This window comes from Streptomyces sp. NPDC059003, assembly GCF_042740445.1.
GTDB lineage: Bacteria > Actinomycetota > Actinomycetes > Streptomycetales > Streptomycetaceae > Streptomyces.
This window is the reverse complement of the sequence record NZ_JBHYJH010000079.1, coordinates 1-43,453: the sequence shown is the minus strand read 5'-3', so window position 1 is coordinate 43,453 and position 43,453 is coordinate 1. Positions and strand designations below refer to the sequence as shown.

37 protein-coding genes and 2 tRNA genes are annotated in these 43,453 nt (G+C 70.0%); 23 read left to right on the top strand and 16 right to left on the bottom strand.

The genetic code is table 11. From position 1 onward, the window contains the following. Positions 1 to 35: 35 nt before the first annotated feature. Entirely contained in the window at positions 36 to 1,502 is a 1,467-nt protein-coding gene (locus ACFWZ5_RS25795) for a CCA tRNA nucleotidyltransferase (protein ID WP_384794119.1), read from the bottom strand. A gap of 226 nt (positions 1,503 to 1,728) precedes the next feature. On the opposite strand from ACFWZ5_RS25795, the gene ACFWZ5_RS25790 reads away from it, so the two are divergent. The 7 genes from ACFWZ5_RS25790 to trxA all read left to right on the top strand — a co-directional run bounded on the left by ACFWZ5_RS25790 (position 1,729) and on the right by trxA (position 12,005). Then, positions 1,729 to 4,173, top strand: coding sequence for a DUF6049 family protein (locus ACFWZ5_RS25790; RefSeq protein ID WP_384794121.1), 2,445 nt, complete (start codon positions 1,729 to 1,731; stop codon positions 4,171 to 4,173). 46 nt (positions 4,174 to 4,219) lie between these two features. Beyond that, a complete protein-coding gene (murJ, locus tag ACFWZ5_RS25785) occupies positions 4,220 to 6,838 on the top strand; it encodes a murein biosynthesis integral membrane protein MurJ (protein WP_384794124.1) in 2,619 nt (872 codons plus the stop codon). Positions 6,839 to 6,956: 118 nt separating this feature from the next. Then, positions 6,957 to 8,660, top strand: coding sequence for a protein kinase family protein (locus ACFWZ5_RS25780; RefSeq protein WP_384794127.1), 1,704 nt, complete (start codon positions 6,957 to 6,959; stop codon positions 8,658 to 8,660). A gap of 35 nt (positions 8,661 to 8,695) precedes the next feature. Further along, positions 8,696 to 9,469 (top strand): RNA polymerase sigma factor SigM, encoded by a 774-nt coding sequence (gene sigM, locus ACFWZ5_RS25775; protein ID WP_384794130.1) that lies wholly within the window; start codon positions 8,696 to 8,698, stop codon positions 9,467 to 9,469. After that, the gene (locus tag ACFWZ5_RS25770; RefSeq protein ID WP_384891295.1) at positions 9,466 to 10,443 is read left to right on the top strand and encodes an anti-sigma factor family protein; all 978 of its coding nucleotides are present in this window, start codon (positions 9,466 to 9,468) and stop codon (positions 10,441 to 10,443) included. The genes sigM and ACFWZ5_RS25770 overlap by 4 nt, the downstream gene beginning before the upstream one ends. A 225-nt stretch (positions 10,444 to 10,668) precedes the next feature. After that, a complete protein-coding gene (gene trxB / locus ACFWZ5_RS25765; protein ID WP_384794136.1) occupies positions 10,669 to 11,631 on the top strand; it encodes a thioredoxin-disulfide reductase in 963 nt (320 codons plus the stop codon). A gap of 44 nt (positions 11,632 to 11,675) precedes the next feature. Continuing rightward, positions 11,676 to 12,005 (top strand): thioredoxin, encoded by a 330-nt coding sequence (gene trxA, locus ACFWZ5_RS25760; RefSeq protein WP_384794140.1) that lies wholly within the window; start codon positions 11,676 to 11,678, stop codon positions 12,003 to 12,005. Between the two features lie 135 nt (positions 12,006 to 12,140). Here trxA and ACFWZ5_RS25755 read toward each other — a convergent pair whose 3' ends face one another. The 9 genes from ACFWZ5_RS25755 to rpmH all read right to left on the bottom strand — a co-directional run bounded on the left by ACFWZ5_RS25755 (position 12,141) and on the right by rpmH (position 19,100). Next, positions 12,141 to 12,758: a GNAT family N-acetyltransferase gene (locus ACFWZ5_RS25755; RefSeq protein ID WP_138960694.1), complete on the bottom strand. Its 618-nt coding sequence runs from the start codon at positions 12,756 to 12,758 to the stop codon at positions 12,141 to 12,143. 304 nt (positions 12,759 to 13,062) lie between these two features. Then, the gene (locus ACFWZ5_RS25750; RefSeq protein WP_384794144.1) at positions 13,063 to 14,175 is read right to left on the bottom strand and encodes a ParB/RepB/Spo0J family partition protein; all 1,113 of its coding nucleotides are present in this window, start codon (positions 14,173 to 14,175) and stop codon (positions 13,063 to 13,065) included. After that, complete coding sequence (locus ACFWZ5_RS25745; protein WP_384794212.1) at positions 14,172 to 15,248, bottom strand: AAA family ATPase; 1,077 nt, start codon at positions 15,246 to 15,248, stop codon at positions 14,172 to 14,174. The genes ACFWZ5_RS25750 and ACFWZ5_RS25745 overlap by 4 nt, the downstream gene beginning before the upstream one ends. Positions 15,249 to 15,548: 300 nt before the next feature. After that, a complete protein-coding gene (gene rsmG, locus ACFWZ5_RS25740; RefSeq protein WP_384794147.1) occupies positions 15,549 to 16,265 on the bottom strand; it encodes a 16S rRNA (guanine(527)-N(7))-methyltransferase RsmG in 717 nt (238 codons plus the stop codon). Between the two features lie 96 nt (positions 16,266 to 16,361). After that, positions 16,362 to 16,877 carry a R3H domain-containing nucleic acid-binding protein gene (locus tag ACFWZ5_RS25735; RefSeq protein ID WP_030676855.1) on the bottom strand — a complete coding sequence of 172 codons (516 nt, stop codon included), beginning with the start codon at positions 16,875 to 16,877 and terminating at the stop codon, positions 16,362 to 16,364. A 14-nt stretch (positions 16,878 to 16,891) separates the two neighbouring features. After that, positions 16,892 to 18,211: a membrane protein insertase YidC gene (gene yidC, locus ACFWZ5_RS25730; protein ID WP_384794151.1), complete on the bottom strand. Its 1,320-nt coding sequence runs from the start codon at positions 18,209 to 18,211 to the stop codon at positions 16,892 to 16,894. Positions 18,212 to 18,214: 3 nt separating this feature from the next. Continuing rightward, complete coding sequence (gene yidD / locus ACFWZ5_RS25725; protein WP_384794154.1) at positions 18,215 to 18,574, bottom strand: membrane protein insertion efficiency factor YidD; 360 nt, start codon at positions 18,572 to 18,574, stop codon at positions 18,215 to 18,217. Next, the gene (gene rnpA / locus ACFWZ5_RS25720; RefSeq protein WP_384794157.1) at positions 18,571 to 18,942 is read right to left on the bottom strand and encodes a ribonuclease P protein component; all 372 of its coding nucleotides are present in this window, start codon (positions 18,940 to 18,942) and stop codon (positions 18,571 to 18,573) included. The genes yidD and rnpA overlap by 4 nt, the downstream gene beginning before the upstream one ends. A 20-nt stretch (positions 18,943 to 18,962) precedes the next feature. Continuing rightward, positions 18,963 to 19,100: a 50S ribosomal protein L34 gene (gene rpmH / locus ACFWZ5_RS25715; protein ID WP_016644655.1), complete on the bottom strand. Its 138-nt coding sequence runs from the start codon at positions 19,098 to 19,100 to the stop codon at positions 18,963 to 18,965. A gap of 377 nt (positions 19,101 to 19,477) precedes the next feature. On the opposite strand from rpmH, the gene dnaA reads away from it, so the two are divergent. The 9 genes from dnaA to ACFWZ5_RS25670 all read left to right on the top strand — a co-directional run bounded on the left by dnaA (position 19,478) and on the right by ACFWZ5_RS25670 (position 32,583). Next, a complete protein-coding gene (dnaA, locus tag ACFWZ5_RS25710; RefSeq protein WP_384794161.1) occupies positions 19,478 to 21,454 on the top strand; it encodes a chromosomal replication initiator protein DnaA in 1,977 nt (658 codons plus the stop codon). Positions 21,455 to 22,317: 863 nt separating this feature from the next. Beyond that, complete coding sequence (dnaN, locus tag ACFWZ5_RS25705) at positions 22,318 to 23,448, top strand: DNA polymerase III subunit beta (protein ID WP_384794164.1); 1,131 nt, start codon at positions 22,318 to 22,320, stop codon at positions 23,446 to 23,448. Positions 23,449 to 23,581: 133 nt separating this feature from the next. After that, a complete protein-coding gene (gene gnd, locus ACFWZ5_RS25700) occupies positions 23,582 to 24,460 on the top strand; it encodes a phosphogluconate dehydrogenase (NAD(+)-dependent, decarboxylating) (protein ID WP_384794167.1) in 879 nt (292 codons plus the stop codon). 146 nt (positions 24,461 to 24,606) lie between these two features. After that, the gene (recF, locus tag ACFWZ5_RS25695) at positions 24,607 to 25,728 is read left to right on the top strand and encodes a DNA replication/repair protein RecF (protein ID WP_384794170.1); all 1,122 of its coding nucleotides are present in this window, start codon (positions 24,607 to 24,609) and stop codon (positions 25,726 to 25,728) included. Beyond that, positions 25,725 to 26,303 carry a DUF721 domain-containing protein gene (locus tag ACFWZ5_RS25690; protein WP_384794173.1) on the top strand — a complete coding sequence of 193 codons (579 nt, stop codon included), beginning with the start codon at positions 25,725 to 25,727 and terminating at the stop codon, positions 26,301 to 26,303. Before recF ends, ACFWZ5_RS25690 begins: the two co-directional genes overlap by 4 nt. Positions 26,304 to 26,588: 285 nt before the next feature. Further along, entirely contained in the window at positions 26,589 to 28,688 is a 2,100-nt protein-coding gene (gene gyrB, locus ACFWZ5_RS25685) for a DNA topoisomerase (ATP-hydrolyzing) subunit B (protein WP_384794176.1), read from the top strand. Between the two features lie 59 nt (positions 28,689 to 28,747). Then, positions 28,748 to 31,339, top strand: coding sequence for a DNA gyrase subunit A (gene gyrA, locus ACFWZ5_RS25680; RefSeq protein WP_384794179.1), 2,592 nt, complete (start codon positions 28,748 to 28,750; stop codon positions 31,337 to 31,339). An 18-nt stretch (positions 31,340 to 31,357) separates the two neighbouring features. Beyond that, entirely contained in the window at positions 31,358 to 32,110 is a 753-nt protein-coding gene (locus ACFWZ5_RS25675) for a DUF3566 domain-containing protein (RefSeq protein ID WP_384794215.1), read from the top strand. Positions 32,111 to 32,506: 396 nt separating this feature from the next. Then, positions 32,507 to 32,583, top strand: a tRNA-Ile gene (locus ACFWZ5_RS25670). 56 nt (positions 32,584 to 32,639) lie between these two features. On the opposite strand, the gene ACFWZ5_RS25665 is transcribed toward ACFWZ5_RS25670, so the two are convergent. After that, entirely contained in the window at positions 32,640 to 32,972 is a 333-nt protein-coding gene (locus ACFWZ5_RS25665) for a DUF6344 domain-containing protein (RefSeq protein WP_384794182.1), read from the bottom strand. Between the two features lie 323 nt (positions 32,973 to 33,295). Here ACFWZ5_RS25665 and ACFWZ5_RS25660 point away from each other — a divergent pair, with 323 nt between their 5' ends. Beyond that, a complete protein-coding gene (locus ACFWZ5_RS25660) occupies positions 33,296 to 33,424 on the top strand; it encodes a DLW-39 family protein (RefSeq protein WP_003999697.1) in 129 nt (42 codons plus the stop codon). A gap of 311 nt (positions 33,425 to 33,735) precedes the next feature. Then, positions 33,736 to 35,160 (top strand): hypothetical protein, encoded by a 1,425-nt coding sequence (locus ACFWZ5_RS25655; protein ID WP_384794185.1) that lies wholly within the window; start codon positions 33,736 to 33,738, stop codon positions 35,158 to 35,160. Between the two features lie 106 nt (positions 35,161 to 35,266). On the opposite strand, the gene ACFWZ5_RS25650 is transcribed toward ACFWZ5_RS25655, so the two are convergent. Together ACFWZ5_RS25650 and ACFWZ5_RS25645 are read right to left on the bottom strand one after the other, a co-directional pair. Then, the gene (locus tag ACFWZ5_RS25650; protein WP_384794188.1) at positions 35,267 to 36,811 is read right to left on the bottom strand and encodes a protein kinase; all 1,545 of its coding nucleotides are present in this window, start codon (positions 36,809 to 36,811) and stop codon (positions 35,267 to 35,269) included. Positions 36,812 to 36,863: 52 nt separating this feature from the next. After that, positions 36,864 to 37,412, bottom strand: a complete 549-nt coding sequence (locus tag ACFWZ5_RS25645) for a helix-turn-helix domain-containing protein (RefSeq protein WP_384794191.1) — start codon at positions 37,410 to 37,412, stop codon at positions 36,864 to 36,866. A 185-nt stretch (positions 37,413 to 37,597) separates the two neighbouring features. Between ACFWZ5_RS25645 and ACFWZ5_RS25640 the strand changes: the two genes are divergently transcribed. After that, positions 37,598 to 37,670, top strand: a tRNA-Ala gene (locus ACFWZ5_RS25640). A 552-nt stretch (positions 37,671 to 38,222) separates the two neighbouring features. Next, a complete protein-coding gene (locus ACFWZ5_RS25635; RefSeq protein ID WP_384794194.1) occupies positions 38,223 to 38,465 on the top strand; it encodes a hypothetical protein in 243 nt (80 codons plus the stop codon). Positions 38,466 to 38,569: 104 nt separating this feature from the next. On the opposite strand, the gene ACFWZ5_RS25630 is transcribed toward ACFWZ5_RS25635, so the two are convergent. From ACFWZ5_RS25630 to ACFWZ5_RS25620, 3 genes are all read right to left on the bottom strand, one after another. Continuing rightward, entirely contained in the window at positions 38,570 to 39,451 is an 882-nt protein-coding gene (locus ACFWZ5_RS25630) for a hypothetical protein (protein ID WP_384794197.1), read from the bottom strand. A 239-nt stretch (positions 39,452 to 39,690) separates the two neighbouring features. Next, positions 39,691 to 40,098 (bottom strand): rodlin, encoded by a 408-nt coding sequence (locus tag ACFWZ5_RS25625; RefSeq protein WP_384794200.1) that lies wholly within the window; start codon positions 40,096 to 40,098, stop codon positions 39,691 to 39,693. Positions 40,099 to 40,603: 505 nt separating this feature from the next. Then, positions 40,604 to 41,014: a rodlin gene (locus tag ACFWZ5_RS25620; protein ID WP_384794203.1), complete on the bottom strand. Its 411-nt coding sequence runs from the start codon at positions 41,012 to 41,014 to the stop codon at positions 40,604 to 40,606. 252 nt (positions 41,015 to 41,266) lie between these two features. Here ACFWZ5_RS25620 and ACFWZ5_RS25615 point away from each other — a divergent pair, with 252 nt between their 5' ends. The 3 genes from ACFWZ5_RS25615 to ACFWZ5_RS25605 all read left to right on the top strand — a co-directional run bounded on the left by ACFWZ5_RS25615 (position 41,267) and on the right by ACFWZ5_RS25605 (position 43,350). Beyond that, complete coding sequence (locus tag ACFWZ5_RS25615) at positions 41,267 to 41,677, top strand: rodlin (RefSeq protein ID WP_384794206.1); 411 nt, start codon at positions 41,267 to 41,269, stop codon at positions 41,675 to 41,677. Positions 41,678 to 42,004: 327 nt separating this feature from the next. Beyond that, positions 42,005 to 42,235, top strand: coding sequence for a chaplin (locus ACFWZ5_RS25610; RefSeq protein WP_384794218.1), 231 nt, complete (start codon positions 42,005 to 42,007; stop codon positions 42,233 to 42,235). 95 nt (positions 42,236 to 42,330) lie between these two features. Further along, entirely contained in the window at positions 42,331 to 43,350 is a 1,020-nt protein-coding gene (locus ACFWZ5_RS25605; RefSeq protein WP_384794209.1) for a chaplin, read from the top strand. Positions 43,351 to 43,453 lie beyond the last annotated feature (103 nt).

Here is a 43,453-nt window from a genome sequence, read left to right as displayed (position 1 = left end):
GTGTTTCACGTGAAACACACCGCCCCAGTCCCTTGTCAGCCTTCCGCCGCCCACCATTCCTTGAGCGCCGCCACCGCCGCGTCCCGCTCCATCGGCCCGTTCTCCAGGCGCAGCTCCAGCAGGAACTTGTACGCCTTGCCGATCGCCGGGCCCGGGCCGACGCTCAGGATCTCCATGATCTCGTTGCCGTCGAGGTCGGGGCGGATCGCGTCGAGCTCCTCCTGCTCCTTCAGGCGGGCGATGCGCTCCTCCAGGCCGTCGTACGCGCGGGAGAGCGCGTTGGCCTTGCGCTTGTTGCGGGTCGTGCAGTCGGAGCGGGTCAGCTTGTGGAGTCGATCGAGGAGCGGGCCCGCGTCACGTACATAGCGACGCACTGCCGAGTCGGTCCACTCCCCGGTGCCGTACCCGTGGAAGCGCAGATGCAGCTCCACCAGGCGCGAGACGTCCTTGACGAGCTCGTTGGAGTACTTGAGCGCGGTCATCCGCTTCTTGGTCATCTTTGCGCCGACCACCTCGTGGTGGTGGAAGGAGACCCGGCCGTCCCCCTCGAAGCGGCGCGTCCTCGGCTTGCCGATGTCGTGGAGCAGCGCGGCGAGCCGCAGCGTCAGGTCCGGGCCGTCCGCTTCCAGGGCCATCGCCTGCTCGAGGACGATCAGCGTGTGGTCGTAGACGTCCTTGTGCCGGTGGTGCTCGTCGCGCTCAAGACGCAGCGCGGGCAGCTCGGGCAGGACGTGGTCGGCCAGGCCCGTGTCGACGAGCAGGGCGAGGCCCTTGCGCGGGTGCGCGGAGAGGATCAGCTTGTTCAGCTCGTCCCGGACGCGCTCGGCGGAGACGATCTCGATGCGCCCGGCCATCGCCTTCATGGCGGCGACGACGTCCGGGGCCACCTCGAAGTCCAGCTGGGAGGCGAAGCGCGCGGCGCGCATCATCCGCAGCGGGTCGTCCGAGAAGGAGTCCTCGGGGGTGCCGGGGGTGCGCAGGACGCGCTCCGCCAGGTCCTCGAGGCCGCCGTGCGGGTCGATGAACTCCTTCTCCGGGAGTGCCACGGCCATCGCGTTCACGGTGAAGTCGCGGCGCACGAGGTCCTGCTCGATGGAGTCGCCGTAGGACACCTCGGGCTTGCGCGAGGTCCTGTCGTACGCCTCCGATCGATATGTCGTCACCTCGATCTCGAAGCGCTGCTCGGCGCCGTCCACACGGGCGTCCTTCTGGCAGCCCACCGTGCCGAAGGCGATCCCGACCTCCCACACCGCGTCCGCCCAGGGACGGACGATCTTCAGCACGTCCTCGGGGCGGGCGTCCGTCGTGAAGTCCAGGTCGTTGCCGAGCCTGCCGAGGAGCGCGTCCCGGACCGAGCCGCCGACCAGGGCGAGCGAGAACCCGGCCTCCTGGAAACGGCGGGCGAGGTCGTCCGCGACAGGGGACACGCGCAGCAGTTCACTCACGGCGCGGCGCTGCACCTGGCTCAGGGCACTGGGATTGTCTTCGTTGGCGTTCGGCACAACAGAAAAGGGTACGTGCCCCGGCGGCACGCGGCCGCCCCGATTTCCGCCGCCCTCCCGGCGCCCGTCCACGGCGCTCACCACGGCCCTTGCGGCCACGGTGGCCGGTTCTTGCGATCTTGTGGAGCAGTCCGCGGCACTTAGCCCCGGCGCGCCTCGTTACCATGCCTGGACGCAGCAACCGAGAACCACCACACAGCTGACGACGACGAGGGACGGGCGACGCGTGGCCGAGGCGGCAGACTTCCCGGGGACCAGCCCCTCACCTGCCCGCCGGTGGCTCCGGCGCACAGCGGCACTGCTGGCCGGAGCGCCCCTGGTGGCCGGGCTGCTTCAGGTGCCCGCACCTTCGTCCGCGTACGCCGCGACGCCCGATGTGCAGACCGCCGCGTCGGCCTTGAAGACGGCCGTCACAAGCCCCAGAGAGGCCGCTGCGGGCCCGAAGGGCGCCGCCACCGGTTCCGGGACCGTCGACGTGTCCCTGGACGCGCTCACGCCCAGCGCGCCGCGCGAGGGCGACACCGTCACCGTCTCCGGCAAGGTCACCAACGAGGGCAAGCAGACGATCACGGGTGCCCATGTGGGGCTGCGCGTCGGCTCCCCCCTCGGCGGCCGCACGCAGATCGACGCGGCCGCGAAGCGCACCGCGTTCCAGCCGGGCGTCGACGGCACGGAGGTCGGCGGCAAGTACGTCAAGAAGATCACCAAGCTCCTGCCCGGAGTCCCGCAGGACTTCAGCATCTCCGTGCCCGTCAGTGCCCTGGACCTCGGCATGGACGGCGTCTACCAGCTCGGCGTCACGCTGACCGGCCAGACCTCCGCCCAGCCCTACCCGCAGGTGCTCGGCATCGAGCGGACGTTCCTGCCGTGGCAGGACGGCGCCGCCGAGACGAAGACCAGGACGACGTACCTGTGGCCGCTGATCTCCTCCACGCACCTCACCGCGAGGACGCGCTCCGACGAGCAGCAGACGCCCGTCTTCGAGAACGAGGACCTCGCCGAGGAGCTCAAGGCGGGCGGGCGTCTGGACCAGCTCGTGACGCTCGGCAGCCAGCTCGACGTCACCTGGGTCGTGGATCCGGACCTGCTGGTGTCCGTGGCGGCGATGGCGGAGAAGTACGACGTCGAGGGGCCGGACGGCACCACGGTGCCGGGCAGACACCAGGCCGTCGCGAAGCAGTGGCTCAACCAGCTCCAGAAGACGGTGAAGGGCAAGAAGGTCGTCGCGCTGCCGTTCGCCGACCCCGACCTAGCCTCCCTCGCGCACAACGGCAAGACCGTCTCCGGCTCGCTCAGCCACCTCAAGGAAGCCACTGAGGCCGGCGCGACCGCGGTGGAGGGCATCCTCATGCTCAAGCCGAGCTCGGACTTCGCCTGGCCCGCGGACGGCGCGATCGACCCGTCGATCGTCGACGTCGCCACGTCGGCGGGCGCCCACAGGGTGATCGCCCGCAGCGACAGCCTCCGTGAGACCGGCGGCCTGCTGTACACGCCGAACGCGGCGCGGCCCATCGGCGGCGGCACGACGGCCGTGGTCGCCGACGCCCGCCTGTCCACGGCCTTCCAGGGCGACATGACGCGGTCGGAGAACTCCACGCTCGCCGTCCAGGAGTTCCTCGCCCAGAGCCTCATGATCACGCTGCAGGATCCGGCCAAACAGCGGAGCATCGTCGTCGCCCCGCAGCGCATGCCCTCCGCCAGCCAGGTCCAGACGATGGCCAAGGCGCTGACCGCCCTCGACGACGAGCGCTGGTCGCAGCCGCAGGAGCTGACCGCGGCGGCGAAGGTCAAGCCGGACCCGACCGCCACCACGCAGGTCCCGTCGGCCGCCGCCTACCCGGCGTCGCTGCGCAAGCAGGAGCTGCCGCGCTCGGGCTTCGAGGAGATCCGGAACACGCAGGACAAGCTCGACCGCTTCAAGGTGATCCTGTCCGACCCGGACCGCGTGATCACCCCGTTCGGCCGGGCCATGGACCGTGAGATGTCCACGTCGTGGCGCGGCCGCCCGGAGCAGGCGCTCAGCTTCCGCAAGGGCGTGGAGGGGTATCTGACCGACCTCACCGATCAGGTGCGGCTGATCAAGAAGTCCGACGCGAAGCTCTCGGGCCGCAGCGCGACGATCCCGGTGACCGTCCAGAACAACCTCGTCCAGGGCGTCGACCACCTCACCCTGCGCCTGACGTCCACCAACCCCACGCGTCTGAAGATCGGCGACGGCCTCTACGAGCAGCAGTCGGTCAAGATCACGGGCGGCGGTCACACCCAGTCCGTGAAGTTCACCACCACGGCCAACGCCAACGGTCCGGTCCGGGTCTACGCCCAGCTCTACACCGAGGACGGCGAGCCGTACGGCGAGCCGGTCTACTTCGAGGTCAACGTCACGGAGTTCACCGTCACGGTGATGCTGGTCATCGGCGGCGGCGTCCTGCTGCTCGTCCTCGCCGGATTCCGCATGTACACCCAGCGCAAGCGCGCGGCGCGGCAGCAGGCCGAAGCGGGCCCGGACGACGGCCCCGACGGCGGCTCCGCCGAGGACCCCGACAGCGCGTCCGGCCCCACCCCCGGAACCGACCCCGGCGCCGGCGAACCCGAGCAGCCGAGTGACCCGACGCCGGACACCGCTCCGGAAAGCACCGAGCCGTCGCACACGGGTGAGAGAGTGGACCGTTGAGCGATGTCGTGGCCGGCGGGCCCGGGACCATGAGGTGGGGTAGACCATGAACGCGCCGTACGACGGTGAACGCGGCCAGGGCGCGGGCGGCTCCGGCGCGGCCGGGGGCCCGGAGGACGGCCGTCAGCCGCCCCAGCACGCGCCGGACGCCTACCTCCAGGACGCCTACGCACAGGACCCCTACCAGGCCCAGGACCTCTCGGCCCAGGACCCGGTGGCCGAGGCGCTCTACGACCGTGCCGCGCACCCCCCGCCGCCGCCCGGCACGTACCAGGACCCCCAGCAGCTCTACGGCCAGCCCCCGTCCCCGCAGCACGCGCCGGACCCCCGTGTGTGGGCCCAGACCCCGCCGCCCGAGCCGGACGGCCCGACCCGGCACCTGCCGTACGGCGACGACCCGCGCACGACGCAGTACGTAGGCGTCGACGACCTGGTCACCCAGGCCGGCGAGGAGCGCCATCAGCCGGACGCGTTCGCGCACCTCTTCCGGGACCAGCAGGGCGGCGGCTACCGCGACCCGCGGAGCGAGGCGCATCAGCAGGACCCCCATCTGGGCGACGGTTACCCGCGCGACCCCCGGGGCGAGGCGTACCAGGCCGGGGGATACCCGGCCCAGGGCCAGCAGCAGGTCGGTCATCAGGGCCAGCCCGTCGCCGGGTACCAGGACCAGCAGCAGGGCGGCTACCAGGGCCAGGGCACCGCGTACCCGTACCAGCAGGCCGCGGCTCCGTACACCGACCCGCAGCAGGGCGGTACGCCGTACGCGTATCCGCAGACCGACGCCGCGTACCACCCGCAGAGCGACGCCCCGTACGTGAACCACCAGAACGCGCCGTACGCGCACCAGCAGGACCCGCAGCACGCCCCGTATGCCAACCAGCAGGCGGGCGGCTACTACCAGGATCCGAACCAGAACGGCGGGTACCAGCAGGACCCGCAGTACGACATCGCCCGGCCCCCCGCCGCGGCCCCGGCCGTGCCGTCGCCGGCGCAGGAGCCGGTGCCCGCTCCGGCGGCGCCCGCGGCGAAGTCCGGCGGGCGCGCGTCCAGCCTGCTGAAGTCGAGCGCGGTGATGGCCGCGGGCACGATGGTGTCCCGGCTCACCGGCTTCGTCCGCTCCGCCATGATCGTCTCGGCGCTCGGCATCGGCCTGCTCGGCGACACCTTCCAGGTCGCCTACCAGCTGCCGACGATGATCTACATCCTGACCGTCGGCGGCGGCCTCAACTCGGTCTTCGTGCCGCAGCTCGTCCGCGCCATGAAGGACGACGAGGACGGCGGCCAGGCGTACGCCAACCGCCTCCTCACGCTCGTCATGGTGGCGCTCGGCGTCCTCACCGTGGTCGGCTGGTTCGCGGCGCCCGTGCTCGTGCACCTGCTGTCCACCCCGGTCGCCAGCGACCCGGACGCCAACGAAGTGGCGGTCACCTTCGTCCGCTACTTCCTGCCGTCGATCTTCTTCATGGGCGTCCATGTCGTCATGGGCCAGATCCTCAACGCACGCGGCAAGTTCGGCGCGATGATGTGGACCCCGGTCCTCAACAACATCGTCATCATCGCCACGCTCGGCATGTTCCTGTGGGTGTACGGCACGTCCGAGAAGTCGGGCATGCGCGTCACCACGATCCCTGACGACGGCGTACGCCTCCTGGGCGTCGGCGTCCTGCTCGGCCTCGTGGTCCAGTCGCTCGCGATGATCCCCTACCTGCGCGAGACCGGCTTCAAGCTGCGGCTGCGCTTCGACTGGAAGGGCCAGGGCCTCGGCAAGGCCGCCATGCTCGCCAAGTGGACGATGCTCTTCGTCCTCGCCAACCAGGCGGGCGCGCTCGTCGTGACCCAGCTGGGCACCGCGGCGGTCAAGCACTCCGGCATGGACGGCACCGGCTTCTCCGCCTACTCCAACGCCCAGCTCATCTGGGGTCTCCCGCAGGCCATCATCACCGTCTCGCTGATGGCGGCCCTGCTGCCCCGCCTGGCGCGCTCGGCCCACGAGGGCGACACCGGCGCGGTCCGCGACGACATCTCCCAGGGCCTGCGCACCTCGGCCGTCGCGATCGTGCCGGTCGCCTTCAGCTTCCTCGCGCTCGGCATCCCGATGTGCACACTGATGTTCGGCTCGTCCGGCGTCAACGGCGCGACGCGCATGGGCTACATGCTGATGGCCTTCGGTCTCGGCCTGATCCCGTACTCCGTGCAGTACGTCGTGCTCCGCGCCTTCTACGCGTACGAGGACACCCGCACCCCCTTCTACAACACCGTCATCGTGGCCGCCTTCAACGCCGCGGCCTCCGCCCTCTGCTACGTGGTGCTGCCCGCCCGCTGGGCGGTGGCGGGCATGGCCCTCTCGTACGGCCTCGCCTACGCGATCGGTGTGGGTGTCGCGTGGCAGCGGCTGCGCAAGCGGCTCGGCGGCGATCTGGACGGCGCGAACGTGCTCCGTACGTACGCCCGACTCACGCTCGCCTCGGTTCCGGGCGCGATTCTGGGTGCCGGGGCCGGGTACGCGATCACCAAGGCGCTGGGGCAGGGCGTCTTCGGCTCGCTCGCCGCGCTGGTCGTCGGCTGTGGTGTGCTGTTCGGAGTCTTCTTCCTGGCGGCGCGCCGCATGCGCATCCAGGAGCTCAACTCGCTGGTCGGCACGGTGCGCGGCCGATTGGGGCGCTGACGCGCCCGGGCTCGCACAACCATCGTCGGCCACCGTGTGTCGTGCATAGCGGCGGACTGTGGGCACAATTGGCTTTGGCGTCTGACGAAGCGCAACGGATGGGGAGGCAGGAACGACGGTGGCGGAACGGAGCACGGCTGCCGTCGACGTGGCAGACAACAGCGGTGACGAGCCGCTGACCGCGCAGGCGGAGCAGTCCACGGCCGACGGGGTGGCCCAGAGCCGGGAGCGGGACACGGCGGACGACAGCACGGCGGAGGCGAACGGGCCCACGAGTCCGCCGGGGGCGACCACGCCCCCAGAACTGCACAGCGGCCACAAACTCGCCAGACGCTATCGCCTCGAAGAGTGCGTCACCCGTCTGGACGGATTCAGCAGCTGGCGAGCGGTCGACGAAAAGCTCCGCCGCGCCGTGGGCGTGCACGTGCTGCCCTCGGATCACCCGCGCGGCCGCTCGGTGCTTGCCGCCGCACGTTCCTCGGCCCTGCTGGGCGACCCTCGCTTCGTCCAGGTCCTGGACGCGGTCGAGGAGAACGACCTCGTCTACGTCGTCCACGAGTGGCTCCCGGACGCCACGGAACTCACCACGCTGCTCGCCTCGGGACCGCTGGAGGCGCACGACGCCTACCAGCTCGTCAGCCAGGTCGCTCAGGCCATGGCCGCCGCCCACCGCGAGGGCCTCGCCCATCTGCGCCTCAACCCCAGCGCGGTCCTGCGCACCTCGTCCGGCCAGTACCGCATCCGCGGCCTCGCCGTGAACGCCGCGCTGCGCGGCATCAGCTCCGAGACCCCGCAGCGCACCGACACGGAAGCCATCGGCGCCCTGCTGTACGCCGCGCTGACCCAGCGCTGGCCGTACGAGAACGACGCGCACGGCCTGTCCGGGCTGCCCAAGGGCGTCGGCCTGATCCCGCCGGACCAGGTCCGCGCCGGGGTGCACCGCGGCCTGTCCGAGCTCGCCATGCGCGCGCTCGCCAACGACGGCGCGACGGCCTCCCGCCAGGAGCCCGCCTGCACGACGCCGGACGACCTGGTGAAGGCCGTCGGCGAGATGCCGCGCATCCGGCCCCCGGAGCCCACCTTCACGGCGCCTCCGGAGTACCAGCGCACGACCTACCAGCAGGGCTCGTACGGCCGTACGGCACAGCCCCCAGGGGCGACGCAGCCGGTCCCGGCCCCGCCGCCCCCGCTGCAGGGCCGCACCGGAAGGGCCCTCAAGTGGACGGTCTCGGCGCTGCTCATCGCCGCGCTCGGCCTGGGCAGCTGGCAGCTCGCGGACGCCCTGATGGACCGCGACAGCAAGTCGGGGGACTCGGACACGTCGCAGACGTCCGAAGGCGGCGACAAGAACAAGGCCAAGCCCGGCAAGCCGATCGAGGTCGAGAGGGCCCAGGCGAGCGGCATGGGCGGCGAGTTCAAGAAGTCCTACCAGGACGGCTCCGCGCTCTGGCGCACGGCGACGTACAAGGCGGGGCCACCCCTGGCTCCGTACAAGCCCGGCGCCGGCATCGTCTACGACCTGGGATCGGCCAAGAAGCTTTCGGACGCGTCGATAAGGCTTCTGTACAAGGGGCCCTACACGTCGATCTCGCTGTACGCGGCCGACTCGATGTCACCCACCGGGTCAGTCGACTCCCTGAAGAAGATCGGCGGAGGCAAGACAAACGGCTCCTCCCTGAAGCTCAAGGCGAATTCCAAGGTGAAGACGCAGTACGTGCTCCTCTGGGTGACGGCGGTTCCGCACGTCGGAAACGAGCAGTACCGCGAACCCGGCTACCGGCAGGGCATCACGGACGTCCAGTTCAAGGGCTTCAAGGGCTGAGGCCCGCACATCTCGGCGTGGGGAGGGGGTTCGAGGTGGACAACGCCGCACACGGCGAGCTGAGCGACCAGGACCTCCTGTCCCGCCACGTCGACGGCGACAAGGACGCCTTCGGTGAGCTTGTCCGCCGTCACCGCGACCGGCTGTGGGCGGTCGCCCTGCGCACGCTGGGGGACCGCGAGGAAGCGGCGGACGCCGTCCAGGACGCCCTGGTCTCCGCCTACCGCGCCGCACACACCTTCCGCGGCCAGTCCGCCGTGACGACCTGGCTGCACCGCATCACGGTGAACGCCTGCCTGGACCGGGCGCGCAAGACGGCCTCCCGCAAGACCTCCCCGGTGGAGGACACCGAGCGCCTGGAGCAGCTCCTCGAACCGCACGAGTCGGCCGCGGCCCCCGTCGAGCGCGGCGATCTGCACCGCGAGCTCCTGCGGGCCCTCAGCACCCTCCCGGCCGACCAGCGTGCCGTGCTCGTCCTGGTGGACATGCAGGGCTATCCCGTGGCCGAGGCGGCCCGGGTGCTCGACATCCCCACCGGCACGGTGAAGAGCCGCTGCGCCCGGGGCAGAGCAAGACTCCTGCCCCTCCTCGCGCATCTGCGGACACAGGCACCGCCGGGCTCCCAGGCACCCCCGCCGGCCAAGGGCAGTGCACCCGGTGACCAGCGCGGCGGCAAAAAGGCGGGCCCAGGAAGGAACCGGACGCAGGGGACAACCGTCCCACCGGCAGCGGACCCCCCGGATACCGACTCTCAGGAGGCGGGACCCGGTGATTCAGCGGCAATGAAGGGCGGAGGTGGGCGAGCGTGACCACGACGACGGACTCGGCTGGGCACCCGGACGTCACCGAGCTCTCCGACCTCACCGAAGGCCTGCTCTCCCCGTCCCGTACCCGCGATGTGCGCCAGCACCTGGACGACTGCGCACTCTGTACCGACGTCTACGACTCCCTCGAGGAGATCCGCGGCATGCTCGGTACGCTGCCGGGCCCGCCCCGGATGCCTGCCGACGTCGCGGAGCGCATCGACGCGGCGCTGGCGGCCGAAGCACTGCTGAATGCCACGGCGCCCTCGGTCGATGTTTCACGTGAAACATCGACCACGGCGTCGAGCAAAACGACCAAGACGAGCAAGGCAGGCAAGCCTGCGCCCGCAGAGAGCGCCACGCCCAGTGCCGCCACGCACGCCCCCGCCGGTCATGCCCGCGCGGCCACCGGGCCCGGCCGCGGAGGCCGTACCCGAGGCAGGCGCCGCCGCACCACCGTCATCGGTGCCGTCTTCACTGCGGCTGCCCTGGGGCTCGGCTCACTGCTGGTGCTCCAGCCGTGGGAGAGCGACTCGTCGGGCTCAACGGAGACGGCATCCGGGCAGTCGGACACGGCCACGTTCTCGAAGGGCAAGCTCAAGAGTCAGGTCGCCGATCTGCTGGCCAAGGATCCGTCGGTGAGGGGCGAGAGCACGACTCCCAGTCCCACCTTCGGCACCAAGGCCAGCCCGGACACCCCCTCGCGGGGCTCGTCGGACGATGGTCACAGGAAAGGCGGGCCGGCCTACGTCGAGGTGCCCGCCTGCATCGAGCAGGGCATCGGCCTCGACGGCCGTGCGCCGCTCGCCGCGGACCAGGGCACCTATGAGGGCAAGGACGCCTACCTCGTCGTTGTCACGCACGAGACCGACAGCACGAAGGTCTCCGCCTATATCGTCGATGCCGCCTGCGTGAACGCGTCCGCGGCGCCCGGCGCCGCGGGCAAGGTGCTGTTGACCCAGTCCTACCCCCGGGGCTGAGCGGGCCCGCACCGCCAGCGGGCGCCCCAGCTCGGCGCCCCAGCTCCTCCACCCAGCGTCTCTGGGCGCTTCCGTGCGGTCCCCGTACCAGCCGGGCGGCCGCGGCATCCGTGTGCTCGGACACGTGGGGAATGCTCGCCCCGTAGGATCCGTTGGGTGGGGTGAGAACCCTGAGACAGGCACACGCCAGCAGTACGCAGCAGTCCAGAGACGAGGAATCAAGCCGTGACCGACGTCCGTAACGTGATCATCATCGGCTCCGGGCCCGCCGGCTACACGGCGGCGCTCTACACCGCGCGCGCGTCGCTGAAGCCTCTGGTGTTCGAGGGCGCCGTCACCGCGGGTGGCGCGCTGATGAACACCACCGATGTGGAGAACTTCCCGGGCTTCCGGGACGGCATCATGGGCCCCGACCTCATGGACAACATGCGCGCCCAGGCCGAGCGTTTTGGCGCCGAGCTCGTCCCGGACGACGTGGTCTCCGTGGACCTCACCGGTGAGATCAAGACCGTGACGGACACGGCGGGCACCGTGCACCGCGCGAAGGCCGTCATCGTCACGACGGGCTCGCAGCACCGCAAGCTGGGCCTGCCGAACGAGGACGCGCTGTCCGGACGCGGCGTCTCCTGGTGCGCGACCTGCGACGGGTTCTTCTTCAAGGACCAGGACATCGCCGTGATCGGCGGCGGTGACACGGCCATGGAGGAGGCGACCTTCCTCTCCCGGTTCGCCAAGTCCGTGACGGTCGTCCACCGCCGTGACAGCCTCCGCGCCTCCAAGGCGATGCAGGAGCGCGCCTTCGCCGACCCGAAGATCAAGTTCGTCTGGGACAGCGAGGTCGCCGAGGTCAAGGGGGACCAGAAGCTCTCCGGCCTCACCCTGCGCAACGTCAAGACGGGTGAGACGTCCGAGCTGCCCGTGACCGGCCTGTTCATCGCGATCGGCCACGACCCGCGCACGGAGCTCTTCAAGGGCCAGCTGGAGCTGGACGGCGAGGGCTACCTGAAGGTCGACGCGCCGTCGACCCGGACGAACCTGACCGGTGTCTTCGCCGCCGGTGACGTCGTCGACCACACGTACCGCCAGGCGATCACGGCGGCGGGCACCGGCTGCTCCGCCGCTCTCGACGCCGAGCGCTTCCTCGCCGCCCTCGCGGACAGCGAGACCGCGGCGGCCACCGCAGTCTGACCCCTTCCTTCGCCCCACCCGCACCATCAAGTTAGGAGCCCGCCGTGGCCAACCTGAAGAACGTGACCGATGCCTCCTTCGAGGCGGACGTCCTGAAGAGCGACAAGCCCGTACTGGTGGACTTCTGGGCCGCCTGGTGCGGTCCGTGCCGCCAGATCGCCCCGTCGCTCGAGGCCATCGCGAAGGAGCACGGCGACAAGATCGAGATCGTCAAGCTCAACATCGACGAGAACCCGGGTACGGCCGCCAAGTACGGCGTCATGTCCATCCCGACGCTGAACGTCTACCAGAACGGTGAGGTCGCCAAGACCATCGTCGGCGCCAAGCCGAAGGCCGCCATCGAGAAGGACCTGGCGGACTTCATCGCGGAGTAGCGCGCGTGGGCCGCGGACGCGGCGCGCGATGTTTCACGTGAAACACGAATGGGCCAGCCCCCTGGGGTTGGCCCATTCGTATGTTCCAGGTCCTGCTCCTGAGGCCTCGTCGCCCGGCCCTTGCGCCCACGCGCCCTACAGCGGCCGCAGCGCGGGCTCCTTCTGCACCGCACCCAGAAGGCGGTCGAGGGCGAGCTCCACGTCTTCCTTCCAGGAGAGCGTCGTACGCAGCTCCAGGCGCAGCCTCGGATACGCGGGGTGCGGCCGGACCGTCTTGAAGCCCACCGCCAGCAGATGGTCCGCGGGCAGCACGCAGGCCGGCTTCTCCCAGCGTGCGTCGCCGAACGCCTCGATGGCCTTGAAGCCCCGGCGCAGCAGATCCTTGGCGACCGTCTGCACGATGACGCGGCCCAGGCCCTGCCCCTGATATCCGGGCATGATCCAGGCGGTCATCAGCTGCACGGCGTCCGGGGAGACAGGGCTCGTGGGGAAAGCGGTGGAACGCGGGACGTAGGCCGGAGGCGCGTAGAGCACAAAGCCCACCGGCACGTCGTCGACGTAGACGACCCGGCCGCAGGATCCCCATTCCAGGAGGACGGCGGAGATCCACGCCTCTTTTTCCAGCTCCGGTGTCCCGGCCTTCAGCGCGGCTTGGCCGCTGACCGGGTCCAGCTCCCAGAAGACACACGCGCGGCAGCGCTTGGGAAGGTCCGGAAGGTTGTCCAGCGTGAGCGGTACGAGCCGTCGCCCCATGAAGGCGGTTCCTCACTTCCTTCGCCCGCGGCGCCACGGGCGGCTGTCAGTGCGCTCCGTTCCCTGAGCAGGCTGCCGACGAAACCACCGACCGCGCCGAGCCCGAGCCCTGCGGTCATCAGTCCGGTGCGGCTCACCGTTCGCATGGCCCCCGCCTCCCCTTAGAGGTGCCTTCAGGTGGATGCGCCATACCCGAACGCATCGTATCCACGATGCGATTGCCTCGACACCGTGGAAAAGCAAAGAGCAGGCCGTGTTCCGGCACGCACCGGACACGGCCTGCTCTCACAGGCGTCGCAGGAGCTCAGTCGTCCTCGTCCTCCGCGAGGTCCTCGGCCGCCGCCTCGGCCAGCCCGTTCCTGAGAACCGGGCCCTCTTCCGGAGCGAGCGTGGAGAGGATGCGCTCCAAGTCCTCCAGCGAGGCGAAATCAACGACGATCTTGCCCTTCTTCTGGCCCAGATCCACCCTCACCCGCGTCTCGAAGCGATCCGAGAGGCGCGTGGCGAGATGGCTCAGCGCGGGCGACAGGCGCGTACCGGCACGCGGGCCCTTGGCCTTCGGCTTGCTCTGCGGCCGCGACCCCATGAGGGTCACGATCTCCTCCACGGCTCGGACCGAGAGTCCCTCGGCCACGATCCGATGGGCGAGCCTGTCCTGCTCCTCCGAGTCCTCGACGGAGAGCAGCGCACGGGCATGGCCCGCGGACAGCACTCCGGCGGCGACCCTACGCTGGACCGTCGGCGAAAGCTTCAGCAGACGCAGCGTGTTGGAGACCTGCGGCCGTGAACGGCCGATCCGGTCCGCCAGTTGGTCATGCGTGCACTTGAAGTCCTTGAGCAACTGGTCGTAGGCCGCGGCCTCTTCCAGCGGGTTGAGCTGAGCGCGGTGCAGGTTCTCCAGGAGTGCGTCCAGGAGGAGCTTGTCGTCCTCCGTCGCCCGCACGATCGCCGGGATGCGCTCCAGGCCCGCCTCACGGCAGGCACGCCAGCGGCGCTCGCCCATGATGAGCTCGTAGCGCGCGGGCCCCACCTGGCGTACGACGACGGGCTGGAGGAGCCCGACCTCCTTGATGGAGGTCACCAGCTCCGCGAGAGCGTCCTCGTCGAAGACCTCACGCGGCTGCCGCGGGTTGGGCGTGATGGAGTCGAGCGGCACTTCGGCGAAATGCGCCCCGGCAGGGCTGGCCAGTTCGTCGGCCACGTCGGCCACCGTCGGCTCCGGCGTTTCCCGTGAAACGGGAGTCTGCGGGAGCGAGGCCACCTTCGCGGCCGCCACTCCGCGCTCGGCGGTGAGCACCGGCACGGCGGTGGGTGAGGTGGAAGCTCCGCTCACGGCCGTGGCGGCCGCCTTCTCTGTAGGAGCCGCAGGGATCAGAGCGCCGAGGCCACGGCCCAGCCCTCTCCGTCGCTCGCTCACTGGATCCCCTCCGTCATGTTCTGCTGGTCGTTCTGAACGCTCGCGTGAGCGTGCTGCACGTCGTAGCGCACACCCACTCCGCGCAACGCGATCTCCCGTGCCGCCTCGAAGTACGACAGGGCACCGCTTGAGCCTGGATCGTAAGTCAGCACCGTCTGTCCATAGCTCGGCGCCTCGGAGATCCGCACCGAGCGGGGGATGCTCGTACGCAGCACCTCGTCGCCGAAGTGGTTGCGCACTTCGTCCGCCACCTGGGAGGCGAGCCGGGTCCGGCCGTCGTACATGGTGAGCAGGATCGTCGATACGCGCAGGCGCGGGTTGAGGTGACCGCGCACCAGATCGACGTTGCGCAGGAGCTGGCCAAGGCCTTCCAGCGCGTAGTACTCGCACTGGATGGGGATCATCACTTCCGCGCCGGCCACCAGTGCGTTCACCGTCAACAGGCCAAGGGACGGCGGGCAGTCGATCAGGATGTAGTCCAACGGCTGCTCATAGGCCTGGATGGCGCGCTGCAGTCGGCTTTCCCGTGCGACCAGCGACACCAGCTCGATCTCCGCACCGGCGAGATCGATGGTGGCCGGGGCACAGAAGAGTCCCTCGACATCGGGGACGGGCTGGACGACTTCGGCGAGAGGCTTGCTCTCGACCAACACGTCGTAGATAGAAGGGACTTCGGCGTGATGGTCGATGCCAAGGGCCGTGGAGGCATTGCCCTGCGGATCGAGGTCGATCACCAGAACCCGTGCGCCGTGCAGGGCCAGCGAGGCGGCAAGGTTGACGGTTGTCGTCGTCTTGCCCACTCCGCCCTTCTGGTTGGCGACCACCATGACCCGGGTCTGCTCGGGACGTGGCAGGCCTTCGCCCGCGCGGCCAAGGGCTTCCACCGCTAGTTGGGCAGCACGACCGATAGGGGTGTCGTCCATCGGGCTCGGTGTTTCACGTGAAACATCCTCCCCCACCGACTCGGTACGGGGACCGGGGACCGGATCGGTCATCGGTCCCGCGATGTTGGCGTCGGACCGCAAGGATTCACTCTCCTCGACTTCAGGCTCGCAATGAACAGAGCCTCCCATGCTTTCGGGGTCGTGAACCAGCGAGGCCCGGTCTTCTGTGGACGAATCCACCTCTGTGGACAACTCCGTTCCCTTATCGAGGGAACCGAGTGGCCGACGCTCGCGAGGTCCCGCAGCGCGACCGCGACTGATGATGCCATGCAGTAGTGAGCGACGTTTCACGTGAAACACGATGCACGGCAACCGGGGTGCCGCTCGTGCGACACCCCGGTTTGCGTACGTTTGACAGCTTTTGTGGAGTACGGCTCGTCGTCAGGACGGATCAGCGAAAGACTTGGACTCGTCCCACAAAGCGAAGAATCAGCGGCGACGCCGAGCCCGTCCCACGCGTGCGGCCTTGGCCCGCTTGGCGGCGAAGCGCACACCACCCGGGCTCTCGCCCACCTCGACCCGGACGACGGTGGACAGGGGGTCCACCACGCCCTCGCCGACGTGCACGACGGAGACGGATTCCGCACCGAGCTTGCTCAGGGCGGCCCCGGCTGCCTTGACCTCTTCCTCGGCTGTGTCGCCCTTGAGCGCCAGCATCTCCCCGTAGGGGCGCAGCAGCGGGACGCCCCAGCCGGCGAGGCGGTCGAGCGGGGCGACGGCCCGCGCGGTCACGACATGCACCGGAGGCAGCTTGCCGAGCACTTCCTCGGCGCGGCCGCGGACGACCGTCACATGGTCGAGCCCCAGCAGCTCGACGACCTCGGTGAGGAAGTTCGTGCGCCGCAGCAAGGGCTCAAGGAGCGTGATCTTCAGGTCCTCGCGGACGAGAGCGAGGGGAATGCCGGGCAGTCCGGCGCCGGAGCCGACGTCGCACACCGTCACGCCCTCGGGCACCACCTCGGACAGCACGGCGCAGTTCAGCAGGTGCCGCTCCCACAGCCGGGGCACCTCACGAGGGCCGATCAGGCCACGCTGCACTCCCGCCTCGGCGAGCAGCTCCGCGTACCTGACCGCGTCCTGGTAACGCTCACCGAAAACCGTCCGTGCCACTTCCGGCGCCGGGGGGAGCTCCGCTTCCTCCGTCACGGGGACCGTCCTTCCGTACCGCACTGGGTCACTGACTATCAGGCTGACAAAGACCGGCCCCGTCTGCGAACAGACGGGGCCGGAAAGAGGGTGTGATCAGGCGGGGAGCACAACGACGAACCGCTGCGGCTCCTCGCCCTCCGACTCGCTGCGCAGACCGGCGGCCTTGACCGCGTCGTGCACGACCTTGCGCTCGAAGGGCGTCATCGGCTTGAGCTTGACCGGCTCGCCGGAGCTCTTCGCGTCGGCCGCGGCCTTGGCGCCCAGCTCGGACAGCTCCTCGCGCTTCTTGGCGCGATAGCCCGCGATGTCCAGCATCAGGCGGCTGCGGTCGCCCGTCTCGCGGTGCACGGCGAGACGGGTCAGCTCCTGGAGCGCCTCCAGGACCTCACCGTCGCGGCCGACCAGCTTCTGCAGGTCACGGCTGCCGGCGTCGCTGATGATCGAGACCGCGGCACGGTCGGCCTCGACGTCCATGTCGATGTCGCCGTCGAGGTCGGCGATGTCCAGCAGACCCTCGAGGTAGTCCGCCGCGATCTCCCCCTCCTGCTCAAGGCGGGTCAGAGCGTCGCCGGCCTCAGCTGCGGCGGAGGTGGTGGTGCCTTCCGTCACGGGATGGACTCCTTTTACTTCTTGGACGGGTGCTTGGGCCGCTGCTGGCCCTTGCGCTGTCCGGACTTGGCTTTGCTACGGGTGCCCTGGCCGGGCTGGCCGCCCGTGGCGCCGCCGGACTTGGTCTTGGCCGCGGCGTCCTGGGGCTTGTCCTCGGACTTGGACAGCGAGGGCTTCGCGGAGCCGTCCGCCTTGGCGTCACCGTCCGTCTTGGCGTCGGCGCCGCCGTCCGCCTTCGGGCTGCCGGTGGCGGACTGGCGCTTGGCCTTGCTCTGGCGCTTCGGCTGCTGCCGCTTGGGGGCGGCGGCGGTCGGGGTCCCGTCCTCGTCGACGGCCACGGGGGACTCGCTCACCACGATGGTGCCGTCGGCCTGGGCCGTGAGGCCCGCCTTGTTCAGACCGTTGATGAACTTGCGCTCGTACTCGTTACGGTCGCGGCCCTTGGCGACGATGGCCTTGACGACGTTGGTCTCGCGGCGGTTACGGGTCTTCTGGGCGTGCGTGACGTGCTTCTGCAGGCGCACCAGGAAGGCGGCCTGGGCCTTGGAGCCCGGGGTCGGGTTCTGGCGGATCACGTACATCTGCTGGCCCATGGTCCACACGTTGGTGGTCAGCCAGTAGACGAGGACACCGACGGGGAAGTTGATGCCGAAGACGGCGAACATGATGGGGAAGACGTACATCAGCATCTTCTGCTGCTGCATGAACGGCGTCTTCACCGTCGTGTCGACGTTCTTCGTCATCAGCTGGCGCTGCGTGAAGAACTGCGACGCCGACATCAGGATGATCATGAGCGCGGTCACGACGCGCACATCGGTCAGCGTGGCGCCCAGCGAGGCGACCTTGTCGGCGCTGTCCGTGAACTTCACCGCGAGCGGGGCACCGAAGATGTGGGCGTCACGAGCGCTGTCGAGCAGCTGCTGGTCGATGACGCCGACCTTCTTGTTGGACGCGATGCCGTTGAGCACGTGGTACAGCGCGAAGAAGAACGGCGACTGCGCCAGGATGGGAAGGCACGAGGAGAGCGGGTTGGTGCCCGACTCCTTGTACAGCTTCATCATCTCTTCGGACTGACGCTGCTTGTCGCTCTTGTAGCGTTCCTGGATCTTCTTCATCTCGGGCTGCAGCGTCTGCATGGCCCGGGTCGCCTTGATCTGCTTCACGAAGAGCGGGATCAGGCAGATTCGGATCAGGATCACCAGGGACACGATCGACAGGCCCCAGGCCCAGCCCGTGTCAGGGCCGAAGATCGCACCGTACAGCTTGTGGAACTGCACGATGACCCAGGAGACGGGTGTCGTGATGAAGCTGAAGAAACCGGCAATCGTGTCCACTAATCAGGCTCCTTGAGCATGGGACGGGGTCTCGGCGGCCGGGCTCGGGGGAGCCGGTGGGAGGTCCCCGGTCGGCACGCCAGCGGCGGAGGGCCCGCCCTTGCGTTCGCGCCAGGAGGCGCGCAGCATCTCGTGCCACCGCGGACGCTTGCGCGGCGGAACGTGATCGACACCACCGAGCGACCACGGATTGCACCGCAGGATGCGCCAGGCAGTGAGCGCTGTTCCCTTGACGGCACCGTGCCGGTCGATGGCGAGGTAGCCGTAGTGGGAGCACGACGGGTAGTACTTGCACACCGGGCCGAGGAGCGGACTGATCGTCCACTGGTACAGCTTGATCAGCGCCAGCAGCGGGTACTTCATCGCGCGCCCCCTCCCGGCAGCCGCTCCAGGGCGGCGTCCAGGTCTCGGGCCAGATGTGCGTAGGTGGCGTCGCCCGCGCCGGGCAACGCTCGTACGACTACCAGGCTACCGGGGGGCACCACGGCCAATCGGTCGCGCATGAGGTGGCGGAGTCTGCGCTTGACCTTGTTGCGTACGACGGCTCCACCCACGGCCTTGCTCACGACGAAACCCGCACGCGTCGGGGGAACGCTCTCCCCTGGCACGTGCGGGTCCGTTGCACCGCTGCGTAGATGGACGACGAGTAGCGGGCGTCCGGCCCGGCGTCCTCGGCGTACCGCGGTCGCGAAGTCTTCGCGCCGCCTCAGCCGATGCTCGGTAGGCAGCACGACGTCATGACCTAATGCGCTTAGGCGGACAGGCGGGCGCGACCCTTGCTGCGGCGGGACGCCAGGACGGCGCGGCCGGCACGGGTGCGCATCCGCAGCCGGAAGCCGTGGGTCTTCGCGCGACGACGGTTGTTCGGCTGGAAGGTGCGCTTGCTCACTCGGGGGCTCCAGAAATGATGTGTGTGGTGGCGGGGCATCGCCTGGCTGTCACCGTGCGCCCACGAGAAGCTCGCGTATACGCACCGAGTGCACCGCTTCACAATCACAGATCGTGATCTTTGCCCATCGGAGGCAGGCGGCAGCAGCCATCGACAACTCGACCTGGTTACGGTACGCGGGGCTACGCCATCCGGTCAAACCAGCCGTCAGGGAGAGACACTGTGCACAGCCTGTGGACAACAACTTGAACCGCACCCGTCGCCCTGACTACCGTGGCTGAACTCCGATTCGTTCCCTTCCCCCTGCCCATCCCGATTTCCGTCCCGACCCGTCCCAAGAACCACACCTTCGTGGGACCTGTGAGAGAGCGTGCCCTGTGGCTGACGTACCTGCCGATCTTGCCGCAGTGTGGCCAAGGGTTCTGGAACAGCTGCTGGGCGAAGGGCGTGGGCAGGGCGTCGAGGCGAAGGACGAGCACTGGATCCGGCGCTGTCAGCCGCTCGCGCTCGTCGCCGACACCGCGCTGCTCGCCGTGCCGAACGAGTTCGCCAAGGGCGTACTGGAGGGCCGCCTGGCCCCGGTCGTCAGCGAGACCCTGAGCCGCGAGTGCGGCCGCCCGATCCGCATCGCCATCACCGTCGACGACTCCGTGGGCGAGCCTCCGACGCCGCCCGCGCCGCCCGTCCAGCAGCAGCCGCGCTACGAGGAGCAGCCTCCCCGGTACGAGGACCAGCCCTCCCGCTACGAGGAGGCCCCGCCCCGGTACGAGGAGCCCGAGCTGCCGCCCCCCTCCGGTCAGGGACATGACACGTACGACGCGTACGGCCGGCGCTCCGGGGACGAGCACCCCACGGGCTCGCGCCCCGACCAGCTGCCGACGGCCCGCCCGGCGTATCCGGACTACCAGCGCCCCGGTGCCTGGCCCCAGCAGCCGCAGGACGACTACGGCTGGCAGCAGCCCCGCCTGGGATACCCCGACCGCGACCCGTACGCGAGCCCCGGCCAGCAGCCGCAGCACGACTACCGCTCGGGGCCCCCGCAGGAGCGCGCGCCGTACGAGCAGCAGCTCTCCGAGCGGCAGGCGCAGGAGCGGCACGACCGGCACGACCGGCACGACCGGCGCGGGCGGCACGAGCTGCCCGAGCCGCCCGCCGGTGCGGGCCCCGGTGCGGGCCCCGGTTCAGGGCCGCACGGAGGCCCCGGAGGGTCCGGGGGCCCCGCAGGACCCGTCGGCCGCGGCGGCACCTCCCTGCCCTCGTCGAGCGGTGCCCCCGGCCCGCTGGCCGCCCAGCCCGCGCCCGCCACAGGCCCCGGTGAGCCCACCGCCCGCCTGAACCCGAAGTACCTCTTCGACACCTTCGTCATCGGCGCGTCGAACCGCTTCGCGCACGCGGCCGCGGTCGCCGTGGCCGAGGCGCCGGCGAAGGCGTACAACCCGCTGTTCATCTACGGGGAGTCGGGACTCGGCAAAACGCATCTGCTGCACGCCATCGGGCACTACGCCCGCAGCCTGTATCCCGGCACCCGCGTGCGCTACGTGAGCTCCGAGGAGTTCACCAACGAGTTCATCAACTCCATCCGCGACGGCAAGGGCGACAGCTTCCGCAAGCGGTACCGCGAGATGGACATCCTGCTCGTCGACGACATCCAGTTCCTCGCGGACAAGGAGTCGACGCAGGAGGAGTTCTTCCACACCTTCAACACGCTCCACAACGCCAACAAGCAGATCGTGCTCTCCAGCGACCGGCCGCCCAAGCAGCTGGTGACCCTGGAGGACCGGCTGCGCAACCGCTTCGAGTGGGGCCTGATCACGGACGTCCAGCCGCCCGAGCTGGAGACGCGGATCGCGATCCTGCGCAAGAAGGCGGTGCAGGAGCAGCTCAACGCCCCGCCGGAGGTCCTGGAGTTCATCGCGTCCCGGATCTCGCGCAACATCCGCGAGCTGGAAGGCGCGCTGATCCGCGTCACCGCGTTCGCGAGCCTCAATCGACAGCCCGTGGACCTGGGCCTCACGGAGATCGTCCTCAAGGATCTGATCCCGGGCGGCGAGGATGCGGCCCCGGAGATCACGGCGACGGCCATCATGGCGGCGACCGCCGACTACTTCGGTCTCACGGTGGACGACCTGTGCGGATCGTCACGCAGCCGGGTCCTGGTGACGGCGCGACAGATCGCCATGTACCTGTGCCGCGAGCTCACCGATCTCTCCCTGCCGAAGATCGGTGCCCAGTTCGGCGGCCGCGACCACACGACGGTGATGCACGCCGACCGGAAGATCCGCGCGCTGATGGCGGAGCGCCGCTCCATCTACAACCAGGTCACCGAGCTCACGAACCGCATCAAGAACGGCTGACAGCACCAGAGTTACGTCACCGCAGGGCGCCCCAGGAGCACGTCTCCTGGGGCGCCCTGTGCCGTTTTCCCGACCCGTTTTCCGGCGCCACGCGCGCGTACCCACACCTGTGCACAACGAAAACCGCGCGTGCGAGCGCGACCTGTTCGTCATCTTCTGTTCGATTCGTGGTCACCAGGGGTGGGTTCTCCACAGATCTGTGGCCTTTACCGCGTCCACACCCTGGGGACTGGGAAGTTGTCCAGATCGTGTCCACAGGGGACGCTGCTGAATGACTATCAGGCCAGGTCAGGTGACTGTGGATTCGTGGACGAACGCTCTCCACAGGCTGTGGATGAAGATCTTGTCCACAGGGGGTGCCGACGGTTGTCCACCGGCGGCCCACAGGCTGGGGCCGGTTGTGCACAGCTTCTCCCCAGGGCTGTCCACTGTTCGGCAACGCGACGCGCCCTCTCACCGGGTCGAGTGAAAGGCGTCACACCATGGTGGTCGATTGGCCTGTGGGGAAGCTGGGTAAAGCTGGGGACAGGGCTGGGGAGAAGTACCCCTCTCCTGTGCATCGGGTGTGCAGAACTTTCGCCCGTCCACAGATCCACCTGGTTGTCCACCGCCGCCGCCCACAGGGCCCGTGGACAAAAAACGGGCAGTGACCTGCGTATTCGCGGTTATCCACGGTTTCCACAGCCCCTACTACTACTCCCGACTAGAGAGAGTCCGGTTTTCGCTTTGAAGCGGGGGCTGTGCACAACTCTCGGCTCGGCCCGCCACGACCTCTCGGCACGACTTGACCCCGACGGGCACCAGCTGTCAGTGCGGTGCGTCAGACTGGTCCCCAGTGCCAGCAACAGCAGGAGGGCGGCTAAGTGAAGATCCGGGTGGAACGCGACGTACTCGCGGAGGCGGTGGCGTGGGCGGCACGCAGCCTCCCGGCTCGGCCGCCAGCGCCCGTCCTCGCGGGCCTGCTGCTGAAGGCCGAGGAGGGCGCCCTCTCCCTGTCCAGCTTCGACTACGAGGTCTCGGCCCGCGTCTCCGTGGACGCGGAGGTCGACGAGGAGGGCACGGTCCTCGTCTCCGGCCGCCTGCTCGCCGACATCTGCCGCGCCCTGCCCAACCGCCCGGTGGAGATCTCCACAGACGGTGTACGGGCGACGGTGGTCTGCGGCTCCTCGCGCTTCACCCTCCACACACTGCCTGTGGAGGAGTACCCGGCGCTGCCGCAGATGCCGACGGCCACGGGCACCGTCCCCGGTGAGGTCTTCGCCTCCGCCGCCTCCCAGGTCGCCATCGCCGCGGGCCGCGACGACACGCTGCCCGTCCTGACCGGTGTCCGCATCGAGATCGAGGGCGACACGGTCACGCTGGCCTCCACCGACCGCTACCGCTTCGCGGTCCGCGAGTTCCTGTGGAAGCCGGAGAACCCGGACACCTCCGCGGTCGCCCTGGTGCCCGCCAAGACGCTCCTGGACACCGCCAAGGCGCTCACGAGCGGCGACACGGTCACGCTCGCGCTCTCCGGCTCCGGCGCGGGCGAGGGCCTCATCGGCTTCGAGGGCGCGGGCCGCCGCACGACGACCCGCCTCCTGGAGGGCGACCTCCCGAAGTACCGCACGCTGTTCCCGACGGAGTTCAACAGCGTCGCCGTCATCGAGACCGCCCCCTTCGTGGAGGCCGTCAAGCGCGTCGCGCTCGTCGCCGAGCGGAACACCCCGGTGCGGCTCAGCTTCGAGCAGGGCGTGCTCATCCTGGAAGCCGGTTCCAGCGACGACGCACAGGCTGTGGAAAGGGTCGACGCCCAGCTGGAGGGCGACGACATCTCGATCGCCTTCAACCCGACGTTCCTGCTCGACGGCCTGAGCGCGATCGACTCCCCGGTCGCCCAGCTGTCGTTCACGACGTCCACGAAGCCCGCGCTCCTGAGCGGCAAGCCCGCGCTCGACGCGGAGGCCGACGAGGCGTACAAGTACCTGATCATGCCCGTACGTCTGAGCGGCTGAGCCCACAGGTGTGTGGCCGCGTCCGGGCGTAGGCTCGGACGCGGGTACGAACGTGCCGCGGGTACGCGAGCCGCCCGGATTCCGGACGGCGGCGACGTGCCCTCACGCCACATCGCTAGTTAGGAACGCACTGATGGAGCTCGGTCTCGTCGGTCTCGGCAAGATGGGCGGCAACATGCGCGAGCGCATCCGCCGCGCAGGCCACACCGTCATCGGATTCGACCGCAACCCGGACCTCGCGGATGTCCACAGCCTCGAAGAGCTGGTGAGCAAGCTCAAGGGCCCGCGCGTGGTGTGGGTGATGGTGCCGGCCGGACCCGCGACCCAGTCCACCATCGACGAGCTCGCCGAGCTCCTGCAGCCGGGCGACGTCGTCGTGGACGGCGGGAACTCGCGCTGGACCGACGACGAGAAGCACGCCGAGGAGCTCGCCGCCAAGGGCATCGGCTTCGTCGACTGCGGCGTCTCCGGCGGCGTCTGGGGCCTGGAGAACGGCTACGCGCTGATGTACGGCGGCGACAAGGAGAACGTCGCCAAGGTGCAGCCGGTCTTCGACGCGCTCAAGCCGGAGGGCGACTTCGGCTCGGTGCACGCGGGCAAGGTCGGCGCGGGCCACTTCGCGAAGATGGTCCACAACGGCATCGAGTACGCGATGATGCAGGCCTACGCCGAGGGCTGGGAGCTCCTGGAGGCCGTGGACTCCGTGGAGAACGTCCGCGAGGTCTTCCGCTCCTGGCAGGAGGGCACGGTCATCCGCTCCTGGCTGCTCGACCTCGCGGTCAACGCCCTGGACGACGACGAGCACCTGGACAAGCTGCGCGGCTTCGCGGCCGACTCCGGCGAGGGCCGGTGGACGGTCGAGGCGGCCATCGACAACGCGGTGCCGCTGCCCGCCATCACGGCGTCGCTGTTCGCACGGTTCTCCTCGCGTCAGGACGACTCGCCGCAGATGAAGATGATCGCGGCCCTGCGGAACCAGTTCGGCGGGCACGCCGTCGAGTCCAAGGGCTGAGCCACAGCCCGCACCCCTTCGTCCACAGCCTGTGCGGTTCGCGGTGGACCCGCGCACCGCGGCGAACCGGCGACAGCACCACTGGTGGCCCAGTGGACCAAGGGAAAGCAAGCACAGAAGCAAGCCGGGGGAGGTCGGCGCACACCATGCACGTCACGCATCTGTCCCTGGCCGACTTCCGCTCGTACGCCCGGGTCGAGGTTCCGCTCGACCCGGGCGTCACCGCGTTCGTGGGCCCGAACGGCCAGGGCAAGACCAACCTCGTCGAGGCCGTCGGCTATCTCGCGACGCTCGGCAGCCACCGGGTCTCCTCGGACGCCCCGCTCGTCCGCATGGGCGCCGACCGGGCCGTCATCCGGGCCGCCGTCCGCCAGGGCGAGCGCCAGCAGCTGATCGAGCTCGAGCTGAACCCCGGCAAGGCGAACCGCGCCCGGATCAATAGATCGTCGCAGGTCAGACCGCGTGACGTCCTGGGCATCGTGCGGACCGTCCTGTTCGCGCCCGAGGACCTGGCGCTGGTCAAGGGCGACCCCGGGGAGCGGCGGCGCTTCCTCGACGAGCTGATCACCGCCCGCTCGCCGCGCATGGCGGGGGTGCGGTCCGACTACGACCGGGTCCTGAAGCAGCGCAACACCCTGCTCAAGTCCGCCGCCCTCGCCCGCAGGCACGGCGGCCGCTCCATGGACCTGTCCACGCTCGACGTGTGGGACCAGCACCTCGCGCGCGCGGGCGCCGAGCTGCTCGCCCAGCGCCTCGACCTGATCGCCACACTGCAGCCGCTCGCCGACAAGGCGTACGAGCAGCTCGCCCCCGGCGGCGGCCCGATCGCGCTCGACTACAAGCCGTCCGCGCCGGGCGAGGCCCACACCCGTGAGGCCCTCTACGAACAGCTGACGGCCGCGCTCACCGACGCCCGCAAGCAGGAGATCGAGCGGGGCGTCACCCTCGTAGGACCCCACAGGGACGATCTGCTACTCAAACTTGGCCAGCTGCCCGCGAAGGGATACGCCTCCCACGGAGAGTCGTGGTCCTACGCTCTGGCGCTGCGCCTCGCCTCGTACGACCTGCTCCGGGCGGAGGGCAACGAGCCGGTGCTCGTCCTCGACGACGTCTTCGCCGAGCTGGACGCGCGCCGCCGCGAGCGCCTCGCCGAGCTGGTGGCCCCCGGTGAGCAGGTCCTGGTGACGGCCGCAGTCGACGACGACGTGCCCGGCGTCCTCACCGGCACCCGCTACGCCGTGTCCGAGGGCGAGGTGCGCCGCGTATGACCGAGTCCGCCAAGCCGTCGGACGAGTCCCCCAAGCCGTCGGAGCAGCCGTCGGAGCCCCAGAAGCCCGCACCCCCGGAGCCGTCCGGCGTCGACCTCGCCCGGGTCGCCCTGCGCGCGGCCAAGGAGCAGGCACGCGCGCGTGGGGACGCGACCCTGCAGAAGCGGCAGGCCCGGCGCGGCGGCCTGCGCTCGGGCGCGCGCGCCGACGGGCGCGACCCGCTGCCGCTCGGCTCCGCCATCAACCGTCTGATCACCGAGCGCGGCTGGGAGACCCCCGCGGCCGTCGGCGGCGTCATGGGCCGCTGGCCGCAGATCGTCGGCGAGGACCTGGCCAAGCACTGCGTGCCGCAGCGGTACGACGAGGGCGAGCGCGTCCTCACCGTCCAGTGCGACTCCACGGCCTGGGCGACGAACCTGCGGCTCCTCGCTCCGCAGCTGGTCGCCCGCCTCAACGAGGACCTGGGACACGGCACCGTACGCCTCATCAAGGTCCTCGGCCCCGGGGGTCCCGCGCGCCGCTTCGGGCCCCTGCGCGCCCCCGGAAGCACGGGTCCCGGCGACACCTACGGATGACCAGAACCGGTCAGTAGCTGGTGGTTGATCTCCCGAAGCGCTGAGTGCCGCTGTGAGCCTCTTGGAGCCCGGGGCCGCATATGGGGAGTCGGCTGATGCCGGTTCAGGGCGGCACATGCGGACTCAGGTACCGGCAAACCCCCATCACTGTCGGCGCTACCGGTAGACTGGAAGCTAATCCCGCCCCAGTTGTGGGGAGCAACGGGAGAAGCTGAGCAAGAGCTGAACCAGGCTTACCAACGCAACACGCCGCAGCCGCTCCGGCCAGCGCCGGGAGCTTGGCTTGTGCTGTGCCAGAAAGGGCGCTTCGTGGCCGATTCCGGCAACCCCAACGAGAACATCCCGTCCACTGCCGCCGGCGACCCCGGCGCCGTACCTCCCGAGGCCCGTGAGGCCTCCGCCGAGGGTGCGGCGTACGACGCCAGCGCCATCACCGTCCTCGAGGGTCTGGACGCGGTCCGCAAGCGGCCCGGCATGTACATCGGCTCGACCGGTGAGCGCGGTCTGCACCACCTGGTCCAGGAAGTCGTCGACAACTCCGTCGACGAGGCCATGGCCGGGCACGCGGACACCATCGACGTGACGATCCTGGCGGACGGCGGCGTGCGCGTCGTCGACAACGGCCGCGGCATCCCGGTGGGCATCCACCCGGTCGAGAAGAAGCCGGCCGTCGAGGTCGTGCTCACGGTGCTGCACGCGGGCGGCAAGTTCGGCGGCGGCGGGTACGCCGTCTCCGGCGGTCTGCACGGTGTGGGTGTCTCCGTGGTGAACGCGCTCTCCACCAAGCTCTCCGTCGAGATCAGGACCGACGGGTACCGCTGGACGCAGGACTACAAGGGGGGTGCCCCGACGGCACCGCTCGAGCGGCACGAGGCCACCGAGGAGACGGGCACGTCCGTCACCTTCTGGGCCGACGGCGACATCTTCGAGACGACCGAGTACTCCTTCGAGACGCTGTCGCGGCGCTTCCAGGAGATGGCCTTCCTCAACAAGGGCCTGACGATCAAGCTCACCGACGAGCGTGAGTCGGCGAAGGCCACGGCGGGCGCCGACAGCGCCGAGGCCTCCGACGACCAGGCCGCCGAGGCCCGCACCGTCACGTACCACTACGAGGGCGGCATCGTCGACTTCGTGACGTACCTCAACTCCCGCAAGGGCGAGGTCGTCCACCCCACCGTCATCGACGTCGAGTCCGAGGACAAGGAGCGGATGCTCTCGGTCGAGATCGCGATGCAGTGGAACTCGCAGTACAGCGAGGGTGTCTACTCCTTCGCGAACACGATCCACACGCATGAGGGCGGCACCCACGAGGAGGGCTTCCGCGCCGCGCTGACCGGTCTGGTGAACCGTTACGCGCGCGACAAGAAGCTGCTCCGCGAGAAGGACGACAACCTCACGGGCGAGGACATCCGCGAGGGTCTGACCGCGATCATCTCGGTGAAGCTCGGCGAGCCGCAGTTCGAGGGCCAGACCAAGACCAAGCTGGGCAACACGGAGGCGAAGACCTTCGTCCAGAAGGTCGTGCACGAGCACCTCACGGACTGGTTCGACCGCAACCCGAACGAGGCCGCGGACATCATCCGCAAGGGCATCCAGGCCGCCACCGCGCGCGTCGCCGCCCGCAAGGCCCGCGACCTGACGCGCCGCAAGGGCCTGCTCGAGACCGCCTCCCTGCCGGGCAAGCTCTCCGACTGCCAGTCGAACGACCCGACGAAGTGCGAGATCTTCATCGTCGAGGGTGACTCCGCAGGCGGCTCGGCCAAGTCCGGCCGCAACCCGCAGTACCAGGCCATCCTGCCCATCCGCGGCAAGATCCTGAACGTGGAGAAGGCCCGCGTCGACAAGATCCTGCAGAACCAGGAGATCCAGGCGCTGATCTCGGCCTTCGGCACCGGAGTCCACGAGGACTTCGACATCGAGAAGCTCCGCTATCACAAGATCATCCTGATGGCGGACGCCGACGTCGACGGCCAGCACATCAACACGCTGCTCCTGACGTTCCTGTTCCGCTTCATGCGGCCGCTCGTCGAGGCGGGGCACGTCTATCTCTCCCGGCCGCCGCTGTACAAGATCAAATGGACCCGGGACGACTTCCAGTACGCGTACTCGGACCGCGAGCGCGACGCGCTCATCGAGCTCGGCCGCCAGCAGGGCAAGCGCATCCGCGAGGACTCGGTCCAGCGCTTCAAGGGTCTCGGTGAGATGAACGCCGAGGAGCTCCGCGTGACCACGATGGACCAGGACCTCCGCGTTCTCGGCCTGGTCACGCTGGACGACGCCGCGCAGGCCGACGACCTGTTCTCGGTCCTCATGGGCGAGGACGTCGAGGCACGCCGCTCGTTCATCCAGCGCAACGCCAAGGACGTCCGCTTCCTCGACATCTGAGCCGGTCAGGCGCCCTACGTCGCCGACTGCTGATCGCACCGAAAGGATCTTGACCGGCCATGGCCGACGAGAACAACCCCACCACCCCTGAGGACGGCGAAGGCCAGACGCTGCGGATCGAGCCCGTCGGGCTCGAGACGGAGATGCAGCGCTCGTACCTCGACTACGCGATGTCCGTCATCGTGTCCCGCGCGCTGCCCGACGTCCGCGACGGCCTCAAGCCCGTGCACCGCCGCGTCCTGTACGCCATGTACGACGGCGGGTACCGCCCCGAGAAGGGCTTCTACAAGTGCGCCCGCGTCGTCGGCGACGTCATGGGCAACTACCACCCGCACGGCGACTCCTCGATCTACGACGCCCTGGTCCGCCTCGCGCAGCCGTGGTCGATGCGGATGCCGCTGGTGGACTCCAACGGCAACTTCGGCTCCCCGGGCAACGACCCGGCGGCCGCCATGCGCTACACCGAGTGCAAGATGGCGCCGCTGTCGATGGAGATGGTCCGCGACATCGACGAGGAGACCGTCGACTTCACGGACAACTACGACGGCCGCTCCCAGGAGCCCACCGTCCTGCCGTCCCGCTTCCCGAACCTGCTGATCAACGGCTCGGCGGGCATCGCGGTCGGCATGGCGACGAACATCCCGCCGCACAACCTCCGCGAGGTCGCCGCGGGTGCCCAGTGGGCGCTCGAGCACCCGGAGGCCTCGCACGAGGAGCTGCTCGACGCCCTCATCGAGCGCATCAAGGGCCCGGACTTCCCGACCGGCGCGCTCGTCGTCGGCCGCAAGGGCATCGAGGAGGCGTACCGCACGGGCCGCGGCTCCATCACGATGCGCGCGGTCGTCGAGGTCGAGGAGATCCAGAACCGCCAGTGCCTGGTGGTCACGGAGCTTCCGTACCAGGTCAACCCGGACAACCTCGCGCAGAAGATCGCCGACCTCGTGAAGGACGGCAAGGTCGGCGGCATCGCCGACGTCCGCGACGAGACGTCCTCGCGCACGGGCCAGCGCCTGGTCATCGTGCTCAAGCGCGACGCGGTCGCCAAGGTCGTCCTGAACAACCTGTACAAGCACACGGACCTGCAGACGAACTTCGGCGCCAACATGCTGGCGCTCGTCGACGGCGTGCCGCGCACGCTCTCGCTGGACGCGTTCATCCGCCACTGGGTGAGCCACCAGATCGAGGTCATCGTCCGGCGTACGAAGTTCCGCCTGCGCAAGGCCGAGGAGCGCGCCCACATCCTGCGCGGCCTCCTCAAGGCCCTGGACGCCATCGACGAGGTCATCGCGCTCATCCGGCGCAGCGACACCGTCGACATCGCGCGCGAGGGCCTGATGGGCCTCCTGGCGATCGACGAGATCCAGGCCAACGCCATCCTCGAGATGCAGCTGCGCCGGCTCGCCGCCCTGGAGCGCCAGAAGATCGTCGCCGAGCACGACGAGCTCCAGCAGAAGATCGACGAGTACAACGCGATCCTCGCCTCGCCCGCGAAGCAGCGCGGCATCGTCAGCGAGGAGCTCGCCGCGCTCGTCGAGAAGTACGGCGACGACCGCCGCTCGAAGCTGGTGCCGTTCGACGGCGACATGTCCATCGAGGACCTGATCGCCGAAGAGGACATCGTCGTCACCATCACCAACGGCGGCTACGTCAAGCGGACGAAGACCGAGGACTACCGCTCGCAGAAGCGCGGCGGCAAGGGCGTGCGCGGCACGAAGCTGAAGCAGGACGACATCGTCGACCACTTCTTCGTCTCGACCACGCACCACTGGCTGCTGTTCTTCACCAACAAGGGCCGCGTCTACCGCGCGAAGGCGTACGAGCTGCCCGACGCCGGACGCGACGCCCGCGGCCAGCACGTGGCGAACCTGCTCGCCTTCCAGCCGGACGAGCAGATCGCCGAGATCCTCGCGATCCGCGACTACGAGGCCGCGCCGTACCTGGTCCTCGCCACCAAGGGCGGCCTGGTCAAGAAGACCCCGCTCAAGGACTACGACTCCCCCCGCTCGGGCGGTGTCATCGCCATCAACCTGCGCGAGACGGACGACGGCGCGGACGACGAGCTGATCGGCGCCGAGCTGGTGTCGGCCGAGGACGATCTGCTCCTGATCAGCAAGAAGGCGCAGTCGATCCGCTTCACGGCGACGGACGACGCGCTCCGGCCGATGGGCCGCGCCACCTCGGGCGTCAAGGGCATGAGCTTCCGCGACGACGACCAGCTGCTCTCGATGAATGTGGTCCGGCCGGGTACGTTCGTCTTCACCGCAACGGATGGCGGGTACGCGAAGCGGACCGCCGTCGACGAGTACCGCGTCCAGGGCCGCGGTGGTCTCGGCATCAAGGCCGCCAAGATCGTCGAGGACCGCGGTGAACTGGTCGGCGCGCTGGTGGTCGAGGAGACCGACGAGATCCTCGCCATCACCCTGTCCGGCGGTGTGATTCGCACGCGAGTCAACGAGGTCAGGGAGACGGGCCGTGACACCATGGGCGTCCAACTGATCAACCTGGGCAAGCGCGATGCCGTGGTCGGTATCGCTCGTAATGCCGAGGCCGGGCGCGAGGCCGAGGAAGTCGACGGCGACATCGTCGACGAATCGTCCGACGGCACGCCGGCCGTCGGTACGGACGAGGGCACCGAGTCCCCGGCCGAGTAGCGCGAGGAGTGATTCATGGTGAGTGGAGCCACGGGCGCCGGAGCCGCCGGAGCGAGTAAGACCGGCACGGACGGTGCCCGTGGCTCCGCCACCGATGGGTCGGACTCCCACGAGTCTCATGGATCCCAGGGGGGGACTGTGACGGACACCCGAAGCCGAGGCACGAAGACCGCTGCCGGCACGAAGACCAGCAAGACCAGTAAGACCAGCAAGACCGGCAGTGCCGCCAAGGCGGCCAAGGGCACGGAGAGTGCCGAGGCGGGCGGGGACTCCAGCGCGCTTCCGGGTGAGCGGCCGCCGCAGCAGCAGGGCAGCCAGCCGTACCATCCGCCGCAGGCCTACCAGGCGGCTCCGGCGGGCGCGGTCCGTCGCCCCCGCACGGGGGCGCGCACCACCCCGCGCACGCGCAAGGCCAGGCTGCGGGTCGCCAAGGCCGACCCCTGGTCGGTGATGAAGGTCAGCTTCCTGCTCTCCATCGCCCTCGGCATCTGCACCATCGTCGCCGCGGCCGTCCTGTGGATGGTCATGGACGCGATGGGCGTCTTCTCCACGGTCGGCGGCACGATCTCCGAGGCGACGGGCTCGAACGAGTCCAACGGCTTCGACCTGCAGGCGTTCCTGTCGCTGCCGCGCGTCCTGATGTTCACCACGATCATCGCGGTCATCGACGTCGTCCTCGCGACGGCCCTCGCGACGCTCGGCGCGTTCATCTACAACCTCTCGGCGGGCTTCGTCGGCGGCATCGAGCTGACGCTGGCGGAGGACGAGTAGGACTTTCTCGCGGTCGGCTTCCGCGAGCCTTCCTCGGCGGTCTCTGTGGCGGTCTCTGTGGCGGTCTCTGTGGCGGTCTCGGTGGCGGTCACTGTGGCGGTCTCTGGGGCCGCTTCCGCGAAGGCTTCTGCGGCGGCCGTCTGTGGCGGCCTTCCGCTGCGGCTTCTGTAGCGGCTTCCACGAACGCTTCCGTGGTGGCTTGACGACGGCTTCCACGGGCGGTGGTACGGCGGCTTCCGCGGCGGCCGTACGGCGGAGTTCGCGGCGGTCGTACGAGGGCTCGCACGCCGACTGCGGGCGGGTCCCGGGGGCCGGAGGATCATCGATTTTGGGACTGGCCCCCACGTGCGCTAATCTTCAGAGGTCAGCGCGACGGGGAAACCCGAAGAGCGCGGCGGGGCTATAGCTCAGTTGGTTAGAGCGCATCCCTGATAAGGATGAGGTCCCTGGTTCAAATCCAGGTAGCCCCACCAGCAAGAAGACCCCCAGCCGGTATCGGCTGGGGGTCTTCTGCGTGTGTGCGTCGTGACTACGGCTCCGCGGCGAGGTTGGCGGCGGTGAGGGCGTCGGCGTCGGACTCGGCGTCCGCGTCCGTCGTGGGCAGGTGGCGGCAGCTCGGTGTCGAGCCGTGGGCCTCGGCGCGGATGCGTTGCTTCATCGTGGGGGGCAAGGACCGTTCGTACGCCATCGCCCAGGCGGCGAGCAGCGGTGCCGTCGCGCTCGTCGTGCTCTTGCACGAGGTCGTGGCCTGGTGTACCGGCGCGGCCGCGGTGGCCTGCGAGGCGAATCCCAGCGCGGCGAAGAGCGCGAGGACGGCGGTGACGAGCGTGCTCCACAGCTTCATGGCCTTGGTGGCGGTCATGGCCCCTCAATTCGGGTTGGGCGATTTGCGTACTTTCCTCATGATGTGTATGAGGGGCCGACAGTGGGGGACCGACGCTCCCGTCGCGCCGATGTTCAGATGAACACCACCCGGATGGGTGCAAGTGGCCCGAGGAAGCCAGGAAGCGGGACAAGCGCGGCGAACATCACAGTGGACGGAGCGTAGGCGGAGTGCTGCGATCCGTTTCTACTGCGGTGCCGGGGAGGGGAGTTGGGGCAGATCCAGATCACCGATCGGTATCGGTCGGTGTGTATAGTCGGGCGCCAGAAGTCCCCTACGTCAAGGAAAGACGAGGTCGCGCGGTGAAGAAGCTTCTCCTGGTCGCACTGGCCGCCATCGGCGGGCTCCTCGTGTACCGCCAGATCCAGGCGGATCGCGCCGAGCAGGATCTGTGGACGGAGGCGACTGACTCCGTGCCCACGGGTTCGTGAGTATCGACAGCAGTCTCGTCACAGGGCCCCGATCGCTGGAGCGGTCGGGGCCCTGTGCTGTGTGAGGAGGCTTTTGTCCCGCTTCTTCGGTCTTCTTCCGCCCCTGTACGCATGCCGCGCCGCCCGCGCTCCCTTGGTTCACTTGCGCAACTTCATTCCTTGCTTGAGTAAATCTCTGGTGGCTGAGTTCCGGGTGAGCTCTGGGTGAGGGGGAGCGTGTGATGCCGGGTGGGGCGATGAGGGGGAGCGGCGGCGGGCGTGGAGCGCCGGGCCGGTCCCGAGGGGCCCGGTGGTCGGCTGCCGTACGGGGCGTGGCCGTGGGCGGCGTCCTGTGCGCGGTGACGCCGCCAGGGCCCGCCCACGCGGCGGAGACGCCCCCTCCGTACGCCTTCGCCGCCGACGCGCAGACCGTGCAGGGCGCGCCCAGCAGCACCGGCAGCCGCACGCTCGCGCCCGGATCGACGTACAAGAGCTCCATCAAGCACCCGGGCACGGGCACGACCGAGCTGTACTACCGGCTCGAACTCGACGCCAGGGAGAACGTGTACGTCTCCGCCACCGCGCTCCCCGGACCCGGCAGCCGCGTCGGCTTCGCGGACGGGATCAAGGTGTCCGTCCAGGACGCCGACGGCTTCGACTGCGACTCCGGGACCGCGCGCTTCGGCGCCTCGCGGAGCCCGCGCCCGCTGACCGCGTCGGCCCTGCGCGACGCCGGGACGGACGACAGCAGGTGCGCGAGAGCGGGCACCTACTACGTGGTCGTCGAGAGAACCGCCTCCTCCAGGGCGTCCGTTTCCGACTCCACGGAGAGCACGGAGAAACCGTCCACTACGGAGGAGTGGGATCTGGAGCTCCATGTGGCGTCGGAGCCCGCCCTGGTGAAGCAGGGCGCGACCACGCCGCCACAGGTCGGGGACTCCGCATCGCCCACCCCACCCGCCGGCCGGGCCAGGCCGCGCGCGGGCGGCAGCAGCTTCAGCACGGCCAGGGCCCTCACCAAGGGAGCCTGGGACGACCGGGTGAAGCCCGGAGAGACCCGCTACTACCGGGTGCCGGTGGACTGGGGGCAGCGGCTCTCCGCCACGGTGGAGCTCGGTGGCTCCGACGCGCGCGGTACGGGGGTGCCCGGTACCGGCACGGACGGCTCGGGGGCGAGCGGTTCCGGCCGGGCCGGCGGTTCTGCCGGAGACCGGGAGTACGTCACGTCCGCTCTGGTCGTCGGGCTCTTCAACCCCGCGCGCGGTCCGGTCGAGGACCTGGACACCGCGTACGACGGCCGCCAGCGGTCGGCCGCCCTGCCTGCCCTGCCTCCCGTCGCGTACGAGAACCGCTACGCGCCGGTGCCCCGCGTCTCCGAAGTGCGGTTCGCCGGGTGGTACTACCTCGCCGTGCACCTCGACCCGGACGTCGCCGCGCGGTTCGGCGACGGCCCGCTCGGTCTGACGCTGAGGGTGGACGTCGCGGGGGAGCCGCGGCCGGGGCCCGCGTACGTGGGGACGGCGCGGCCCGCGGACGAGTTCGGCGTCACGGAGCGGGACGAGGACGCGGCGCGTGACGGGACCACGAGGGAGAAGCCGGGGCGTCTCGTGGAGGCGGGCGGTGGCGGGAGCGGGGATGCGGACGAGGCCATGAAGGTCGTCGCCGCCGCGGGGATCGGTACGGGGACGGTGCTGATCGCGGTCCTCGGCGTGTGGACGTGGGTCGCACGGAGGCGGGCGCGGCGAATTCCTGCTTGAGACGGGGCGGTTGACGCCTCGGGTGCGGCTTCGGATCCGACGATTCGGTGTGGTCTGAGATCTGACGGTCCGGTGCGGACTCCGGGCTGACGATTCGGCGTGGCTCCTAGATCTGGGTCAGTGCCCAGAATCCCACCGTTAAGCAGGCCAGCGCGACGAACAGCATCGGCAGGGCCACCTTCGCGGGCGGGCCGGTGCGGCGGGGGCGCGCGGCGTGGGAGCCGGTGGCGCGGGTGCGCTGACGCGGGGGCGGTGCCGTCTGCTCCGGCAGCAGTTGCCGGGCGGGAGGCTGGGCGTGCGGCTGGGCGTGGGGCTGACCTTGGGCCTGAACTTGTTGCAGCGGGCCGGGAATTGAGGCGCCGGAAGACGGAACCTGCGCGGCTTGGGCGGTGTATTGAGAAGCAGGAGCGTGCGCGTAGGCGGGCTGGGCCGCGGAGGGCGTGGGCTGGGCCGGGATAGGGGTCGGGGGTGGCGTCGGGGCTGGAGTCGGGGTCGGGGTCGGGGTCGGCGTTGGCGTTGGCGTTGGAGTGGGGGGAGTTGGCGGTTGCGCGGGCTGTGGGGGCGCTTGCAGCGGTGGGGGCAGGTGGAAGCTGCCGGTTTCCGACATCGAGGGACGCGGAGGGACCGGCGGCGGTGCGGGAAGGGGGGTGCCGGTGGAGCCGCCGGACCGCGCCTGGGACACCGGTGTGGACACGGGGGTGGACGGCGGTGTCGCGGGGGGCTGCGGCCGTGGCGTGGGTGGCTGGGCCGGAGGCGGCTGGGGTGCGCGGGTGAGCGGGCCGTCGGGGCCGAACCCGGTGGGCAGCGGGCCGAGTTGGTCGAAGATCTCGACGAGCTCGTCGTCAGGGCCCGGCTCGGGCAGCATCTCGGCGGCGGAGGCGAGCGCCTTGCGCGCCCCCGTGGCCGTGCGGAAGCGCGTCTGCGGGTCGGGCTGCAGCAGCGTGGCGATGACCTGCCACAGCGGCTCGGGCACGCCCCGCGGTGCCCCCGGAGTGCCGTGTGCCGCGAAGCGCTCGATGAGTGCCTTGGCGTCCGGCTTGGCGCCCTGGAGCAGATAGAGGGCGACGAGGCCCACGGCGAAGAGGTCGGCGGGGAAGTCCGGTTCGGCGCCCATCATCTGCTCGGGCGCGAAGTACCCGGGCGTGCCCACCACATAGTCGGTCTCGGTCAGGCGGGGCTCGCCCTTGCGCATCGCGATGCCGAAGTCGGACAGGCGCAGATGGGGCCGGCCGGTGCCGGTGGCCTCGAGCAGTATGTTGGCGGGCTTGATGTCACGGTGGACGACGCCTTCGGCGTGCACCGCCGCGAGGCCGGACAGGAGCTGGTCGAGCAGCGCGCAGCAGAATCGTGGCGGCAGCGCTCCGTAGTCACCGATCACATGGGCCAGGGAGCCGCCGGTGACCAGGTCCATGGTGAACAGGACCTGGTCGTCGTCGGCGGCCCAGCTGGCGGGAGCGAGCACATGCGGATGGTCGATCCGCAGCGCCTGCTCCCGCACGAAGCGCAGAAGGGTGTGCGCGTCGCGCTGTTGCAGGACCTTGGCGGCCACATACCGGCGCCGCCGGTGGTCCCAGGCACGCCATACGGCGCCGACTCCCCCGCGCCCGACCGGGTCGACGAGCTCGTACCGGCCGGCGAAGACCTCACCCATGGTCGTGCCCCGCTCCCCTTCCGGGCCGCCCGGCAGCGGCCCGGCCGACGGCTCAGCTCTGGTGCGCCTCGTAGTGGGCGACGGCGTCCGCGGTGCGGCCCGCTCCGTACACCCGGAGGAACTCTGCCAGCTCCGGGTGGGTCGGGGCGAGCGAGTCCGCGGCATCGATGATGTCCCCCGCGGCCGCGACGGAGCGCAGCAGCGACTGGATCTCACGCACCACGCGCTTCACGGTGGGCGCGCCCGAACTCGACGTGCTCTGGGCCGTGTTGGTCAGCACGGAGCCCCCCTGCGACTTCTTGATCTCGTCCATGCGGTCCGTCGCCTCGGCGGCGCTCACGCTGCCGTCCGCGACCTGCCCCGCCAGCTCCTGGAGCAGCTGGACGCGCTGGACGACGGCCGGGTTGCCGATCTTGGCGCGCTGGCCGCTCATCAGCTGGGACAGCATCGGCGCGGACAGGCCGAGCACCCCGGCGAGCCGTGCCTGGTTGAGGCCCAGGTCGTCGATGAGGCGACGGAAGAGTGCCCCGAGCGGCTCCCCGTACCAGTTCCGCTGGAGCTCCCGTGCTCTTGCTGTTGATTCTTGTTGTGCAGCGTCCATGTTGCGTCTCCCCATCGCTTCCCCATTGGACCGCGGTTCGCTCGCGCGAACCACGTCGAGCATCTTACGGAGAGTGGTCGCGCACGGGGACCCCCAATCCTTTTGCGAGATCCCCGGGGTGACCCGGTACTCTGGTCTGCGACGCTCACCGGGACGTGATTTTTCCGCACCGGTGGCATCCCCACGGGGCCTTAGCTCAGTTGGTAGAGCGCTGTCTTTGCATGGCAGATGTCAGGGGTTCGACTCCCCTAGGCTCCACACCTCGAACCCCTCTGACCTGCGGTAACGCAGGCGGAGGGGTTTTTGTGTGCGCGGAGGGCGGCGGGTGCTCGGGGTTCCCGCGGTGACGGTGGCGTAGCGCCTGGTGACGCGGCCCGCGCTGCGGCTGTCTGCGGCCGCTGTCCGCGTGGGCTGTCCGCGGCGGCTGTCCTGTCGCGGCTCCTTGCGTCGGCTGCCTGCCTCGGCTGTCTGCGTATCGGCTCCCGTCTCGGTGACCGGGGCCGTCGCTGGGACCGTCGCCGGGACCGTCGCTGGGGCCCGCGGTGCCTGGACGCGGGCCGCGGTCGGGGCGGATGCCGTGGGAGTTTGCGTGGCCATGGCAGCCATGGGGCGGCGTGTATTCGCGCAAATCCACTGTTCTGGTGCTCTGGCCTTTGCCTCTCTGGGGCGAGAGAGCATGAAGTTCGCACATGCAATCGTTTGATGGGTGTGCGTTCGAGGTCGCCGTGCTGTGCGGTACTGGCCGGTGACGATCGGATTGCGGTCCGCGGGGCAGGGGTTCCCCCGGTCGCGCGGGGTCGTTGCACGAGTATGGGCAGTGTCGAAGAACGGGGCGAGGAGCCGGTGGTCCGCGGTGAGCTCCTCGGCGCGTACTGGCTGGAGGCTGCGGGGGACGCGCTGGGCGAGTGCCGATGGTGCCGACAGGAGCTGGACGCGCATCCGCCGCACGCGGCCGACGGCACCGGGGCCAGGGGGCTTGGGCTGCGCGTCGTGATGGTGGGGGCCGCCGCGCTGACGATCGTCGCGGCGCTCGTGTCCCTCGTCAGGGGCTGACGGGCTCAGGATCCCGGAAGGACTGAGGCGCGGTCACCTGGGCCGAGCCGGAGGCGGCTCGGCCCGGTGATCCGCGGGCGCTCACCTTGGGTGGCGCCGGTTCGTCACGCCCGGTTGCCGAACCTGCGGTTGAGGCGGCGTACGAGCACTCCGGCGCCGATCAGGGCACCGCTCGCGGCGAGCAGGGCGAAGGAGTCGCCCGGGCCGGTCTCTGGAAGGTGCGGCGGCTTCGACGGGCTCGGGCTCGGCGTCGTCGTGGGCGTGGTCGGGGGTGTCGTCGGCGTGGAGGGCGTCGGCGTCGGCGTCGGCGTCGAGGGGGTCGGCGTCGGGGTCGGGGTCGGTGGCTTCGTCGTGGAACTGGGGGGTGGGGTGGTGGGCGGCGTGCTGGGTGGTGTCTCGTCGCCGTAGCCCGAGGGTGGCGGGGACTCGTGGGAGTCGTCCCCATAGCCGGACGGCGGCTTTCCGTGGTCGGAGTCGTCCCCGTAGCCCGACGACGGCTTGTCGTGGTGGCCGTACCCGGACACCGGGGCCTCGTCCTGGGCGTCGTCCCCGTACCCGGAGGACGGCTTCTCCTCGCCGTAGCCCTCCCCGGATCCGGCTCCGGCCCCGTAGCCGTCCCCGTCTCCGTAGCTGTCCCCGTCCCCATAGCCGTCCCCGGCCCCGTACCCCGAGTCCCCGTGGTGGGCGTCGTTCCCGTAGCCCGACGACGGCCCCTCCAAGCCGTCGTCCCCGTACCCGGACGGAGCTGACGGATGCTCAACCCCGAGGTCGGTGTCGGTGTGCTCGCGTACGGGCGTCTTCTTCGCCGGTGCCTCGGCGGCGGCCGGGGGCGCGGCCGCCGGTGCTGACGCCGCCGGGGGCGCCGTGCCGGCTCCCGGCGTCCGGTCGGCACTCCCTGCCACGGCGGATCCGCACGTCACGCCGACGACGCAGACGGTGCCCACGGCCAGAGCCGTGGCCATGCCGGGCTTTCTCAGAACTCGCATGATGCGTCCCTCCAGTAAGACAATCTGGTAAATCCGCATACAAACAGGGCGTCAAAGCTCCGCTGTGATGACTCGCTGGACGGCGGCGCGCAGCCGCCGCCCTTCACCCGACCGGATGCGGCTCCGACGCCCCTCACCTGCGTGTCCCTGCCGGGCCCGCGCCCCGCTTCCGCCGTCGGACGCACGCGGGGCCGGCCGCGACGGCGGCCGGCCCCGTGATGCCGATGACGGCAGGGACGTCAGTGGTTGCCCTTGCCGTTGCCCGCGAGGACGGAGATGTCGTCGAGGATGTGCGACAGCGGCTCGTCGCCCTTGGCCTGCGTCGAGTTCTCGACACACTGCTGGTTCTGCGGCGCCGACAGGATCGGGATGTCCTGGACGGTGACCGGCACGACGCCGACCACGGAGCCGACGTTGCCCTTGATCGGGAGGCCGAGGCACGGCTTGTTGAACGAGCCCTGGATGAGCGCCATCTGCGGGCTCATGTTGCCGTACGTCGCGGAGTTGCCGAACGTCTGCGAGGCGCCGTTGCCGCTCTTGGAGTGGGTGCCGTGGTCGTCGCCGATGGCCAGGGCCTGGGGAGCCGTGGCGGCGCCCAGGCCGGCCACGGACGCGGCGACGGCGGCGGATGCCAGGAGCTTCTTCATGGTGAGGGGTTCCCTTCGGAGAGCGGCTCCGTTGCGGAGCCACGTGGTGATCAACTGGGTGAGTGCGCGGGAGTTGCGCCCGATGACCCGGTCAGCCGATGAATGGGCCCGGCGCGAACGCGTTTCCGGATTCCGGTGAGGCACTGTTGTGCGGAAAGCTGTGCTTACGGGGCCGAGCCGGTTTTGCCCGGCAGATGATCAGGTACGTAAAGCAGCGAAGCCTCTCACCGTCTTGCCGTCTTGGAGGGGAAATGGCCGATGCCGGCGGGAAATGGAAACGACAGGGTGTCATTCCGGTGAGCCGGGGATCATCGGAGCGCCGTGTGGAGCCGATCTACGAGTCGCTTCTTTCCCGGTGGAGCGCCCAGGGGAGAACGGTCCCCGGCCGACCGGACCACGAATGGAACAGCCTGGTCGCCGGGGACTTCTGGCCGCGCCACTGACCCGTGAACGGCACAACGGGCCGCCGAGGAGAGCGTGGCGACCCGCTGGGACTGGGGTGGCGTCAGTGGTTGCCCACGCCGTTGCCCGACAGGGCGGAGATGTCGTCGAGGATGTGCGACAGCGGCTCGTCGCCCTTGGCCTGCGTCGAGTTCGACGCGCACTGCTGGTTCTGCGGCGCCGACAGGATCGGGATGTCCTGGACGGTGACCGGCACGACGCCGACCACGGAGCCGACGTTGACCTTGGCAGGGAGGCCGACGCAGAGCTTGTTCACCGAGTCGTCGACCAGCGACATCTGCGGGCTCTTGTCGCCTTCGGTGGCGGAGTTGCCGAATTCCTCAGAGGCGCCGTTGCCGCTGGCCGACTTGGTGCCGCTGTCGTTTCCGATGGCGGACGCGGCGGGCGCCGCCATGGCGGACGCGCCGATCACGGACGCCGACACCGCGGCGGCGGTCATTACCTTCTTGAGCACGGGATTTCCCTTCTTGGAGTCAGCCCCGTTCAGCCCCGTCCCGGGACATCTAGAGCAACTGCGTGGGCGACGGGTGGTTGCTCGGGTTCACTCGATCGGCCTGCGTGGATGGATAATGCGATCAGTAATCTTCTCTTTTTCTGTGACGTTTCAATAAAGGTCCGATGGGGTGAATGGGCGCAACCGTGCACCGGATCGGTCTGTTGATCAGGCTGAAGCAAGCCGTGTCTCTGTCCAGAAAAGGAAGAGGAAATGCTGAAGAAGTCAATGGCTGCGGCCGCGGTCGCCGTTTCCGTCGTCGGAATGTCTGCCGCCGCCGCGCCCGCAGCGCTGGCCATTGGTGACGACAACGGCACGACATCGGCGAGTGGCAACGACGCCAAGTCGGCGTTCGGCAACTCTGTCACCAAGGGCGACATGAGCCCGCAGCTCTCCGCCGTTCAGGGCTCGCTGAACAAGCCCTGCATCGGCCTCCCGGCCAAGCTGAACGTCGGCTCCGTCGTGGGCCTCGTGCCGGTCACCGTTCAGGACATCAACGTGCTCTCGGCGCCGCAGAACCAGCAGTGTGTCGAGAATTCGACGCAGGCCAAGGGCGACGAGCCGCTGTCGCACATCCTCGACGACATCTCCGCCCTGTCGGGCAACGGCGCGCACAACGGCTGACCAGGCCGCCGCGCGCTCAGACCGCCCGGGCCGTCCACGACTTCCGTCGGACGGCCCGGGCGTCTCTGTGTCCGTGCGTCGGGTTTTCGCTGCTCGTACGGAGCGTCTTCTCCGCTCGTACGGCGGGTTTTCGCTGCCCGTGCGGTGAGTCTCTTTGCTCGGCTTACTCGGCTCTGCGAGTGAACTTCCGAATCACGGCAGTTTTTCGGTTTCTTCACTCTTCGTCACTCGTTAACAGGACTCAGGTCGCGGTGCGGGAAGTGAAATTTGACCGCCCGGGTGTCTGCCCGCCGTTAAGGCGTGACCCGACAGAAGGGAAAAGAAGAGATGCTCAAGAAGAGCGCAACGATCGCTGCTGGTGCCGTGCTGGCCCTGGGCATGGCCGCCCCGGCGTTCGCCGACGCTGACGCGAAGGGTGGCGCCCACGGCTCCCCGGGCGTCCTCTCCGGCAACGTCGTCCAGGTCCCCGTCCACGTGCCCGTCAACGTGTGCGGCAACACCATCGACATCATCGCGCTGCTGAACCCGGCGTTCGGCAACACCTGCGTCAACGACTGACGCAGCCGCCCAGCTGCTCAGCTGCGCCACTGCCGGCCTTGGCGTCCCGTTCCGGTGCCAAGGCCGGCTCCACCGCACAGAGGAAGATCAGTAGATTGCGCCAGGCCCTCAGCAAGGGAGTGCTCTCCGCCGCCGCGGCGTCGAGCATCCTGTCCCTGTCCGGCTCCTCCGCCCTCGCCGCCGACGCGAGCGGACAGGCCCATGGTTCTCCCGGCATCCTGTCGGGCAACAGCGTGTCGGCCCCGATCGAGGTGCCGGTGAACGCCTGTGGCAACACCGTGGACGCGGCCGCGGCCGCCAACCCGGCGTTCGGCAACAACTGCGGCACCAAGGCCCCCGCCCAGGACGCCGCCGCCCGCTCCGGCCACCGCGACGAGCACCGCTCCGAGTACCGCTCCGAGCACCGGCCCGCCCCGAGCTCCGCCGCCCGCACGGCCCGCCCCGCCCCGGCCCCCGCTGCCCACCGCCCCGCCCCAGCAGCCGCCGAACGGCCCGCCCCGGCCGCCGCCCACCACGCCGCCCCAGCAGCCGCCGAACGCCCCGCCCCGGCCGCCGCCCACCACTCCGTCCCGGCCGCCGCAGAACGCTCCACCCCGCGCGCCACCACCCACCACCGCCACGAGTCCCCGGAGCCGGGCGCATCCGCCCACAGCGAGGTCTCCGGCTCCCCCGGCGTGCTGTCGGGCAACAGCGCCCAAGCCCCGGTGGACGTACCGGTGAACGCCTGTGGCAACACCGTGGACGCGGCCGCAGCCCTCAACCCGGCGTTCGGCAACAACTGCGGCACCAAGCCCCAGGCGCCCGTGGACGAGCCGCCCGTGGAAGAGCCGCCCGCGCCACGCCCGCCGAAGGCACGGCCCCCGGAGCAGCCCTCGAAGCCCCCGGCCCCCCACCGCCCCGAGGAGCACGTCCCGGCGCCCCGGCCCGCGGAGCCGCCCGTCCGGGTCAGCACCGAGACCCCGCCGCGCCCACCGGCCGCGGTCGCCCCTGCGGGCGAGCAGCTCGCGGCGACCGGCACGGAGGCGGACCTCGTCGCCGCGGCGGCCACGAGCGCGGGCCTGCTGGCCGGAGGCATGGTCCTCTACCGCCGCGGGCGGGCCGCGTCCGGCCGCTGAGCTGCTGAGCCACCGCGCCGTACCGCCCCCGGTACAGCCGGTGCAGCCCGTACGGCCCTAGCACGCGAGGCGTGGTGCGGAGAATCGGATCGATTCTCCGCAC

What these genes read in the sequence shown, in the direction of transcription:
- murJ (WP_384794124.1), top strand. Translation starts at nt 4,220, where the DNA reads ATGAACGCGCCGTACGACGGTGAACGCGGCCAGGGCGCGGGCGGCTCC.
- ACFWZ5_RS25755 (WP_138960694.1), bottom strand. Translation starts at nt 12,758, where the DNA reads ATGGGGCGACGGCTCGTACCGCTCACGCTGGACAACCTTCCGGACCTT.
- ACFWZ5_RS25745 (WP_384794212.1), bottom strand. Translation starts at nt 15,248, where the DNA reads ATGGGAGGCTCTGTTCATTGCGAGCCTGAAGTCGAGGAGAGTGAATCC.
- yidD (WP_384794154.1), bottom strand. Translation starts at nt 18,574, where the DNA reads ATGAAGTACCCGCTGCTGGCGCTGATCAAGCTGTACCAGTGGACGATC.
- gnd (WP_384794167.1), top strand. Translation starts at nt 23,582, where the DNA reads ATGGAGCTCGGTCTCGTCGGTCTCGGCAAGATGGGCGGCAACATGCGC.
- recF (WP_384794170.1), top strand. Translation starts at nt 24,607, where the DNA reads ATGCACGTCACGCATCTGTCCCTGGCCGACTTCCGCTCGTACGCCCGG.
- ACFWZ5_RS25690 (WP_384794173.1), top strand. Translation starts at nt 25,725, where the DNA reads ATGACCGAGTCCGCCAAGCCGTCGGACGAGTCCCCCAAGCCGTCGGAG.
- gyrA (WP_384794179.1), top strand. Translation starts at nt 28,748, where the DNA reads ATGGCCGACGAGAACAACCCCACCACCCCTGAGGACGGCGAAGGCCAG.
- ACFWZ5_RS25665 (WP_384794182.1), bottom strand. Translation starts at nt 32,972, where the DNA reads ATGACCGCCACCAAGGCCATGAAGCTGTGGAGCACGCTCGTCACCGCC.
- ACFWZ5_RS25650 (WP_384794188.1), bottom strand. Translation starts at nt 36,811, where the DNA reads ATGGGTGAGGTCTTCGCCGGCCGGTACGAGCTCGTCGACCCGGTCGGG.
- ACFWZ5_RS25645 (WP_384794191.1), bottom strand. Translation starts at nt 37,412, where the DNA reads ATGGACGCTGCACAACAAGAATCAACAGCAAGAGCACGGGAGCTCCAG.
- ACFWZ5_RS25635 (WP_384794194.1), top strand. Translation starts at nt 38,223, where the DNA reads ATGGGCAGTGTCGAAGAACGGGGCGAGGAGCCGGTGGTCCGCGGTGAG.
- ACFWZ5_RS25630 (WP_384794197.1), bottom strand. Translation starts at nt 39,451, where the DNA reads ATGCGAGTTCTGAGAAAGCCCGGCATGGCCACGGCTCTGGCCGTGGGC.
- ACFWZ5_RS25625 (WP_384794200.1), bottom strand. Translation starts at nt 40,098, where the DNA reads ATGAAGAAGCTCCTGGCATCCGCCGCCGTCGCCGCGTCCGTGGCCGGC.
- ACFWZ5_RS25615 (WP_384794206.1), top strand. Translation starts at nt 41,267, where the DNA reads ATGCTGAAGAAGTCAATGGCTGCGGCCGCGGTCGCCGTTTCCGTCGTC.
- ACFWZ5_RS25610 (WP_384794218.1), top strand. Translation starts at nt 42,005, where the DNA reads ATGCTCAAGAAGAGCGCAACGATCGCTGCTGGTGCCGTGCTGGCCCTG.